The organism is Peribacillus sp. SIMBA_075 (assembly GCF_046534585.1).
This window is the reverse complement of sequence record NZ_JAWRYN010000003.1, coordinates 1-57,671: the sequence shown is the minus strand read 5'-3', so window position 1 is coordinate 57,671 and position 57,671 is coordinate 1. Positions and strand designations below refer to the sequence as shown.

General features: G+C 42.8%; 53 protein-coding genes, 1 tRNA gene and 1 other RNA gene (1 of these 55 running past the window's edge). 47 read left to right on the top strand and 8 right to left on the bottom strand.

Annotation, left to right across the window (positions count from 1 at the left end; translation table 11 throughout):
* From uvrB to SB775_RS03605, 8 genes are all read left to right on the top strand, one after another.
* Positions 1–1,390, top strand: the 3' portion of a protein-coding gene (uvrB, locus tag SB775_RS03640) for an excinuclease ABC subunit UvrB (RefSeq protein WP_061466296.1). 596 nt of this gene lie to the left of the window's left edge; only the last 1,390 of its 1,986 coding nucleotides appear in the window; its start codon lies off the left edge, out of view; the stop codon is at positions 1,388–1,390.
* A gap of 6 nt (positions 1,391–1,396) precedes the next feature.
* Complete coding sequence (gene uvrA / locus SB775_RS03635; RefSeq protein ID WP_410860558.1) at positions 1,397–4,276, top strand: excinuclease ABC subunit UvrA; 2,880 nt, start codon at positions 1,397–1,399, stop codon at positions 4,274–4,276.
* A 225-nt stretch (positions 4,277–4,501) separates the two neighbouring features.
* Complete coding sequence (locus SB775_RS03630) at positions 4,502–5,608, top strand: DUF4097 family beta strand repeat-containing protein (RefSeq protein WP_410860557.1); 1,107 nt, start codon at positions 4,502–4,504, stop codon at positions 5,606–5,608.
* Between the two features lie 559 nt (positions 5,609–6,167).
* Positions 6,168–7,103 (top strand): HPr(Ser) kinase/phosphatase, encoded by a 936-nt coding sequence (gene hprK, locus SB775_RS03625; protein WP_061465574.1) that lies wholly within the window; start codon positions 6,168–6,170, stop codon positions 7,101–7,103.
* A gap of 26 nt (positions 7,104–7,129) precedes the next feature.
* Positions 7,130–7,942, top strand: coding sequence for a prolipoprotein diacylglyceryl transferase (gene lgt / locus SB775_RS03620; RefSeq protein ID WP_410860556.1), 813 nt, complete (start codon positions 7,130–7,132; stop codon positions 7,940–7,942).
* Between the two features lie 27 nt (positions 7,943–7,969).
* Positions 7,970–8,914: a nucleoside recognition domain-containing protein gene (locus SB775_RS03615; protein WP_410860554.1), complete on the top strand. Its 945-nt coding sequence runs from the start codon at positions 7,970–7,972 to the stop codon at positions 8,912–8,914.
* Entirely contained in the window at positions 8,904–9,572 is a 669-nt protein-coding gene (gene ppaX / locus SB775_RS03610) for a pyrophosphatase PpaX (protein WP_410860552.1), read from the top strand. Before SB775_RS03615 ends, ppaX begins: the two co-directional genes overlap by 11 nt.
* Positions 9,569–10,087 (top strand): acyltransferase, encoded by a 519-nt coding sequence (locus SB775_RS03605; RefSeq protein ID WP_410860551.1) that lies wholly within the window; start codon positions 9,569–9,571, stop codon positions 10,085–10,087. The genes ppaX and SB775_RS03605 overlap by 4 nt, the downstream gene beginning before the upstream one ends.
* Positions 10,088–10,120: 33 nt before the next feature.
* Here SB775_RS03605 and SB775_RS03600 read toward each other — a convergent pair whose 3' ends face one another.
* From SB775_RS03600 to SB775_RS03590, 3 genes are all read right to left on the bottom strand, one after another.
* Positions 10,121–10,264, bottom strand: coding sequence for a YwzD family small protein (locus SB775_RS03600; RefSeq protein WP_410860550.1), 144 nt, complete (start codon positions 10,262–10,264; stop codon positions 10,121–10,123).
* Positions 10,265–10,335: 71 nt separating this feature from the next.
* Positions 10,336–11,007, bottom strand: coding sequence for a class D sortase (locus SB775_RS03595; protein WP_410860548.1), 672 nt, complete (start codon positions 11,005–11,007; stop codon positions 10,336–10,338).
* Positions 10,997–12,067 (bottom strand): processed acidic surface protein, encoded by a 1,071-nt coding sequence (locus SB775_RS03590; RefSeq protein ID WP_410860547.1) that lies wholly within the window; start codon positions 12,065–12,067, stop codon positions 10,997–10,999. Before SB775_RS03590 ends, SB775_RS03595 begins: the two co-directional genes overlap by 11 nt.
* A gap of 487 nt (positions 12,068–12,554) precedes the next feature.
* Between SB775_RS03590 and SB775_RS03585 the strand changes: the two genes are divergently transcribed.
* The 15 genes from SB775_RS03585 to SB775_RS03515 all read left to right on the top strand — a co-directional run bounded on the left by SB775_RS03585 (position 12,555) and on the right by SB775_RS03515 (position 26,429).
* Positions 12,555–13,742: an ATP phosphoribosyltransferase regulatory subunit gene (locus SB775_RS03585; RefSeq protein ID WP_410860546.1), complete on the top strand. Its 1,188-nt coding sequence runs from the start codon at positions 12,555–12,557 to the stop codon at positions 13,740–13,742.
* Positions 13,732–14,361, top strand: a complete 630-nt coding sequence (gene hisG, locus SB775_RS03580) for an ATP phosphoribosyltransferase (protein ID WP_061466290.1) — start codon at positions 13,732–13,734, stop codon at positions 14,359–14,361. The genes SB775_RS03585 and hisG overlap by 11 nt, the downstream gene beginning before the upstream one ends.
* A gap of 16 nt (positions 14,362–14,377) precedes the next feature.
* Positions 14,378–15,658, top strand: a complete 1,281-nt coding sequence (gene hisD, locus SB775_RS03575) for a histidinol dehydrogenase (RefSeq protein ID WP_410860545.1) — start codon at positions 14,378–14,380, stop codon at positions 15,656–15,658.
* Positions 15,659–15,761: 103 nt separating this feature from the next.
* Positions 15,762–16,349 (top strand): imidazoleglycerol-phosphate dehydratase HisB, encoded by a 588-nt coding sequence (hisB, locus tag SB775_RS03570; protein WP_089361946.1) that lies wholly within the window; start codon positions 15,762–15,764, stop codon positions 16,347–16,349.
* Positions 16,350–16,982 carry an imidazole glycerol phosphate synthase subunit HisH gene (gene hisH, locus SB775_RS03565; protein ID WP_089361945.1) on the top strand — a complete coding sequence of 211 codons (633 nt, stop codon included), beginning with the start codon at positions 16,350–16,352 and terminating at the stop codon, positions 16,980–16,982.
* A complete protein-coding gene (hisA, locus tag SB775_RS03560) occupies positions 16,979–17,713 on the top strand; it encodes a 1-(5-phosphoribosyl)-5-[(5-phosphoribosylamino)methylideneamino]imidazole-4-carboxamide isomerase (RefSeq protein ID WP_410860544.1) in 735 nt (244 codons plus the stop codon). Before hisH ends, hisA begins: the two co-directional genes overlap by 4 nt.
* Positions 17,714–18,472, top strand: coding sequence for an imidazole glycerol phosphate synthase subunit HisF (gene hisF / locus SB775_RS03555; protein ID WP_410860543.1), 759 nt, complete (start codon positions 17,714–17,716; stop codon positions 18,470–18,472).
* Positions 18,469–19,125, top strand: a complete 657-nt coding sequence (gene hisIE, locus SB775_RS03550) for a bifunctional phosphoribosyl-AMP cyclohydrolase/phosphoribosyl-ATP diphosphatase HisIE (RefSeq protein WP_284469275.1) — start codon at positions 18,469–18,471, stop codon at positions 19,123–19,125. The genes hisF and hisIE overlap by 4 nt, the downstream gene beginning before the upstream one ends.
* A 520-nt stretch (positions 19,126–19,645) precedes the next feature.
* A complete protein-coding gene (locus tag SB775_RS03545; protein WP_061465561.1) occupies positions 19,646–21,148 on the top strand; it encodes a tetratricopeptide repeat protein in 1,503 nt (500 codons plus the stop codon).
* A gap of 102 nt (positions 21,149–21,250) precedes the next feature.
* On the top strand, positions 21,251–22,198 hold the full coding sequence (gene trxB / locus SB775_RS03540) for a thioredoxin-disulfide reductase (RefSeq protein WP_089361942.1): 948 nt from the start codon (positions 21,251–21,253) through the stop codon (positions 22,196–22,198).
* 555 nt (positions 22,199–22,753) lie between these two features.
* Complete coding sequence (locus tag SB775_RS03535; protein ID WP_061465559.1) at positions 22,754–23,212, top strand: NUDIX hydrolase; 459 nt, start codon at positions 22,754–22,756, stop codon at positions 23,210–23,212.
* 43 nt (positions 23,213–23,255) lie between these two features.
* A complete protein-coding gene (rapZ, locus tag SB775_RS03530) occupies positions 23,256–24,155 on the top strand; it encodes an RNase adapter RapZ (RefSeq protein ID WP_061465558.1) in 900 nt (299 codons plus the stop codon).
* On the top strand, positions 24,145–25,131 hold the full coding sequence (locus SB775_RS03525) for a gluconeogenesis factor YvcK family protein (RefSeq protein WP_061465557.1): 987 nt from the start codon (positions 24,145–24,147) through the stop codon (positions 25,129–25,131). Before rapZ ends, SB775_RS03525 begins: the two co-directional genes overlap by 11 nt.
* A 66-nt stretch (positions 25,132–25,197) precedes the next feature.
* Positions 25,198–26,151, top strand: coding sequence for a DNA-binding protein WhiA (gene whiA, locus SB775_RS03520; RefSeq protein WP_061465556.1), 954 nt, complete (start codon positions 25,198–25,200; stop codon positions 26,149–26,151).
* A 20-nt stretch (positions 26,152–26,171) separates the two neighbouring features.
* Complete coding sequence (locus SB775_RS03515; RefSeq protein WP_061465555.1) at positions 26,172–26,429, top strand: HPr family phosphocarrier protein; 258 nt, start codon at positions 26,172–26,174, stop codon at positions 26,427–26,429.
* A 111-nt stretch (positions 26,430–26,540) separates the two neighbouring features.
* Here SB775_RS03515 and clpP read toward each other — a convergent pair whose 3' ends face one another.
* The gene (gene clpP / locus SB775_RS03510; RefSeq protein ID WP_089361941.1) at positions 26,541–27,149 is read right to left on the bottom strand and encodes an ATP-dependent Clp endopeptidase proteolytic subunit ClpP; all 609 of its coding nucleotides are present in this window, start codon (positions 27,147–27,149) and stop codon (positions 26,541–26,543) included.
* A 288-nt stretch (positions 27,150–27,437) separates the two neighbouring features.
* On the opposite strand from clpP, the gene SB775_RS03505 reads away from it, so the two are divergent.
* The 9 genes from SB775_RS03505 (at position 27,438) to eno (ending at position 36,744) form a co-directional block, all read left to right on the top strand.
* Positions 27,438–27,509, top strand: a tRNA-Arg gene (locus SB775_RS03505).
* A 330-nt stretch (positions 27,510–27,839) separates the two neighbouring features.
* On the top strand, positions 27,840–29,177 hold the full coding sequence (gene rpoN / locus SB775_RS03500) for an RNA polymerase factor sigma-54 (protein WP_250211725.1): 1,338 nt from the start codon (positions 27,840–27,842) through the stop codon (positions 29,175–29,177).
* 5 nt (positions 29,178–29,182) lie between these two features.
* A complete protein-coding gene (locus SB775_RS03495; RefSeq protein WP_410860542.1) occupies positions 29,183–29,434 on the top strand; it encodes a glutaredoxin family protein in 252 nt (83 codons plus the stop codon).
* A gap of 140 nt (positions 29,435–29,574) precedes the next feature.
* Positions 29,575–30,609 (top strand): sugar-binding transcriptional regulator, encoded by a 1,035-nt coding sequence (locus SB775_RS03490; RefSeq protein WP_410860541.1) that lies wholly within the window; start codon positions 29,575–29,577, stop codon positions 30,607–30,609.
* Positions 30,610–30,641: 32 nt separating this feature from the next.
* Entirely contained in the window at positions 30,642–31,649 is a 1,008-nt protein-coding gene (gap, locus tag SB775_RS03485) for a type I glyceraldehyde-3-phosphate dehydrogenase (protein WP_061465552.1), read from the top strand.
* A 248-nt stretch (positions 31,650–31,897) separates the two neighbouring features.
* On the top strand, positions 31,898–33,082 hold the full coding sequence (locus SB775_RS03480) for a phosphoglycerate kinase (protein ID WP_410860539.1): 1,185 nt from the start codon (positions 31,898–31,900) through the stop codon (positions 33,080–33,082).
* A 45-nt stretch (positions 33,083–33,127) separates the two neighbouring features.
* Entirely contained in the window at positions 33,128–33,889 is a 762-nt protein-coding gene (gene tpiA, locus SB775_RS03475; RefSeq protein WP_061465550.1) for a triose-phosphate isomerase, read from the top strand.
* A complete protein-coding gene (gpmI, locus tag SB775_RS03470; RefSeq protein ID WP_410860538.1) occupies positions 33,882–35,417 on the top strand; it encodes a 2,3-bisphosphoglycerate-independent phosphoglycerate mutase in 1,536 nt (511 codons plus the stop codon). The genes tpiA and gpmI overlap by 8 nt, the downstream gene beginning before the upstream one ends.
* Before the next feature lie 31 nt (positions 35,418–35,448).
* Positions 35,449–36,744 (top strand): phosphopyruvate hydratase, encoded by a 1,296-nt coding sequence (gene eno, locus SB775_RS03465; RefSeq protein ID WP_089361936.1) that lies wholly within the window; start codon positions 35,449–35,451, stop codon positions 36,742–36,744.
* Positions 36,745–37,112: 368 nt separating this feature from the next.
* Here the strand turns inward: eno and SB775_RS03460 are convergent, their stop codons facing one another.
* Together SB775_RS03460 and SB775_RS03455 are read right to left on the bottom strand one after the other, a co-directional pair.
* Entirely contained in the window at positions 37,113–37,937 is an 825-nt protein-coding gene (locus tag SB775_RS03460; protein WP_061465547.1) for a M15 family metallopeptidase, read from the bottom strand.
* Between the two features lie 55 nt (positions 37,938–37,992).
* Positions 37,993–38,535, bottom strand: coding sequence for a hypothetical protein (locus tag SB775_RS03455; RefSeq protein WP_410860536.1), 543 nt, complete (start codon positions 38,533–38,535; stop codon positions 37,993–37,995).
* 173 nt (positions 38,536–38,708) lie between these two features.
* Between SB775_RS03455 and secG the strand changes: the two genes are divergently transcribed.
* The 6 genes from secG (at position 38,709) to SB775_RS03425 (ending at position 44,439) form a co-directional block, all read left to right on the top strand.
* Positions 38,709–38,942 carry a preprotein translocase subunit SecG gene (gene secG / locus SB775_RS03450; protein WP_061465545.1) on the top strand — a complete coding sequence of 78 codons (234 nt, stop codon included), beginning with the start codon at positions 38,709–38,711 and terminating at the stop codon, positions 38,940–38,942.
* A 132-nt stretch (positions 38,943–39,074) separates the two neighbouring features.
* On the top strand, positions 39,075–39,821 hold the full coding sequence (locus SB775_RS03445; protein WP_089361933.1) for an alpha/beta hydrolase: 747 nt from the start codon (positions 39,075–39,077) through the stop codon (positions 39,819–39,821).
* A 33-nt stretch (positions 39,822–39,854) separates the two neighbouring features.
* Positions 39,855–42,224, top strand: coding sequence for a ribonuclease R (gene rnr, locus SB775_RS03440; protein WP_061465543.1), 2,370 nt, complete (start codon positions 39,855–39,857; stop codon positions 42,222–42,224).
* A gap of 67 nt (positions 42,225–42,291) precedes the next feature.
* Entirely contained in the window at positions 42,292–42,759 is a 468-nt protein-coding gene (smpB, locus tag SB775_RS03435; protein WP_057912049.1) for an SsrA-binding protein SmpB, read from the top strand.
* 123 nt (positions 42,760–42,882) lie between these two features.
* Positions 42,883–43,244, top strand: a transfer-messenger RNA (tmRNA) gene (gene ssrA / locus SB775_RS03430).
* A 220-nt stretch (positions 43,245–43,464) separates the two neighbouring features.
* Positions 43,465–44,439, top strand: a complete 975-nt coding sequence (locus tag SB775_RS03425) for a nuclease-related domain-containing protein (RefSeq protein ID WP_410860684.1) — start codon at positions 43,465–43,467, stop codon at positions 44,437–44,439.
* Positions 44,440–44,570: 131 nt separating this feature from the next.
* Here SB775_RS03425 and SB775_RS03420 read toward each other — a convergent pair whose 3' ends face one another.
* Both SB775_RS03420 and fdhF read right to left on the bottom strand, forming a co-directional pair.
* The gene (locus SB775_RS03420) at positions 44,571–45,047 is read right to left on the bottom strand and encodes a helical membrane plugin domain-containing protein (RefSeq protein ID WP_410860535.1); all 477 of its coding nucleotides are present in this window, start codon (positions 45,045–45,047) and stop codon (positions 44,571–44,573) included.
* Positions 45,048–45,065: 18 nt separating this feature from the next.
* The gene (fdhF, locus tag SB775_RS03415) at positions 45,066–48,005 is read right to left on the bottom strand and encodes a formate dehydrogenase subunit alpha (RefSeq protein WP_410860534.1); all 2,940 of its coding nucleotides are present in this window, start codon (positions 48,003–48,005) and stop codon (positions 45,066–45,068) included.
* 335 nt (positions 48,006–48,340) lie between these two features.
* On the opposite strand from fdhF, the gene SB775_RS03410 reads away from it, so the two are divergent.
* The 9 genes from SB775_RS03410 (at position 48,341) to SB775_RS03370 (ending at position 57,487) form a co-directional block, all read left to right on the top strand.
* Entirely contained in the window at positions 48,341–48,703 is a 363-nt protein-coding gene (locus SB775_RS03410) for a Na-translocating system protein MpsC family protein (RefSeq protein ID WP_089361930.1), read from the top strand.
* 55 nt (positions 48,704–48,758) lie between these two features.
* On the top strand, positions 48,759–49,556 hold the full coding sequence (fdhD, locus tag SB775_RS03405; RefSeq protein WP_089361929.1) for a formate dehydrogenase accessory sulfurtransferase FdhD: 798 nt from the start codon (positions 48,759–48,761) through the stop codon (positions 49,554–49,556).
* Between the two features lie 366 nt (positions 49,557–49,922).
* Positions 49,923–50,795: a LysR family transcriptional regulator gene (locus tag SB775_RS03400; RefSeq protein ID WP_410860533.1), complete on the top strand. Its 873-nt coding sequence runs from the start codon at positions 49,923–49,925 to the stop codon at positions 50,793–50,795.
* Between the two features lie 154 nt (positions 50,796–50,949).
* Positions 50,950–51,876 (top strand): AEC family transporter, encoded by a 927-nt coding sequence (locus tag SB775_RS03395; protein WP_089361927.1) that lies wholly within the window; start codon positions 50,950–50,952, stop codon positions 51,874–51,876.
* Between the two features lie 159 nt (positions 51,877–52,035).
* A complete protein-coding gene (locus SB775_RS03390; protein WP_410860531.1) occupies positions 52,036–53,058 on the top strand; it encodes a tripartite tricarboxylate transporter substrate binding protein in 1,023 nt (340 codons plus the stop codon).
* A 57-nt stretch (positions 53,059–53,115) separates the two neighbouring features.
* Positions 53,116–53,571, top strand: coding sequence for a tripartite tricarboxylate transporter TctB family protein (locus tag SB775_RS03385; RefSeq protein WP_410860530.1), 456 nt, complete (start codon positions 53,116–53,118; stop codon positions 53,569–53,571).
* Positions 53,572–53,589: 18 nt separating this feature from the next.
* Entirely contained in the window at positions 53,590–55,116 is a 1,527-nt protein-coding gene (locus tag SB775_RS03380; RefSeq protein ID WP_061465531.1) for a tripartite tricarboxylate transporter permease, read from the top strand.
* A 77-nt stretch (positions 55,117–55,193) separates the two neighbouring features.
* Positions 55,194–56,786, top strand: coding sequence for an ATP-binding protein (locus SB775_RS03375; RefSeq protein WP_410860528.1), 1,593 nt, complete (start codon positions 55,194–55,196; stop codon positions 56,784–56,786).
* On the top strand, positions 56,783–57,487 hold the full coding sequence (locus SB775_RS03370) for a response regulator (protein WP_089361924.1): 705 nt from the start codon (positions 56,783–56,785) through the stop codon (positions 57,485–57,487). The genes SB775_RS03375 and SB775_RS03370 overlap by 4 nt, the downstream gene beginning before the upstream one ends.
* The last annotated feature ends 184 nt before the right edge of the window (positions 57,488–57,671 follow it).

Sequence of the window (57,671 nt, the reverse complement as noted above, 5' to 3'; positions counted from 1 at the left end):
GGTTGAAATTTTCCCGGCATCACGCGATGAACATTGTGTACGGGTCGAGTTTTTCGGAGATGAGATAGACCGTATCCGTGAAGTCGATGCCCTGACTGGTGAAATCACAGGTGAACGCGAACATATCGCTATTTTCCCAGCTTCCCATTTCGTAACCCGAGAAGAGAAAATGAGGATAGCCATTCAGAATATCGACATGGAACTGGAAGAGAGATTAAAGGAATTAAGGGAAGATGAAAAACTTCTTGAAGCACAGCGCTTGGAGCAACGGACCCGTTATGATTTGGAAATGATGCGGGAAATGGGTTTTTGTTCAGGGATAGAGAACTATTCCCGCCATCTAACGCTTCGCCCATCAGGTGCGACACCATACACTTTAATGGATTACTTTCCAGAGGACTTCCTATTGGTCGTGGATGAATCACACGTTACCCTTTCGCAAATCCGGGGCATGTTCAATGGAGATCAGGCACGAAAGCAAGTGCTTGTCGATCATGGCTTCCGTCTGCCGTCTGCAAAAGATAACCGCCCTCTAAGATTTGAAGAATTCGAAAAAAAGGTCCACCAATCCATATTCGTTTCGGCAACTCCGGGACCATATGAACTCGAACATACGCCAGAAATGGTTCAGCAGATCATCCGTCCAACCGGATTGCTGGATCCAACGATTGAAGTGCGGCCAATTGAAGGACAGATAGATGACTTGATCGGTGAAATACAGGAGCGGGTCAAAAAGAACGAACGTGTCCTCATTACGACCTTAACGAAAAAGATGTCTGAAGATTTAACTGATTATTTAAAGGAAATTGGCATCAAGGTCCAATACCTCCATTCGGAAGTGAAGACCTTAGACAGGATAGAAATCATCCGGGAACTGCGAATGGGCAAATATGATGTACTTGTCGGAATCAATCTATTAAGGGAAGGCCTGGATATTCCGGAAGTGTCATTAGTGACCATTCTGGATGCCGATAAAGAAGGGTTCCTTCGCTCGGAACGTTCGCTTATTCAAACGATGGGCCGTGCAGCCCGTAATGCAAACGGCCACGTTATCATGTATGCAGACCGCATCACGAATTCGATGGAACTTGCCATCAATGAAACGAGGCGGCGCCGTGAAATACAGGAAAATTATAATAAAGAGCATGGAATAATGCCTCAAACCATTCAAAAGGATATCCGAGACTCCATCAGGGCCACACATGTAGCCGAAGAAGGAGAAGCGTATAAAGAAGATCTTGCACCAAGCCTCGCGAAGCTCCCTAAAAAAGAGCGTGTTAAAGTGATGGCAAGCATGGAAAAAGAAATGAAGGAAGCTGCTAAGGCACTGGACTTCGAGCGAGCTGCCGAGCTACGTGATTTATTACTAGAGCTAAAAGCGGAAGGGTGACGAAACATGGCAATGGATAAAATTGTGATAAAAGGCGCCAGGGCCAACAATTTAAAGAATATTGATATCACGATACCGAGAGACAAACTTGTTGTGCTAACCGGATTATCCGGATCTGGAAAGTCTTCCTTGGCCTTTGACACGATTTATGCAGAAGGGCAAAGGCGTTATGTGGAATCACTGTCCGCTTATGCGCGTCAATTTTTGGGCCAAGTGGATAAACCGGATGTCGATGCGATTGAAGGTTTGTCACCAGCCATTTCCATAGACCAGAAAACGACCAGTCGAAATCCTCGTTCAACCGTGGGGACTGTTACGGAAATCTATGATTATTTAAGGCTGTTATATGCACGGGTGGGCAGGCCGACCTGTCCGATCCATAATATTGAAATCACCTCACAAACGATTGAGCAAATGGTGGACCGCATCCTTGATTACCCTGAGCGAACCAAGCTCCAGGTATTGGCACCGCTTGTCTCAGGCAGAAAAGGGACACATGCAAAGGTTTTGGAGGAAGTTAAGAAACAAGGATATGTCCGAGTTCGTGTGAACGGGGAAATGCATGATCTTAGTGATGAGATCACTCTCGAAAAAAATAAAAAACATTCGATTGAAGTCATAATAGACCGGATCGTCATTAAAGAGGGTGTCATGGCGCGGCTGGCAGATTCACTGGAAAGTGCTTTGAAGCTTGGCGAAGGCAAGGTCATCATTGACGTTATGGGTGAAGAAGAGCTGCTGTTCAGTGAACATCATGCTTGTCCATACTGCGGATTTTCGATTGAAGAGTTAGAGCCGAGGATGTTCTCCTTCAATAGCCCTTTTGGAGCCTGCCCGGATTGTGATGGTTTGGGGGCGAGGCTTGAGGTGGACCGTGATCTGGTCATCCCGAATAAGGAATTAAGCCTCCGTCAGCATGCTATTGCGCCATGGGAGCCGACGAGTTCTCAATATTATCCCCAGCTTCTTGAAGCGGTAGCCAACCATTATGCGATAGATATGGATATGCCCGTTAAAGATTTACCGGAAGATAAATTGGAGAAGGTCTTGCTTGGTTCAGGTAAAGATAAGATTTATTTCCGTTATAAAAATGATTTTGGAAGAGTGCAAGAAGGATATATTCCTTTTGAAGGAGTTTTAAGAAACATTGAAAGGCGCTTCAAGGAGACGAGTTCAGACTTTATTCGTGAGCAAATGCAGAAATATATGTCAGAACACCACTGTCCAACCTGTAAGGGTCACCGATTGAAAAAAGAGAGTCTTTCTGTGCTCATACAAGGGGCCCATATAAGTGAAACAACAGCTTTATCAGTGGAAGATGCGTTAGTATTTTTCGATAAGCTTGATCTGACTGAAAAGGAAGCTGCAATTGCGAGATTGATTTTACGTGAAATTCATGAGCGGCTCGGTTTTCTAGCCAATGTAGGTTTGGAATATCTGACGTTGAGCAGGGCGGCAGGAACATTATCAGGCGGCGAAGCGCAACGTATACGATTGGCGACGCAGATCGGTTCCCGATTGACAGGAGTCCTGTACATCTTAGATGAACCTTCAATAGGGCTGCATCAGAGGGATAATGATCGATTAATTGAAACGTTAAAGAATATGCGCGAAATCGGGAACACCCTGATTGTTGTTGAGCACGATGAAGATACGATGCTTGCAGCGGATTATTTGATCGATGTTGGTCCTGGAGCTGGAGCCCATGGGGGAGAAATAGTGGCCGCTGGGACTCCGGAAGAGGTCATGAATAATCCTAAATCGTTAACGGGCCAATATTTAGCAGGGAAGAAATTCATTCCTTTGCCATTGGAACGCCGGAAGAATGATGGCCGTGTCATTGAAATAAAGGGTGCCAAGGAAAATAATTTGAAAAACGTTAATGTAAAATTCCCTCTTGGAGTCTTTACAGCCGTTACAGGAGTCTCGGGATCAGGGAAAAGTACATTGGTGAATGAGATCCTCCATAAGTCTTTGGCTCAAAAGCTGAATCGGGCCAAAGCTAGACCAGGAGATTTCCGTGAGATCAAGGGCATTGAGCATTTAGACAAAGTCATTGATATTGACCAATCACCGATCGGTAGAACGCCAAGATCAAATCCAGCTACCTATACAGGTGTATTTGATGATGTTCGTGACGTTTTTGCCTCGACTAATGAAGCGAAGATCCGCGGTTATAAAAAAGGACGATTCAGTTTCAATGTGAAGGGCGGCCGCTGTGAAGCTTGCCGTGGTGATGGCATTATCAAGATTGAAATGCATTTTCTCCCTGATGTCTATGTCCCATGTGAAATCTGTCATGGGAAACGTTATAACAGGGAAACGCTTGAAGTGAAATATAAAGGGAAAAACATCTCTGACATTCTCGATATGACTGTTGAGGAAGGCGTTAGTTTCTTTGAAAATATCCCGAAAATCAAACGTAAGCTACAAACGATTTTTGACGTTGGCTTGGGTTATATCAAGCTTGGACAGCCTGCGACCACTTTATCAGGGGGGGAAGCGCAAAGGGTGAAACTTGCTTCTGAATTGCATCGCCGTTCCACTGGGCGCTCCTTTTATATCTTGGATGAACCAACTACAGGACTTCATGTCCACGATATAGCGAGGTTGCTTGAGGTCTTGCAGCGGCTGGTTGACAATGGGGATACAGTTTTGGTGATTGAGCATAATCTGGATGTCATCAAGACGGCGGACCATATTATTGACCTAGGTCCGGAAGGCGGAGACAAGGGCGGAACGATCGTCACTTATGGTACACCTGAAAAAATATGTGAAGTGTCCGAATCATATACGGGGAAACACTTAAAACCAGTACTGACTCGTGATCAAATTCGCATGGAAAATTGGATTGAAGAAAAAGAGCAAGAGCATGAACATGCTTAAAAGAACAAGCCGGCCGGCTTGTTTTTTTTGTAGAAAAATGACAATGTGCATTTAATCAATCATTTGATTAAACAATAGGTAAACATGATATTTCCGGGGAAATCGTACATTTCCCTTTTCGGAAATTGTCATTTTCCTTTGTCGAATGATGGGAAAAATGGTATTTATGAAACTTTTTAGATATCTGGGCGTATGTATAAATAAAATGATAGGAGAAAGCGAGGAATGTTCATGCAGGAGGAAAGAAAGAAAATTTTAGAAATGATTCAAGATGGCAAGCTATCAGCGGAAGAAGCTATGGGCCTTTTAGAAGAGTTAGAAAAAGCTAGTCAGGAAAGTGAAGCAAAAGAGCAGAAATTACAAAATGAATTATCGACGGTTGTCGTGGATAAGCAAAGCGAAGGAAGCACTCAGGATACGTTTAAGAAGAATATCCAGTCATCGAAGGAAAAGATTATTGATTTCGTTGAAACTGCTTTTAAGAAAATCAAAGAAACAGACCTTGATTTCAATTTCGGGAAATCTGTGGAGGTCAGTCATATTTTTCAACATGATTATGATTTTCTAAATGAAGTTGATGTAGATATAGCAAATGGGAAAATAAGAATCGCTACATGGAATCAGAATGATGTCCGGGTTGAATGCCAAGCTAAGGTATACCGGGTGGAGGACATGGAAGAAGCTAGGGAAAACTTTTTGGAGGAAGTCGATTTTTCGATCGAGGATGGAAAGATGAAGTTCAAGGTTCGTGAAAAATCCATAAAGGTCGATACGATCATGTACATTCCAAGGAAGGAATATGATGACATTCATGTAAGGATGTTCAATGGTGCAATCACGACAGAGTCATTGAAATCAGAGAACCTTAAAGCAAAAACAGCGAATGGTGCCATTCATATCATGCAGGGTACAGGTGATTCGTGTGAGCTTGAAACGGGTAATGGAATGATCACCATTTCAGATACCAACTTTAATTACTTGGAAGCTGAGACCCTGAATGGAGCGATTAATGCCGATGGGTACTTCAAGAAAGTGGATGTTCAAACTTTCAATGGGGAAATCGTCTGTACAAATTCAGGGATGGATTGCGATTCAATACATGCTAAGTCAGTTACAGGAAAAGTCCAGCTGATCCTGCCACAAGGTAAGGCGATTGAAGGAGAGTTAAAATCCAACTTAGGAAGCTTTAATGTAAGCTTGGAAGGAATGACCATCATCGAAGAGAAAAGTGATGTCGTTCAAAAGGTCCTTAAGTTTAAAACGGTTAAAGAAGAGGTCCCTGTTCTTCATGTTTTTGCAGAAACCAAGACTGCTGCGATAACGGTTTCCTGAAGAAAAATAAAGTACGCTGATATAACTGGCGGGCTCAGAATGTAGGCAAATCCGATGAAAATCGAGTTTGCCTACATTTTTTTTATGTCTTGTACAATTTGGATGTTGATTTCCGCTCCAGACAATCGCTTTTCCTAGCTTGCGCCTGCGGGGTTCTCCCCTGGACGCACTTTTCCTGCAGGAGTCCCGCACGCTCCTCTCCAATCAACTTTTTTATTGAATTTAGATAGAAACCATACCTAAGTAGTTGAAGGCTTTGGAGTTGGTTCGGGAACATCATTTGTTGAAAGATACGTTTTCCGACTACTTTTGTCTACAAAGTGAGCCCGCCGATATAAACTGGCGGGCTTTCTTATATTGGCATGAAACGAGTGTAAGGATTCATGTATGTTCAGCTCATCTTTTTCCTATTCACAGGGACCTTCCCGCTGCCATCAGCCGAAGGAAGTGAATAAAAAATCAATAAATCGATAATGCTTTGTTTGGTTATTAACAGAAAAATGCTAAAATAGTAAAAGTATCTCTAGAAATAGCATCGCTCCAAAAGGAGGAAAGATATATGGCAAAAGTCCGTACAAAGGATATAGTTGAAGCGTTTGGCCTAGAACTTATCAGTGGGGAAGAAGGAATTAACCGACCAATTGTGACGAGTGATCTATCTCGTCCAGGACTTGAAATAGCCGGTTTTTTTGATTACTATCCCGCGGATAGAGTACAGCTTTTAGGTATGACGGAGATGTCCTTTTTTAATCGGTTGAATGAACCGGAGCGAATACAAAGGATGGAAGAGTTATGCAGGGACTTTACTCCAGGCATCATCATTACGCGTGGTCAGGAAGTGCCGATAGAGTTGATTGAAGCTTCTGAGCGGGAATCCGTTCCTGTGATGAGGTCTAGTATGAAGACAACACGATTATACAGCCGTTTGACCAATTTCCTTGAAAGTAGATTGGCACCAACTACTGCTGTTCATGGTGTATTGGTGGATATCTATGGGCTAGGTGTGCTGATCACCGGTAAAAGCGGCGTCGGTAAAAGTGAGACAGCCTTGGAATTAGTGAAACGGGGTCATCGTCTCGTAGCGGATGATTGTGTCGAAATCCGACAGGAAGACCAGGATACGCTAGTCGGGAATGCGCCGGATTTAATCGAACATCTTCTTGAAATAAGAGGGTTGGGAATCATTAATGTAATGACACTTTTTGGAGCTGGTGCAGTCCGGAGCAATAAAAAGATCTCAATCGTCATCAATCTGGAACTATGGGAAAAAAACAAGCAGTATGACCGGGTTGGTCTAGATGAAGAAAAAATGAAAATCATCGATACAGAAGTGACGAAAATAACCGTACCTGTACGTCCAGGCCGAAATTTATCTGTTATCATTGAAGTGGCAGCCATGAATTACCGCCTGAAACGAATGGGAGTAAATGCTGCAGAACAGTTTTCAGATCGCTTGAACCATGCAATTGCAGATCCGGAACATGATGAATTTTAAAAGGTTATAGGAAAAGAGGAGACAAAATGGAACAAGGAATACAGCCGCTGAATCCGATAGCGATTGATCTAGGTCCCATTCAGGTACATTGGTATGGGCTAATCATCGGTTTCGGTGTGTTATTGGGTCTTATTATCGCATTAAGGGAGTCGGAGCGAAGAGGTCTTGATAAAGAAATATTTACTGATTTAATTTTGTTTGCCGTCCCAATCGCGATCATTTGTGCCCGTATATATTATGTCATCTTCCAATGGGAGTACTATTCACAAAACCCAGGGGATATCATAAAAATATGGAATGGCGGAATCGCCATACACGGTGCATTGATTGGAGCGGTGTTAACTGCCATAATTTTTGCCAAGGTCAAGAAGGTCTCATTTTGGAAGCTGGTGGATATTGCTGCACCGAGCTTATTGTTGGGGCAGGCGATTGGCCGTTGGGGTAATTTCATGAATCAGGAAGCACATGGGGGAGAAGTAACAAGGTCATTCCTTGAAAATATGCATTTGCCTGAATTTATCATAAATCAAATGTACATAAACGGTACGTACTATCACCCAACCTTTTTGTACGAATCGATTTGGAATATCGTCGGTGTAATCATTCTCTTAAGTTTACGGAAAGTGAACCTGCGCAGGGGTGAACTATTTTTAACCTATGTGATATGGTATTCCATCGGCCGTTGTTACATTGAAGGATTCCGGACGGATAGTTTGATGCTGACGGAATCACTGCGGATCGCACAAGTTATCTCGATTGTGTTAGTAGTTGTTGCCATTGTTTTAGTGGTCTATAGAAGGGTCAGTGGGCAAGCAGTCAAAAGATATTTAGATGAATAGGGAATATGTGTAAAGGGAGAGGGCATAGTGATAGTGGATTCGGTTAAAAAGGGACTTCTATCTGGCTTGAATACAACTTGGTCTTTAGGAAAAGTCATATTTCCAGTTACTCTGATCGTCACTGTGCTTCAATATACGCCTGTATTACCATTTATCATCAACTTGATAGCTCCTTTAATGAATCTCATCGGTCTTCCAGGGGAAGCGGCCATTCCGCTCGTGTTAGGGAACTTCCTGAATTTGTATGCAGCGATAGCGGGCATATTAACGCTTGATTTGACTGTTAAAGAAGTTTTCATTATCGCTATGATGCTATCTTTTTCACATAATTTATTGATCGAGTCAGGTGTGGCGATGAAAACCGGTGTCAAGCTGTGGATTATATTAACAGTAAGGATCGGGCTCGCGCTGTTGTCAGCAATCGTCATCAATTTTGTTTGGCAGGGCGGATCTGAAATGGCCCATGGAGTGGCTATCGGGGAGACTGTTGAGATTACCGGAGCGGGTGCAATCCTTTTACATGGGGTCATCAAGGCCCTTTCCGGAATCGCCCAGCTGGCGGTCATCGTTATTCCGCTAATGGTAGTGGTTCAAATCATGAAAGATTTAAAATGGCTGGAAGCCTTCTCAAAAGCCCTTGCTCCATTTATGAAGGTTTTGGGGATGAAGCCGAATGCTTCGATGCCTTTCGTGACAGGTTTGACTCTTGGTTTGGCATATGGGGCAGGCGTAATGATTCAAGCAGCGAAAGAAGATAATGTCTCGAAGAAGGATATGACGATTGCATTCATCTTTTTAGTTGCCTGTCATGCAGTTGTAGAAGACACACTGATTTTCATTCCACTGGGGATTCCGGTCTTGCCGTTGTTATTTATTCGCTTACTCACGGCTATTGTTCTAACGATGGCCGTTGCGTATATTTGGAATCGGACTGACAGAGTACAGAGAAAGGGAGCTGTATATGAACGGTAAAATAACTACATTATTATTCGATCTTGATGGGACGTTGATCAATACAAATGAATTGATCATCGCCTCTTTTACAGAAACTTTAAATCATTTTTGTCCTGGAAAGTTCAATCGGGAAGATATCATTACATTCATCGGCCCGACTTTGGTTGATACTTTTTCGTCCATTGATCCAAAACGGGTGGATGAAATGATCGCTTTCTATCGGGAGCATAATTGGAAGAACCATGATTTGCTTGTCACACAATTTGACGGGGTATTCGAAACCGTTCAAACATTGAAGCAGAGCGGCTATAAATTGGCGGTCGTTACGACAAAGAAACGTGATGTCGTCGAAAAGGGCCTGAGATTAAGCAAACTGGATCAGTTCTTTGAAGTGGTGGTCACGCTGGATGAGGTTGAAAAAGCAAAGCCGGACCCAGAGCCTTTGGTAAAAGCTTTAAATCAACTCGGTTCGGTTCCTGAGGAAGCGATCATGATTGGTGACAGTTATCATGATATTTTGGGCGGGAAAAACACAGGGACAAAAACGGCAGGGGTCTCATGGTCCATTAAAGGTCGTGAATTTTTGGAAAGTTACCATCCTGACTATATGCTTGAGCAGATGGCAGATTTATTGAATATCGTTGAGGTTGAAAAGCTCATGGAGGATAGAAAATGAGACGCACGTTCCGCTATCCAGTTGAAGGGGCAAATTCACTATGGCATGTGTATAAGACCGTTCCATTCTGGAAAGTCGTAAAGAATTTTGTGGTGATACAGCTAGCGCGTTATACGCCTTTTCTGGGTATGAAGAATTGGCTTTACAGGACTTTTTTACATATGAAAGTCGGAAAGCATACTTCGTTTGCTTTGATGGTCATGCCGGATGTGATGTTTCCTGAAAAAATATCCGTGGGAATTAATACAGTCATTGGCTATAATACGACGATTCTCGCTCATGAATATTTGATTCATGAATATCGTTTAGGAGATGTAGTCATTGGGGATGAGGTATTGATTGGAGCCAATTCGACCATTCTTCCAGGGCTTTCAATTGGTAATGGAGCGATTGTTTCTGCAGGGACGCTTGTCCATAAGGATGTTCCAGAGGGAGCTTTCGTCGGGGGAAATCCAATGAAAATCATATATACGAAAGAGGAAATGCTTGAGAGGGATCAGCAAATTTCTTTATGAAAAAAGACTTGCCCAAATATGCGGCAGGTCTTTTTAATGGCATTTTGGGTATAGCGGAGTCAGTTCATTCTTTAGATGATCTATGACTTCGTTAATCGATATATTTTCCTTGTTCACTGTCGTTTCATAAGTGTCTTTCAAGATTCGAAAAAACTTTTCCTGCACTTGTTTATCCATACTCAGCTTGTCCACCTACAATCTTTTTAAGATTTATGAAGAGAGGGCTGAACAACTTCAGCCCCCATATCTCATTTATCTATTTCCGTTTTCAATAAATCGGCAACCAATACGTATCGTTCCGGTGCACTACCAATATATGAAAAAGGATAGCAGGTTGTTACTGTAAGTGTTGCTTTAGGCTTGGGAACGATCACGGTACGGTCATCTGCATCGACGATACGAACCTTCCTCACTTTATATGTAAACGTACCAGCTTTTGTCTTGGCTATCAGCAAGTCACCTTTACCGACTTCACCCAGATCTCTAAAAATGGTATCTCGATGCCCGGATAAAACGGAATTATCCTTTTCACCGGGGAGGACAGACCCTGCATAATGGCCGACACCCTTTTCGAGTTCATCTTCATCCGTTCCATGGTAAATTGGGAGTGTTGCCTCGATTTTTGGAATATAAAGCTCACCCATCAAATCCCCTGTCTTTGGCCGTTCATCATATAGTTCAGGCCCATCGGGAATATCTGCTTTCGTCTTCGGTCCTGGGAGCTTAGCCGTCGCCTCGACCAGCTCCGTCGTCTCAGGTGTTTCAGATTTATTCCATTTATATATGGCATAGCCTTTTAATAGTGTATAGGCGTTTGTCGTTGTAAAATAAAAACCAAGGCTTAAAAAGCAAACAGCCGTGATGAGTAACCATTTTCTCTTATGCCTGGATTGCCTATTTTTGCTCACCTTAATTTGCAAGTCTCGCTTTTCTAATTAATCCGAAAGCAATGCCCATCATCACTAAACCGATTAAAGCACCGAATAGGTAATTACCAGCCGTTTTAGGAAGCACTCCGCCTTTTTCCGTTTTATGTACGGGTTTTGCGTGTTTCTCGGGTTTCTTCTTCTTTTCTTTTTTTACTTCAACCACTTTCGAAATGACCTCAGTGGACTGTTTGATGTCATTCCCGGTTTCTTTCACTAAATCGGAACCAATCATTTCACCTGTCAATTTAAAATCGAGCAATAGATTGCCGTTTAAATCATAAATGGAAACTAGTAAACTAGCATTCGTCAATTCCTTAAGCTGGAATAAAGCCTCAAGGGATAGGTTTGTAGTGACGCCATCCTGAATTAAGGCGAATTTGAATTGAATTTGCAGCAAGTTTTGCAGATCATTATATATAGAAAGCAATTCCGCCACTTGCTCTGCAGACAATTCATCAATTGTTTCAAAATAATCGAGTTGGTTCATCCTATCGGAAATTGCCATTAAACGATCTTCAAAAGAAGGATCCTCGACGATAGGTAAAAGGTGGTTCATGAATCTATCCAGCTCTTCGTCTGTAAGATCGATCTCAGAAAAGAGCCCATCCATTAAATCGAGGATCTCTTCATCATCATATTCCGTATCTTCATCATCATAACCCATTTCCAAATCGATGATATCTTCTATGTCGTAAATGAAGTGGAAGGTATCGATGATGGAATCTCCTTCTTCCAATTCACCGTAATCTATTAATAATTCCGTAAGTTCAGCTTCGGTCATTTCATATTCTTTAAGTAGATCCTGTAAAGTCTTAGGAGTAACGGCCGGTCCTAATGTATCACGCAACTCTTCTACAGATTCCAATTCATTCAATGATAAGTCGTAAAAGCCTAAATACTCTTCCAATTCTTCTTGAGTCATTCTGACTTCAGAAAGGTATGCATTAAGCTCATCCTGGTCGATCTTAGTGGCGGCGAAACTCTTTGTTCCGCTAAAACCAAGCGAAAAAAGTACGATAAGCGCCACAAAAAAAGAAAAATATTTCTTCAATTCCATTTCCCCCTAAAAATTTATAATAATACCAAACTCCTAATATTATAAAACAGCTAAACCAAAAGGTATACATTTATAACAATGAATGGCTAAAGATAGGAATATTTATCCGGGGAAAAGGGTATGGCTCCTTCCAATTGACTTTAAAAACGGTCATGAGAAATATCAAAGACCGTCATGGGATTGGAGTAATGGGATTACTCACCTTTTTCTTGACGTTAGGTTGGGGCAGGGGTAAACTATTAGTAACTTCACCTTGCTACCATATTAGCGAACTAAAGTGATTTGATAGATTATTGTGAGTATTTATATGATTATGTCATTTTATTTGATAATATTTTTATATGTTATCTGAAATTTGGATTTAAGCCTGTAATTTTGGAAAGATAAACAAAAAGGAATTATGGCAATGACATTGGTTTTTGCCTTTAGGCGGACTGATTGGATATATATAGCAATCAATATTTCATAAGGAAGTGCAGTCGTGACGAAGCCATTTATGTTTGAGAAACCATTAGGCATGAGAGATACATTGCCGGTGCTGTATGAAACGAAAGTATCGGCCAGAAATAAAATGAGTGATGAAATCAAGAAGTGGGGTTATCAATTTATTGAAACGCCTGCTTTGGAATATTATGAAACAATTGGTGAGGCTTCGGCAATTTTAGATCAACAATTGTTTAAACTTCTTGATTCCCAGGGACATACGCTCGTACTTCGTCCCGAGATGACAGCCCCCATTGCACGAGTCGCAGCATCCAAATTATTAAAACAGCAAATTCCGCTTCGTCTGGCCTATTCTGCGAATGTATATCGGGCACAGCAGCGTGAAGGAGGCCGGCCGGCAGAATTCGAACAGATTGGTATTGAGTGTATCGGAAATAAGTCCATTAGTGCAGATGCTGAAATGATTGCCCTGCTTGCGGATGTTCTAAAGGCTGCCGGTCTTCAGGAATTTAAGATTTCCATTGGACATATCGGATTTTTACAAGAATTTTTCTTAAGCATTCTAGGTACGGAGGAAAGAGCCTCTATATTAAGGAAGTTTTTTTATGAAAAGAATTATGTTGGTTTTCGGGAGCATGTAAAATCGCTGCCGCTTTCATCCATTGATAAACAGCGGCTTATCGAATTTACCTCCTTAAGAGGCAGTGAAGGCACCCTTAAAATGGCGCAAGGGTTGGTTGAAAATAATAAAGGGCAAGATTCTTTGGCTGAACTGAAGGAATTGTCTGAGCAGTTGAAAGAATTTGGCGTCGATCAATATGTTAGCTTCGACTTAACATTGGTCAGTCATATGAGTTATTACACGGGAACTTTATTTGAAGTGTATGCGGGACATGTGGGTTCGCCAATCGGCAATGGCGGCCGGTATGATAATCTGCTTGGAAAGTTCGGCTGGAATGCTCCTGCCACAGGTTTTGCAATCCGGGTGGATCGCCTTGCCGAAGCTCTTGGGGAGCCGATGCAGCCTGTCGCACCGGAATGTATTTTATTCAGTCCCGAACGGAGATTGGAAGCAATTGAATTTGCAAGAACAAAACGATCCGAAGGGAAATTGGTAACGATTCAAGATATTACAGTTGTTCAAAATGTCGATGCTTTTACAAGAACATTTTCTGAAGTGCATTTATTTGTAGGGAATGGAGGGAATGGAAAAGATGAAAAGTAGCTTTTTAACGATTGCGATGCCAAAAGGGAGAATATTTGAAGAAGCGGCAGAGCTATTAAGAAGGGCCGGTTTTCGTCTCCCTCCTGAGTTTGATGATTCCCGGAAATTGATCCTTGAAGTGGAAGAGGAGAATCTGCGTTTCATTTTAGCTAAACCGATGGATGTCGTAACCTATGTGGAACACGGCGTTGCTGACATTGGAATTGCAGGGAAGGATGTCATGTTGGAGGAAGAACGTGATGTATATGAGTTACTTGATTTGAAAATCAGTGCCTGCTACTTAGCCGTGGCTGGTCTGCCTGGTACGAAAATAAGTGACATCGCCCCCAAAATAGCCAGTAAATATCCGAATGTTGCCTCCAGCTACTTTCGCGAGCAGGGAGAGCAAGTTGAGATCATTAAGTTGAATGGGTCTATTGAGTTAGCACCGTTAATTGGTTTAGCTGAACGAATCGTGGATATCGTTTCAACGGGACGGACATTGAAGGAAAACGGTCTCGTAGAATATGCAAAAATTGCCGATGTGACTTCTAGGCTGGTGGCAAACCCTGTCAGCTATCGAATTAAAGAAGCAAGGATTACTGAAATTGTCGATCGGCTAGCAGGAATTATTGAATAGTAAATGAGGTGAACGTATGAAAATAGAACGGTTTGCGGAAGGGATTTCACTGAAACGTTCAGTTGATGCAGGTACTGCCGATCAAAGAAAAGCGGTTCAGGATATTATTTATGAAGTCAGGAGAAGCGGAAACGCCGCTTTAAATAGCTATACCGAAAGTTTCGATGGTGTCAGTCTAGGGGAATTACTTGTATCGGAACAGGAAATGGAGGAAGCGGCAGCGGCCATGACTCCGGAGCAGCTTGATATTATTCAAGAAGCGGCAAATAATATTCAATTGTTTCACGAGAAACAAATTCGAAATTCATGGTTTATGACTGATGATACGGGAACGATGCTAGGACAAAAATTAACACCTCTTGATGCTGTGGGTGTTTATGTACCTGGAGGCACAGCGGCGTATCCTTCGTCTGTACTGATGAATACGATGCCAGCTAAAGCAGCGGGGGTGGAACGGATCGTTATGGTATCTCCTCCAGGGAAAGATGGAAAATTATCGCCGGCGGTGTTGGCAGCAGCCAAAATTGCCGGAGTTACGGAAATCTATAAAGTTGGCGGGGCTCAGGCAATAGCGGCTCTCGCATATGGGACGGAAACAATAAAAAAAGTGGATAAAATAGTGGGTCCGGGAAATATTTATGTGGCGCTAGCGAAGCGGGAAGTATTCGGAGATGTCGCCATTGATATGATTGCAGGACCAAGTGAAATAGCGGTATTGGCGGACGAATCCGCCATCGCCGCAGAAGTTGCGGCTGACTTGCTATCACAGGCAGAGCACGATCCCCGTGCTTGCAGTGTTTTGGTGACGACGTCCACGTCTCTTGCAGAAGAAGTGGCCGCAGAAGTGACCAAGCAGGTAGCGTTACTACCGCGCCATGATATTGCTGCAGCAGCCATAAGGGACTATGGGAGAATTGTTGTATGCGGGAATATGGCAGACGCTATTGATGCCATAAATGAACTTGCACCTGAACATTTGGAAATTGTGACCGATGATGCACTTGAAGTTATGGCTAAAATCCGGCATGCCGGGGCAATCTTCATTGGCCGCTTTAGCTCGGAGCCTGTAGGGGATTACTTTGCAGGTCCCAATCATGTGTTGCCTACTAATGGAACCGCCCGTTTTTCCAGCCCGCTGAATGTGGATGATTTCCAAAAGAAATCGAGCATCATCATGTATAGTGAAACGGCCTTCCGCAAAAATGCAGAAAAAATTGCTGCATTTGCCCGCATGGAAGGACTTGAGGCCCACGCCCGTGCCATCGAATCACGGGGTGTGAAAAAATCCGGGAAATAGTGCCTGAATCCTTACGAAATAAATAAAAAAACTGAAATAACGACTTTTGATATGCTTTTGACATCTTGGGAAAAGGGGTCTTACCCCGATAGGAGGACTTGTAATGGAACGTTTTGCTAGTGTGGAGCGAAAGACGAATGAAACGGAAATCAGTTTGAAGTTTGGTGTGGATGGTGAAGGTAATTCCTCCATTAAAACGGGCGTTCCGTTTATGACGCATATGCTGGATTTGTTCACGAAACATGGGAAGTTTGATTTGACTGTAGATGCAAACGGAGATACAGACGTGGATGATCACCATACAACTGAAGATATTGGCATTTGCTTGGGTCAAACGTTAGTGGAGGCCCTTGGAGACAAGCGCGGGATAAAACGTTACGGAAATGCTTTCGTACCTATGGATGAAGCACTTGCCCAGGTTGTCATCGATTTAAGTAATCGTCCGCATCTAGAGTTCCGGGCTGAGTTTCCTTCACAAAAGGTTGGTACTTTCGATACTGAACTGGTGCACGAGTTTCTTTGGAAACTCGCTCTTGAAGCCAGGATGAACCTGCATGTAATCGTTCATTACGGTCACAACACACATCATATGATCGAAGCAATATTCAAAGCGCTAGGACGGGCATTGGATGAAGCTACTACCATCGATCCACGGGTCAAAGGCATCCCTTCAACGAAAGGAATGTTGTAAATGATCGGGATCGTCGATTACGGCATGGGGAATTTATTTTCTGTAAGTAAAGGGCTGGAGCGTCTTGGTGCCGATTCATTCATTTCCGATGACCCTGAAGAACTTTCAAAGTCGAAAGGGATCATTCTCCCTGGCGTTGGCTCTTTCAGGGATGCCATGGGTCTTTTGGAAAAACAAAAGCTAGATGAATTCCTGAAGGAATATGTAGCAGGTGGAGGTTACCTATTAGGCATCTGCCTTGGTATGCAGCTTCTCTTTGATGAAAGTGAGGAAAATGGACCGGCAAAAGGATTATCGCTCATCCCGGGTAAAGTGGTTCGTTTTAAGGGAGTGGATGCGAATGACCAGGTTTATAAAGTGCCGCACATGGGCTGGAATCGTCTTGAATTTAAACACGCATCACCAGTGAATGAGGGGCTGGAAGAGGAACATGTTTATTTCGTCCATTCTTATTACGCCGATACGGATGAATCATTCGTTACCGCTTCGGCGACGTATGATGTGGAAGTGCCGGCGATCGTCGGTAAAGGGAATGTATTCGGAATGCAGTTTCATCCGGAAAAAAGCGGGAAGATGGGCATGTCACTCTTGAGAAATTATCTGTCATTAGTAGAAGGGAAGGAAGAAGCATGAGCAGCTTTACTATTTACCCGGCGATTGATATGCGCGGAGGCAAATGCGTCCGCTTAATCCAGGGAGATTACAATCAGGAAACCGTTTATGGCGATTCCCCCTTCGATATGGCTAAAAGCTTTGCGGACCAAGGAGCCGATTGGATACATATGGTCGACCTTGACGGAGCTAAAGAGGGAGTGCGCATCAATGATTCGTACGTAATTAAAGCTGCAAGTGAGTTAGGGGCCCGCATTCAAATCGGCGGCGGCATCCGTACTGAACGGGATATAGCCCATTACCTGGATAATGGAGTGGAACGTGTCATTCTAGGCAGCACGGCCGTTTCAGACCCTGATTTCACTAAAGATATGATTAGGAAATATGGAAGCCATATCGCAATAGGGATCGATGCGAAGGATGGCAGGGTTGCCACTCATGGTTGGCTTCAAACGTCTGGAACCCTTGCAATAGATCTTGGCAAATTACTGGCCGATGCTGGTGCAGAGATCTTTATCGTGACTGATATCGCGACAGATGGTATGCTTTCGGGTCCGAATGTGAAAGGTATATTGGCGATGGCGGAGGAAACTGGGAAAAAGGTGATTGCTTCGGGGGGCATTAGTTCCCTGGAAGACCTTATCACCCTCAAAGAATATGAAGCTCAAGGAATTGCAGGGGCAATCATTGGCAAGGCGCTTTATACGAATCGCTTTACTGTGGAAGAAGCACTAGAAAAGGTGCGTGGTTAAATGCTCACAAAACGAATAATTCCTTGTCTCGATGTAAAAGATGGACGCGTAGTTAAAGGCATACAATTTGTATCCCTTAGGGATGCTGGAGATCCGGTCGAGCTTGCAGCCTTTTATGATCAGGAAGGTGCCGATGAGCTTGTCTTCCTTGATATTTCCGCTTCACATGAAGGCAGGGAAACGATTGTCGACGTCGTTCAAGCGGTAGCTGGCAGCTTGGCAATTCCGTTTACAGTGGGAGGCGGTATTAATTCTCTAGCGGATATGAAGAAAATCTTACGCGCTGGCGCAGATAAGGTTTCCTTAAATACAGCAGCCATTCTGCGGCCTGATTTAATTAATGAGGGTTCTGATTATTTTGGGGAACAATGTATCGTTGTCGCTATAGACGCCAGATATGACGAAGAGCTTGGATCATGGCGCGTATACACCCACGGCGGTCGAAAACCGACTGAATGGGAAGTGATCGCGTGGGCGAAGGAAGCCGTCAGCCGCGGTGCAGGTGAAATTTTATTGACTAGCATGGATTGTGATGGGGAGAAACAAGGGTTTAATATCGCTTTAACAAAAGCGGTATCTGAAGCTGTTTCGGTGCCGGTCATCGCCTCAGGCGGGGCAGGTAACGCGGGGCATTTCCAGGAAGCTTTTGAAGAAGGTAAAGCGGATGCAGCATTAGCCGCATCGATTTTTCATTATAAAGAAACATCCGTCAAAGAAGTCAAAGCGTTTCTCAAACAACAAGGAGTGGTTGTACGATGAATCTTGAAACTATTAAATACGACGATAAAGGTCTAATACCGGCAATCATTCAAGATGCCGGAACCGGTGAAGTGCTGACACTTGCTTACATGAATGAAGAATCTCTAAAATTGTCCATCGAAAAAGGCGAAACGATTTTCTTCAGCCGCTCGCGCAATGAATTGTGGCATAAAGGAGCAACCAGCGGTAATATACAGAAAATCATCGAAATGAAGTATGATTGCGATCAAGATGCATTGGTGGTTCGAGTCGTTCCTGCAGGTCCAGCGTGCCATACAGGGGCAACAAGCTGTTTTAGCGAATCGATTTACCAAAACAATGAAGCTGGACAAGCCATGCAGGCGAATGTGACTTTCTTGGCGGAATTGGAAACATTGATTAAAAAAAGAAAATCGGAAATGCCTGAAGGTTCATATACAACTTACTTATTCGAAAAAGGCGTTGATAAAATCCTGAAAAAAGTCGGTGAAGAAGCCGCGGAAGTCATCATTGCTGCCAAAAACCGCGATGCAGAGGAACTTTCCATGGAAAGTGCCGATCTCCTTTATCACTTATTCGTTCTTCTTCAGGAACAAGAACTGCCTTTCCAAGCGGTGCTTGATGTATTGAAGGCTAGACATTCCGATAAGGACGAACCAAAAGAAACCGAATGAATGGTGATGGCCCTCCGTCATTAGGAGGGCTCAGACTGAAGACAAACTCGATGAAAATCAACTTTGTCTTCAGTTTTTTTTGCTTGTTATTTGGACGTTGATTTCCGCTCAAGAAACTCGCCGCGGGCGGTCCGCCCTCGGCGCCATTGCGCCTGCAGGGTCTCCCCTAGACGGTGCTTTCCCCGCAGGAGTGTCGCACCTTCCTCTCCAATTAACTTTTTCTACATAACTTTGGTAGGAACCATATCTGAGATTTGAAGGTGTTGCTTTGTTCGGGAACATAATTGATGAAAGAGATATTTTCCAACCCCTTTTGTCTACTAACTGTGCCCTCCGTCAATAGGAGGGCTTTATTTGTATTAACGACTAATCTTGACTCCCCATTTGACTAGGAAGATACTTAAATTTTTTCTTAAAGAAAGCATGGGAATTTCTGTTTTCCATTTTCTTGAATTGTTCGGCAAATTTAGTCCAATATGTTATAATACTATGGTTAATCAACTTGTAGATGGAGGATTACATGAGTAAAGACTCTAAATTTGGACAACAGGCAAAAATTCTAACTTTTCACCCAACAGGTGAGTATTATTTCACCAAGGGTTTAAAAGCTTATCATAGACGTGAACTACCTAAATCAAAAAAATACCTGGAACGTGCGCTGGAACTTGAACCTGCAGAACCGATGATAGCCTGTCAATTGGCAATTACATGCTCGGAAATCGGTGAATATAATTATTCAAATAACCTCTTGGAAAACATCTTGGATGTGATGGATCCCTATATGTCGGAATGTCATTACTTCCTGGCAAATAATTATGCCCACTTAGGCATGTTCAAGGAGGCATACCGTCACGCCAGTGCTTATCTTGATAAAGAAGAAGACGGGGAGTTCAGCGATGACGCAGAAGATCTGCTTGAACTGATAACTTTTGAGTCGGATGAGTCAGAAGAAAATCCCTTTAAGCATGATGGGCTCATTACCAAACAGGAAAAAGCCCGCGAGTATCTGGAGTCAGGGAATTTCCCGAAGGCTATCGAAGTACTGAAAGAAACGATTGCCGAATACGAGGATTACTGGTCCGCTTATAATAACCTGGCACTTGCCTATTTCTATCTCGGCCAAGTAAATGAAGCCTTTGAAACACTGGATGGGGTACTGGAAAAAAGTCCGGGAAACCTGCATGCGCTTTGTAACCTTGTTGTTTTTCATCATTATCAACAGGATGAAGAGAAGGTTGAAGAGCTCATACAGATGCTGGAGAAAATTCGGCCGATGCTATCCGAACATCGTTTCAAGCTTGGAGCGACCTTCGCATTGATCGGAAATTACGCATCTGCATATAAATGGCTGAAAGTATTGCAAAAGCAGGGATTCGAGGGAGATGGGACCTTCTATTATTGGCTTACTATTTCCGCTTTCCACTTGGGTCATGAACAGGCTGCCAGAAAGGCATGGAAAAAGGTCGTGGAAATGAACCCTGAAAAGGAAGGCATGGAGCCATGGGGAGATATGAATGCGACTTCAGATGGTTTTGAACATCATTTTCCTTCTATTTTAAAAAGGCTGGAAAGCGAATTCATTGAGGAAAGGCTGTTTGCCATTTTCCTTCTGAAGCATTCCGTCCATAAACAGAAGCTACTGAAAAACCAGGTCCTAAACCTAAATCAGAATTTCACTGATTTGGAACGTGATTATGCAGATCTTGTGCAAGCTCCTGCTAAAGATCGCCAATTAACACCGATTGATTTTGCCGATCGCACAGCTGAGTTATTATATCAGCATTTCCAACCGATACAATTAGATGAAGCCGGACTCTATTTAATGTGGTTTTCCGTCTTTATCGAGGCGGTGAAATCCGAGCAGAAGCTAAACAATCCAGCAGGCTGGGCATCTGCGGTGGAGTACGTGTGGAATCAGCTTAAAAATGAGAAGGCAAGCAAACAGGCAATCGCGGACAAACATTTCATATCTGTGTCCACCTTATCGAAGTACGTAAAATTGGTTCAAACCCTTCTGGGGTGAGCATATATTTGGACGAAAAATTATTTGTTATATAGGATAATGGGTAGGGAACACTAACCGTAGTGAAGGTTCCATTGTAATGGAATATGGAGGAGTGAGAACATGTCTGAAAAAATTTATGACGTTGTTATTATTGGTGCTGGTCCTGCAGGGATGACGGCGGCTGTCTATACATCACGTGCGAACCTTTCAACATTGATGTTAGAACGCGGAGTACCTGGCGGGCAAATGGCCAATACAGAGGAAGTTGAAAATTATCCTGGTTTTGACACAATTCTCGGACCTGAACTTTCAACGAAAATGTTTGACCATGCAAAGAAATTCGGTGCGGAATATGCTTATGGGGACGTTAAGGAAATCATTGACGGTGAAGAGTATAAAACGATCAAAGCCGGTTCCAAGGAATTTAAAGCACGTTCAATCATTATTTCATCGGGTGCCGAATACAAGAAAATCGGTGTTCCTGGCGAAAAGGAATTGGGCGGCCGCGGTGTATCGTATTGTGCTGTTTGTGATGGTGCATTTTTCAAGCAAAAGGAACTGTTCGTTATCGGCGGCGGAGACTCTGCTGTTGAAGAGGGAGTGTACTTGACCCGTTTTGCCTCAAAAGTGACGATCGTCCACAGACGTGAAGAACTTCGTGCTCAAAAGATACTTCAAGATCGTGCATTTGCCAATGAGAAAATTAACTTCATCTGGAATCATACTTTGAAGGAAATCAATGAAAAAGGCGGTAAAGTCGGCGGTGTCACTTTAGTTTCCACTGTAAATGGAGAAGAGACAGTGATGGATGCAGACGGTGTATTCATTTATATCGGAATGCTTCCTCTAACTAAACCATTTGAGAACTTGGGCATCTTGAATGCTGCAGGCTATGTTGAAACGAATGATCGGATGGAGACACACGTCCCGGGTATTTTTGCAGCTGGTGACGTTCGTGAAAAAACATTGCGCCAAATCGTTACAGCTACAGGTGATGGAAGCATTGCTGCTCAATCCGCTCAGCATTATATTGAGGAACTTCAAGAAAAATTGCAACCAAAGGCTTGATTGCACAAAAGTTTCACACTTCGTAATTCGGTTTTAACGATGTTGTAACACGTGTGAAATAATGATTGTGTATAGTATGGGTAGAAAGTTGACCCCCTTTAATTATAAACGTTTGAGGACACAGATTAAGTATCTGTGTCCTTTTTTTGTGTGTCCTGCTTTAAGACTATATCTTTAGTGCCGATTTTTAGGTAAATTTTAATTGCTTGGAATGTGAAGTTAGGCATCTCTTTGAATTTAGGCAGGGAAAGTGGAGAAGAATAGGGGTTAAGCAGGAGATAAAGACTTACTCAGTGATTCCTTGAGAATGAATATTCCCCCAATGCAGGAAGTTTCCTTTATTGTTAGCTCATTTCAAAAATAGTATAATGATAAGATATACTAAACATATCTGTCAAAAGGTAATAAGATGTAAAATACAACTTGTTTGAACTATTAGCATTTGAGAATCGCCAAATGGATATCTAACGGCGGTTTAATGATATAAACTGAATCTCTTCAAGCAGAAGGGGGAAGGTTTCTATAGTCGAGCAGAGGCCAATTGAGGTGAAGAACGTGCAACGTGTCACAAACTGTGTATTGATTAAGGATGATCAAATCCTCTTATTGAAAAAACCTAGACGCGGATGGTGGGTAGCTCCAGGCGGCAAGATGGAGCCTGGGGAGTCTGTACGTGATGCTTGTATTAGAGAATATCGAGAAGAAACAGGAGTTTATTTGAAAAACCCTTCCATAAAAGGTATTTTTACCTTCATTATGAAGGACGGGGATAAAGTTTTGTCAGAGTGGATGATGTTCACTTTCTTTGCGACGGATTCAGATGGTGTCAATGTGGATGTTTGTGAAGAAGGGGAACTTAGCTGGCATCCGGTTGATGATGTTAAAAAGCTGAAAATGGCTGAGGGTGATTTTCATATTCTGGACTATATGGTCCATGGAAGTGGAATCATTTATGGAACGTTTACCTATACGCCTGAGTTTAAGTTACTCTCTTATCGATTGGATCCAGGTTAATATTCAATATAAAAAAGATTGCTATATATGGGGGCGGAGAACTATGAGTACAGGGGAGATTAATGAAACGCAATTGGTCATCATAACCGGAATGTCAGGAGCAGGTAAGACAGTGGCGGTTCAAAGTTTTGAAGACCTCGGCTTTTTTTGCGTCGATAATTTGCCGCCCACGCTATTGCCAAAGTTTTTGGAGTTAATGAAGGACTCCGGGAATAAGATGAATAAAGTGGCTCTTGTCATGGACTTGAGGGGGAGGGAGTTTTTTGATTCCTTATTTCTTGCACTGGATAAATTAACGGAATCAGCGGCAGTATCACCAAGAATCCTTTTTCTTGAAGCTGATGATGATTCCTTGGTACGCAGGTATAAGGAAACGAGAAGGACCCATCCCCTTGCTCCATTAGGCAGGCCATTGGAAGGCATTAAAATGGAACGGGAACTATTGGACGAACTAAAGGGAAGAGCTCAGCTGATCTTTAATACTTCACAACTGAAACCGCGCGAATTGAGGGAGAAAATCGCTTCGGAATTTTCTGCGGATAAATGTGTAGGTTTCACAGTCAATGTCATGTCCTTCGGGTTCAAGCATGGTCTGCCAATAGATGCCGACCTTGTGTTTGATGTACGTTTCCTGCCAAATCCATATTATATTGACCATATGAGGCCAAAGACTGGTTTGGAACAGGAAGTGTCGAGTTACGTTTTAAAATGGAGTGAGACTCAAAAGTTCTTGGAAAAGGTGACCGATCTGCTTGCCTTCATGCTTCCACATTATAAACGTGAAGGGAAAGCACAGCTTGTAGTTGCGATTGGGTGTACAGGCGGTCAGCATCGTTCTGTAGCATTGACGGAGTATATTTCAAACCACTTCAAAAAGGATTACAGCGTTCAAATATCTCATCGCGATATCGAAAAAAGTAAGGGGAAAGCAGATGTTAGATAATAAGAAACAACCTAAGGTTGTGATCATCGGAGGGGGAACCGGCCTTCCCGTTTTGTTAAGAGGTTTAAAGAAGCACCCAGTGGATATAACGGCGATCGTCACTGTAGCAGATGATGGCGGAAGTTCGGGTCGCCTTCGCGAGGACATGGATATCCCCGCGCCAGGTGATATTCGTAACGTTCTAGCAGCGTTATCGGATGTAGAGCCTCTTGTTGAACAAATGTTTCAACATCGCTTTCAGAGTAAAAATGAGCTATCCGGGCATTCGCTGGGGAATTTGATCCTGGCGGCAATGACCTCGTTGACCGGAGATTTTGTCCATGCTATCCAGGAAATGAGTAAATTCCTTAATGTCCGTGGTAAAGTGCTTCCGGCTGCCAACCAAAGTGTGGTTCTCCATGCGGAGATGGATGACGGAACGATTGTTACAGGAGAATCCAAGATCCCCTTTTCAGGAAAGAAAATAAAAAAAGTATTCCTGTCTCCTCAGCATATAAGGCCGCTCAGTGAAACTCTTCAGGAAATTAAGCATGCAGATCTTATTGTCATTGGTCCAGGAAGCTTATATACTAGCATTCTGCCTAACTTACTTGTCCCGGGCCTAGGGGAAGAAGTTGGCCGCTCCAAGGCTAAGAAGGTGTACATTTGCAATTTAATGACACAAGCCGGCGAGACGTTGGATTATAGCGCGAGCGATCATATAAAAGCTATATATGACCATATGGGAAATGCATATATTGACAGGATACTGGTTAATAATGAGGAAATACCGACTGAGATTCAGCAACGTTATCAAGCTGAATATGCCAAACCGGTCATGTATGATGTGGAAAGTTTAAAACGGATGGGTCTTGAAATCATACAAGAACGCATTTTCAGCTATGAAGGGAATGTAATACGCCATGACACGAAAAAAGTGGCGGATTTGCTTTATAATATGCTTGTAAATGAAACAAAAAGCCACATTGTTCCGTAGATATAAGCGGGGACGGTTTTTTGATTGATAAAATAGATTACCTGCGTTCGATTGGGGGTGAAATGGATGTCTTTTGCTTCAGAAACGAAAAAAGAGCTTACTACATTAGAGGGAAAGGATTGCTGCGGAAAAGCGGAATTGTGTGCGCTTATCCGGATGAACGGATCCCTTTCATTTTCTAATCGGAAGCTTGTCGTGGATATTCAAACTGAGAATGCTGCGATTGCCAGAAGGATTTATACGCTGCTGAAAAAAAGTTATGAGGTCCAGGTCGAGCTTTTGGTCCGTAAAAAGATGAAGCTTAAAAAAAATAATGTTTATATTGTCAGGATGTCATCTGGAGGGCAGCGGGTTTTAACCGATTTGGAAATTTTAGGCGACGGCTTTGAAATTCTCCATGCTATATCCGACACTATTGTTGGGAAGAAATGCTGTAAGCGTTCATACCTAAGAGGTGCATTCCTTGCGGGGGGATCGGTGAATAATCCGGAAACGTCTTCCTATCACCTTGAGATTTTCTCACTTTATAAAGAGCACAATGATGCCCTTTGTGAGCTAATGAATAAGTTTGGCTTGAAGGCCAAGACGCTTGAACGCAAAAAAGGGTACATCATTTATTTGAAAGAAGCCGAAAAGATAGCTGAGTTTTTAAGCATAGTCGGTGCCCATTCAGCGTTATTAAGATTCGAGGATGTACGGATTGTCCGTGATATGCGTAATTCAGTAAATCGACTTGTGAATTGTGAAACAGCCAATTTGAACAAAACGATTGGTGCCTCATTGCGCCAGGTTGAAAATATCCATTACATTGAGGATACGGTAGGACTAAGCATTTTACCGGATAAGCTTCGGGAAATTGCGGAGCTTAGGATAGCATTTCAGGATATAACCTTAAAGGAACTTGGAGAAATGGTATCAGGAGGAAACATCAGTAAGTCAGGGATTAATCACCGATTACGCAAGATTGATGAAATAGCTGACAGGCTCCGTGGGGGAGAGGCTATTGCTGCGAAAAAATAAAGCTAACAGGGGAGATCAAGATGGTGGAAAAACAAGTTGAAGTAAAACTGAAAACAGGTTTGCAAGCCCGGCCGGCCGCTCTTTTTGTACAAGAAGCTAACCGCTTTCATTCGGATGTTTTCCTTGAAAAAGAAGGAAAAAAAGTGAATGCAAAAAGTATCATGGGATTAATGAGCCTTGCCATCAGTTCTGGCGTGTCCGTTAAGTTAATCGTCGAAGGACGCGATGAAAAGGAAGCAATAGAGGCATTGGAAGAGTTCATTCAGCAAGAGGGGTAAAATAAGAGGATGCCAAAAGTGCATCCTTTTTTTTTATGATTTTTCACATTATGTGAAAAAAGGCTCCGAAAGTCGCTTAAGACGACTTTCGGAGCCTTTTGTATCATTTTTTTATTTAGAGTCTTTTTTGGCATCAAGAATGCTGCGCGTGATGACTTTGTCAATCAAGCCATATTCAAGAGCTCTTTCGGAAGTCATGAAGTTATCACGTTCCGTATCTCTTTGAAGGACTTCAATAGGTTGACCAGTACGTTCTGCCAAGATTTGGTTCAGCTTATCTTTCAAGTGAAGGATACGGCGGGCAGCAATTTCAATTTCCGTTGCTTGACCTTGGGCTCCTCCAAGTGGTTGGTGAATCATGACTTCACTGTTTGGCAACGCATAACGTTTGCCCTTTTCACCAGCGGCCAATAGGAATGCACCCATGGAAGCGGCCATACCGATGCATACAGTGGATACATCAGGTTTGATATACTGCATAGTATCGTAAATGGCCATACCGGAAGTGATGCTTCCACCAGGGCTGTTGATGTATAGAGTGATATCTTTTTCAGGATTTTCCGCTTCTAAAAATAGTAATTGAGCAACAATTGAGTTGGAAACATTATCGTCAATTCCACTTCCTAGCATAATGATCCGGTCTTTTAATAAACGGGAGTAAATATCGTAGGCACGCTCCCCACGACTTGTTTGTTCGATAACTGTAGGAATTAAATTCATGTTCATTTCCTCCTTCGATTAAGAGAATCATTTAAATTCTTTATGTATGTATGATACACTTTTTGGTCAATTTAGGTCAAACAAAACAAACCCTATAATGGATAATTTGTTCGACAATTTTCTGGCAAGTCCCCTTCCCGAATAGATTTATTTATAATTATGCCGCACAGGGATGAATTTCCACATTACCCATAATACCCAAAAGGTGAAGTTTTAAACCTGATAACCCTTGCAAAGGATGGGATTCTATCATATAATGAAGTCTGTCGAAAAAAGATTTTCTATTTCGCCCTCGTAGTGCAACGGATAGAACGCAAGCCTCCGAAGCTTGAAATGCAGGTTCGATTCCTGCCGAGGGCATTACCAATCTCCTGCTTAATAAAGTGGGGGATTTTTTATTGGTCAATTCAATTAGAAGGCATCAAATGGTTCCTTGCGATTTTTGATGGATTTACTCGATTTCCGTAAAATTCCGTCGAATCATGGTATTTCACTCCCTTGCCTCAGAATATTCGCCCCTACCATTGAAAAATGGTGATTTTCCAGTAAAAGTAGTTGTGAAAATCGCATTTCTGACATATAGTATTTAAAACAAATACACTATTCAGAAAAAAACGTAAGCGTTTTCATGGGTTTTTGTGTAGAATTTTCTCCTGATAATGTAAAATGGAGTGGGGGAGGGATGAATCGATGAGTATGAATATGAAAGCAGGACTTTTTCAACAGCAAACATTAAAGATGGCAATGACCCAGGAGCTTATGCAAGCAATTACATTGCTGCAATACTCCTCACAGGAGCTATCGGCATTCTTAGAAGATAAAATGGTGGAAAATCCATTACTGTCCCTAGATCAGCCAACATCTTCTTTATTTCAGCCAACCTTTGACCGAAAAAAGGGAAAACGGACTCTTAAAAATACGTATGATGCCAACTATTGGATTGAACAGATCAGTGAAGATACATTATCGCTTGAACAGCATGTCATGTCCCAGGTGAATCACCAGCAACTTTCCGGTGAGCAGCAGAAGGCGATGCTACTATTAATTCATAATCTTGATGAAAACGGTTACTTAAGGACTCAGCTGGAGGATATATGTGTTCCAGGCATATCTTCAGTCGTTTTGGAAGAGAGCCTTTCGATTTTACAGCAGCTTGAGCCGCATGGAATTGCAGCTAGGAATCTTCAAGAGTGCCTTTTACTTCAGGTAAAAGCAGAAGGGGTGAATTTGCTGGCAGAATCGATCATAGAAAATCATTTCCTTGATTTTGCTGAAAAGCGTTGGAAGGACTTAAGTAAGAAAATCGGTGTTACAATGAAGGAGATTCAAGAAGTCTTTGATTATGTCCAGACGTTGAACCCGCGTCCAGCTTCACTCTTTTTTCAGGAAAAACCTTCTTATATAGTGCCGGATGTCGTCGTGGAAGTTCGTGATGGGGTACTGCTTGTGGGGAATTATGATGGCAACTCACCAAATCTTAATGTGGATAAAGGGTATTTGAACCGAATGAAGAGCCATAAGGACCAGGGAGTGCAAAAGTTCATCCAGGATAAGTGGCAGGAATATCAATGGATCTCTAGAGGGATACAACAGAGAAAAGAAACGATATTGAAGGTTATTCAGTGCATCGTCGAAAAACAGCCGGCGTGCTTTCGTCATGGCCTTAACCATTTGAAGCCGATGACGATGAAAGAAGTCGCCGACGAGATTGGTATACATGAATCCACAGTTAGCCGGGCCGTTAAAGGAAAATACGTGCAGACACCATTTGGCACAATTGAGATGCGGATATTTTTCACTACTTCTTTACAGTCAGTCGGCCTTGATGAGGATATGTCGGGCATGCAAGCAAAAAAGGGCCTGCAGGCAGCCATCAATGGTGAAAATAAACAAAAGCCGCTTTCGGATCAAGATTTGGCAGAACGATTGAAAGTGGAACATGGAATTATACTGGCGCGCCGAACGGTCGCCAAATACCGGGAACAATTAGGGATCCCTTCTTCATCTAAACGAAAAAGATATGATTGAAAAGGATGAGTGGTTTGGAATCAAATGCGTTTGTTTTATATAGTAGGGAAAAATGCCCGTTATGTGATAAAGCCAAGCAGATACTTGAAGAAGTGAAATTCGAGTCAGGCATAGGGTATAAGGAAATTGATATCCATACCGATGATGCTTTGGTTGAGAAATTCGGATTGATGATCCCTGTTGTAGAATGGAAAGATGATATCGTTCAATTTGGAAATGTTGATAAATTAGCTCTAAATAGGCTTTTCGAAAAATAATTTTTCAAATCATTTGAAGAAACATTCCGTTCCTGCTAGAATAAAATATGTAGCAGGAATATTTTTTTTGGTGTAAGTGGGACAGAAAACGACTACGCGGGACATTATGTGTCCAACTTAACTATTTAGGAGTTTTAAATATGCGTACATTACTCGAGGTACAAAGAAAATTATTACCTGATTTCCTTATGGCTATGCAAAAAAGATATGATATCCTGCGTTATATCAAAATGATGCAGCCAGTTGGAAGGCGAAGTCTGGCCGTGAGCCTTAATTTGACTGAGCGGACGCTTAGAAGCGAGGTTGATTTTCTGAAAAGTCAGAACCTGATTAACATATTCAGTTCTGGTATGACGCTGACTGATGAAGGGGTTGAAATCCTGGATAAGTTAGAAGGAATAATGCGTGAAGTAATGGGTATAGACATAATGGAGCGGCAATTGCAGGATTTGTTACAAGTGGATGAGGTCATTATTGTCTCAGGAAATTGTGACGAAACCCCATGGGTGAAAAAAGAATTGGGTAAAGCTTGTGCAAACCGTATGAAACGAGAATGGAACTCAAAAAATATCATTGCGGTTACTGGTGGATCGACAATGGCCGAAGTGGCTAATTCGTTGTCACCTGATGAGGCTTCCAATAAATTGACATTTGTCCCAGCCCGCGGGGGAATTGGTGAAGCAGTGCAGAACCAGGCTAATACGATTGTCGAAAAAATGGCACAGAAGGTGCATGCCTCTTACAGAGTGTTATACGTACCCGATCAATTAAGCGGTGAGGTTTATGCTTCCTTCATGAAGGAACCTGCAATTAAAGAAGTGATTTCCCAAATCAAATCTGCCGATATGATCATTCATGGAATTGGTGATGCCATGGCGATGGCAGAGAGAAGAAATTCTTCGCCAGAAATGTTAAAGAAGCTGTTAGATGGAAATGCTGTAGGAGAAGCATTCGGTTATTACTACGATGAAAACGGAAAAGTTGTTCATAAGGTTTTGACAGTCGGAATCCAGTTAGATGATCTTAGCCCTGAAAAGCGAGTGATAACTGTGGCAGGTGGAAAAACTAAAGCTAAGGCTATCCGTTCTTACATGAAAGGCGCGCCTTCATCGACCGTTTTGATAACGGATGAAGCGGCAGCCCTAGAGTTAATTCAGGGGAATTACACCCCTTAATATATTTGCGAACTTAAAAGGAGGAATTTTTCATGGCAGTAAAAGTTGGAATTAATGGTTTTGGACGTATTGGACGTAATGTATTTCGTGCAGCATTGAGTAATCCTGAGGTAGAGATTGTGGCTATTAACGACTTAACGGATGCTAATATGTTAGCGCACCTTCTTCAATATGATTCAATTCATGGATCTCTTAATGAAAAAGTAACGGTTGATGGGGATTACCTTGTTGTTGATGGGCATAAAGTCAAAGTATTGGCTGAACGTGATCCTGCACAATTAGCATGGGGTGAACTGGGAGTAGAAGTAGTAGTTGAATCTACAGGACGTTTCACAAAACGTGCGGATGCTGCTAAACATTTAGAAGCTGGCGCGAAAAAAGTAATCATTTCGGCTCCTGCATCAGATGAAGACATCACAATCGTCATGGGTGTAAATGAAGAAAAATATGATGCAGCAAACCACCATGTAATCTCTAATGCTTCTTGTACAACGAACTGCTTAGCGCCATTTGCTAAAGTGCTTCAAGAACAATTCGGAATTAAACGCGGTATGATGACGACTGTTCACTCATATACAAATGATCAGCAAATCCTTGATTTGCCTCATAAAGATTATCGCCGTGCCCGGGCAGCGGCTGAGAATATCATTCCTACAACTACTGGGGCAGCAAAAGCTGTTGCACTTGTCCTTCCTGAACTTAAAGGGAAATTGAATGGTATGGCAATGCGTGTACCTACTCCAAACGTATCTGTTGTCGACCTTGTTGCAGAGCTTGAAAAAGACGTAACGGCTGAAGAAGTGAATGCAGCATTTAAAAAGGCTTCAGAAGGCGAACTAAAAGGAATTCTTGAGTACAGCGAACTTCCGCTAGTATCAGGTGACTATAACGGTAACCCAGCATCATCTACAATTGATGCCCTTTCCACAATGGTAATGGAAGGAAACATGGTTAAAGTATTATCTTGGTATGATAATGAAACAGGATATTCTAGCCGTGTTGTTGATTTAATCAACTATTTGGCTAAAAAAGGATTGTAATTAGAATAATAAAAAAAACCTCACCAAAGTGAGGTTTTTTTTATCACACCTCTAAAAAAACTTGGCAGAAGATGATATTATAAGTTAGTCATTAATCAGTCAAGCGTTTACATTTCTTGTTTTTGGATAATTTCCTTTAAACCGACTATAATGAAAAAGAGAAAAGGGGAGTTGGGATATTTACCCTCTCCCTTTTTGATTAAAAGAATCAAAAATATGAAAACAATATCTAAGGAGGTTCTTGGATTATGAATAAAAAGTCGATTAGAGATATTGAGTTAAAGGGGAAACGCGTATTTTGCCGTGTTGATTTCAACGTGCCGATGCAGGACGGAAAGATTTCGGATGATACGAGAATCAAAGCTGCACTGCCGACGATTTCCTATCTGACGGAACAAGGCGCTAAAGTCATTTTAGCCAGCCACCTTGGCCGTCCTAAAGGACAAGTCGTTGAAGAATTACGTTTAGCTCCTGTTGCGGAAAGACTAAGTGAACTTAGTGGCAAAGATGTGCAAAATGCTCAAGAAGCTTATGGTGAGTCCGTTCAATCAATCATTGATAACATGGAAAATGGTGAGATCTTGTTGTTGGAGAACGTTCGTTTCTACCCGGGGGAAGAGAAGAACGATCAAGAATTGGCGAAGTCATTTGCTGCACTGGCGGATGTTTATGTAAATGATGCATTCGGAGCTGCACACCGTGCACATGCGTCAACTGAAGGGATAGCACACCATCTTCCAGCTGTTGCCGGATTACTGATGGAAAAGGAACTTTCTGTGCTGGGAAAAGCCCTATCCAACCCAGAACGCCCTTTTACAGCTATAATTGGCGGAGCAAAAGTAAAGGATAAGATAGGCGTCATCGAAAACCTTTTGGAAAATGTCGATCACTTGATTATTGGTGGTGGACTAGGTTATACATTTATTAAAGCACAAGGTCATGAAATCGGTAATTCTTTATTGGAAGAAGACAAAATAGAATTGGCCAAATCTTTCATCGAAAGTGCAAAGGAAAAAGGCGTAAAATTGCATTTGCCTATTGATGCAGTTGTAGCAGCTGAATTCTCACCTGATGCAGAATCAGAGAATGTTGATATCGATGCTATTCCAAATGATAAAATGGCTTTGGATATCGGTCCAAAAACTAGTGAATTATTTGCGGATGTAATTAAAAGTTCCAAGCTTGTCATATGGAATGGACCGATGGGTGTATTCGAGTTCGATAAGTTTGCAAATGGAACGAGAACGGTTGCTGAAGCATTGGCGGAAGCAAAAGGTACGTACAGTATTGTAGGCGGAGGCGATTCAGCCGCAGCTGCTGAAAAGTTTGGTTTAGCAGAAAAGATGTCCCATATTTCAACTGGCGGCGGTGCATCTCTTGAGTTCATGGAAGGCAAAGAATTGCCTGGCGTTATGGCCTTGAACGATAAATAAGCGTTAACCGTTACATAATTCAACTTTAGAAGGGATGAGAAACAAATGCGTAAACCGATTATTGCAGGAAACTGGAAAATGAATAAAACACTATCTGAAGCGACTGCCTTTTTAGAAGAAGTGAGTAATCTGATTCCGAAGCAAGATTTAATCGATACGGTTGTATGTGCTCCAGCTTTGTTTCTGGATCAACTGGTTAAAGCAGCAAAAGGAACCGATGTGAAAATCGGGGCGCAGAACATGCACTTTGAAGAAAGTGGTGCTTTCACAGGAGAAATCAGTCCAATCGCTTTAGCTGATCTGGGTGTATCCTATGTAATTCTTGGCCATTCCGAACGCCGGGAAATGTTCAACGAAACGGATGAAGGCGTTAATAAAAAAGCGCATGCCGCTTTTGCACATCAGTTAACCCCTATCGTTTGTTGCGGTGAAACACTTGAGCAAAGGGAAGCGGGCGAAACGAATGATTTCGTTGGAAGCCAGATTGAAAATGGCTTGGCGGGATTATCTGAAGATCAATTAAAACAAACCGTCATTGCCTATGAGCCTATTTGGGCGATTGGAACAGGGAAATCGTCTTCTGCTCAAGATGCAAATGAAGTTTGTGCACATATTCGCTCAGTTGTGGCTGACAAGTTTTCAAATGAAGCGGCTGCAGCCATCCGGATTCAGTACGGTGGCAGTGTAAAACCTGAGAATATTAAAGAGTACATGGCACAGCCTGATATTGACGGTGCGTTGGTAGGCGGGGCAAGCTTGAAAACCGATTCCTTTTTACAATTGCTGGAGGCTGGTCACTATGAGTAAGTCGCCTGTGGCACTTATCATCTTAGACGGTTTTGGCTGCCGTAGCGAAGAAAAAGGAAATGCTGTTTTTCATGCGAAAAAACCGAACTTTGACCGTTATTGGGAACAGTATCCGCATTCCCATTTAACTGCAAGCGGGGAAGCTGTCGGTTTGCCTGCCGGTCAAATGGGGAACTCCGAAGTGGGGCATTTGAATATTGGGGCAGGACGGGTCGTTTATCAAAGTCTTACACGTGTGAACCTGGCAATCCGTGAAGGTGAGTTTGCAGAAAATCCAACTTTGATCGATGCCATGAGCCATACCAAGAAAAAGGGCACGGACCTTCACCTTTTCGGCCTTCTTTCAGATGGCGGCGTACACAGTCATATTGAACATATGTATGCCCTGCTGAAATTGGCCGCAAAAGAAGGAGTTAAAAATGTATATGTACATGCATTTTTAGATGGACGTGATGTCGGACCGAAAACGGCGCAAGGTTATATTAAGGAAGCGGAAGCGAAAATGAAGGAAATCGGTGTCGGTCAGTTTGCGACCATTTCCGGAAGATATTATTCGATGGACCGTGATAAACGGTGGGAACGTGTGGAGAAATCCTACCGTTCGATGGTGTATGGTGATGGACCTGCTTACTCTTCAGCTATGGAATGTGTCGAGGACTCCTACGAACATGGCATTTTTGACGAGTTCGTGATACCTTCAGTCATAACGGCGGAAGACGGTAAACCGGTGGCAACGATTAAAGATGATGATGCCGTTATCTTTTATAACTTCCGTCCAGACCGGGCGATCCAGATTTCCAATACGTTCACGAATGAGGACTTTCGCTCATTTGACCGCGGTCCTGGACATCCGTTGCACCTCCATTTTGTATGCTTGACACATTTTTCAGAAACAGTTGACGGATATGTTGCTTTTAAGCCGACAAATCTTGATAATACATTAGGGGAAGTACTTTCCCAAAACCAGCTTACCCAGCTTCGTATCGCTGAAACTGAAAAATACCCGCATGTGACGTTTTTCATGAGCGGCGGACGTGAAGAGAAGTTTCCTGGTGAAGAGAGGATTTTAATTAATTCTCCGAAAGTCGCTACATATGATTTACAACCGGAAATGAGTGCTTATGAAGTGACGGATGCATTAGTGGAACAAATTGAGGCTGACCGTTTCGATGCGATCCTTCTGAATTTCGCCAACCCGGACATGGTTGGTCATTCAGGGATGCTTGAGCCTACCATTAAAGCGATTGAAACGGTGGATGAATGCCTAGGCAGGATTGTCGATTTAATCGTCTCAAAAGGCGGTACAGCAATCATTACAGCTGATCATGGCAATGCCGATGAAGTCGTAACGCTTGAAGGCGACCCCATGACAGCCCATACAACGAATCCCGTGCCTGTCATTATCACTAAAAATCAGGTAACATTAAGAACAGGTGGTATCCTAGGTGATTTAGCTCCAACGATGCTTGATTTGCTTGGAGTCGAAAAACCTGTTGAAATGACAGGGAAATCCCTATTATCTAAATAAAAATTGTGAATTGGAAAAGGAGAGATTTATAATGCCGTACATCGAACATGTATATGCACGCGAAGTGCTTGATTCCCGTGGTAATCCAACAGTAGAAGTAGAAATCCAAACAGAGTCCGGATATTTCGGACGTGCAATCGTACCATCAGGTGCTTCCACAGGAGAACACGAAGCGGTTGAGCTTCGTGACGGAGATAAATCTCGTTACCTGGGTAAAGGGGTACAAAAAGCAGTTGATAATGTAAATGAAATCATTGCTGACGCTGTCATTGGTTTGGATGTAACGAACCAAGCAGGCCTTGACCTTACTATGATTGAATTGGATGGTACTGAAAACAAAGGAAACTTGGGAGCTAATGCAATTCTTGGTGTATCAATGGCTGCTGCCCATGCCGCTGCTGAATTTTCAGGTTTACCATTGTATCGTTATCTTGGAGGATTCAATGCGAAACAACTTCCGACTCCAATGATGAACATCATTAACGGCGGATCACATGCCGATAACAATGTTGACTTCCAGGAATTCATGATCCTTCCTGTAGGTGCCCCTAGCTTCAAAGAAGCCGTTCGTATGGGTGCTGAAGTATTCCATGCATTGAAGTCAGTCCTTTCTGCTAAAGGCTTGAATACGGCTGTTGGCGATGAAGGCGGCTTTGCTCCAAACCTTGGATCAAACCGTGAAGCGCTACAAGTCATCATCGAGGCAATTGAAAAAGCAGGCTATAAAGCAGGCGAAGATATCTACCTTGGTATGGACGTAGCTTCATCTGAATTCTATAACAAAGAAACAGGCAAATATGATCTTGCAGGCGAAGGCCGCAATGGCGTTACATCCGAAGAAATGGTCGCTTTCTATGAAGAGCTAGTGAATGAGTTCCCGATTCTTTCCATCGAAGACGGCTTGGATGAAAATGACTGGGATGGCCACAAACTTCTAACTGAACGCATTGGTTCTAAAGTTCAATTAGTGGGTGACGATTTATTCGTAACGAACACGAAAAAATTGGCTGAAGGCATCGAAAAAGGCATCGGCAACTCGATCCTGATCAAAGTGAACCAAATTGGTACACTTACTGAAACGTTTGATGCAATCGAAATGGCGAAGCGCGCAGGCTACACTGCAGTCGTTTCCCACCGTTCAGGTGAAACGGAAGATGCAACAATCGCTGACATCGCCGTTGCAACAAACGCAGGCCAAATCAAAACGGGTTCCATGTCCCGTACAGACCGTATCGCTAAATACAACCAACTTCTTCGCATCGAAGACCAGCTTGGTGACTTGGCTGTATATGGCGGCTTGAAATCTTTCTATAACTTGAAGAAGTAATTATCTTGAATTCCGCTTCTGACTAGAAGCGGATGGGTTCATTATAATAATTTCTTTTAACCTCCTATTCAATGTGGCAATCCACAGTTGAATAGGAGGTTTTCTATGTTTATGAGGGGGGAAGTGTGCATTCAATATGGGGCAGTCCTATTTGTTACCAAAACCTTATGAAGTCAGCGAAAGTGACTATGAAAGTACAGTCGCTTCCGATTCATTTCGAACGGTTATCAAACCTTAAAGTCAATGCTTCATTAAGATGGGCTTGTTACAGCTTAGACATGATTCCAGGTGGATTCAAGCCCATTTAATCAAACGTTTGATTAATAAAATCCAAGACAAAAAAAGGTGCCGCATATGGGCACCTTTTCTTATTTATTCGATACAGCTTTCACTGGCACGGCATTATAGTATTCTTCCAATGTACTCTTCGTTTCGGAAATTTCAGTTGCGGCTTCGACACCAACATAGCGGATGTGCCATGGTTCGTATTTATAGCCTGTGATGTTTTCCTTGCCTTCTGGATAGCGGATGATAAATCCGTATTCATGGGCATGCTCGGCAAGCCAGGTCGCTTCATTCGTGTCACCGAAGCAGTCTTGGGCAGCACATGCGCCGTCGTGGGTCGTTACATCAATCGCGAGACCCGTTTCATGCTCGCTTGTCCCAGGCATTGCACTGTAGGTTCTCGCTTTTTCTTCCCCGTCCTTAGCCACATAGTTATTAAAGACCGCGATTTGTGTTTGATGTGAACGGTATGCGGAAACACCGGCAAAGTGCATGTTTTCTTTTTCGGCAGCCTGGAACAATTTTTCAAGAGCCTTTCCCGCTTCTTTGCGCATCATTCTTTTTTCAATTTTATCTTGAAAGATGAAATCCACTTTTGGGTAGATAAGGTCCTCAGGTTTGTAATCTTCCGGCAGGCTGTATTGTTTATTGACAAGTACAGGTATGCTTTCCGGGTTGGCTAATGTCTGAAGGCCAGCCTGTGCGGGTTTAACCGTTTCATCAACTTCCACCTGGCGTTGGGCCGATTCATTTGAATCATTATTCTTATCAGTTTCTGTCTCCTTATCCTGGGAGCTCGGTTGTTCTTCTTTTGGCTCTTTTTTATCATCGCTGGTCAGGTCGAATGAACAGCCAGCCATCAGAATGAAAGATGATAGAGCGGTTGCTGCAAATATAGGTTTTAACATATGAAAGGCCCCTTGCTTTTAATATAAGATTTCCAATAGAAATAGTTTTGAAAGATTATCGTGATAAGTAATCCCTTGTTAATTCACTTTGATATTTATCAAGAAATAAGCCAATCCAGACCACCATCAACAAAAAAGGATAATCATTACGGATTGCGGTTTCCAAGACAGGATCAGACCAAAAGTGCGAAAGGAAACCAGATGACATCCTGATTGTCTCAAATGTGACAAGGGCGTGCAGCGATAACCAAAGAATCGTAAGGGTATTGGTCCCAAACCCGATCACCGCTGCTATGATGCTCAGCAAGACGGCTGCTGCCCCAATCAGGAGGACATGGAAGCTTGATTGGAAAAAGTCGATACCGCTATTGGAAAGTCCATTATAAATAATAGCAGTAAAATAAACGGTTGTCGTGATATATGCAGCAAATAATAAGTATCGATTTCCATGATACTTTGCCAGCAGCAATAGAGGCGGTGATAGGATGATTAATAGGACACTTATAAGATTGCTTCCGCCTGTCCATAAAGAATAACCGGCAAACGCCGAGAATAGGATGGTCAGGAGATCAAGAATCCGAAGTATGGACTTAAACATGGTGACACCTCTTTCTCTTTATGCAAATTATCTCAAACTTTGTTTCAAAAAGAAAATAAACGACTATGGATTTAGGAATTCTTACCATTATAGTATAACAAAGATTGTGGATATTTAGTGGGTGTGGTAAAGTTAAAGTAATTGTTTATTGGTTCTTCAGGAGGTGTAATTGCATGCATGCATTTCTCATAACGCTTTTAGTGATTGTCAGTATCGCCCTCATTGTGACTGTATTGCTTCAATCAGGTAAAAGTGCAGGTTTATCAGGTGCGATTGCCGGCGGTGCCGAGCAGCTATTCGGAAAGCAAAAGGCACGCGGTTTGGACCTAGTTTTACATCGGGCAACGGTAGTATTGGCCATTTTATTCTTTGCTTTAACTTTACTTGTTGCATTCTTTGATGTGTAATGGATCAAAAATGAGTCTAGCTAAATAGCTAGGCTTTTTTCTTTGCACAATAGTCGCATGAATAGATATAGTGATTTTAGTACTTAATTATAGGATAGGGAATTCTATTTACCGATAAAGGAGTTTAAAATCATGAAAATCAAGCTGCAGCAGCCCTTTACTTTTAAAGGCGGAAAAAGAGCTGTTTTACTTTTACATGGATTTACGGGGAATTCCGCAGATGTGCGGATGCTTGGCCGTTACTTGGAGAAACAGGGATACACCTGCCATGCCCCGCATTATAAAGGACATGGCGTTCCGCCAGAGGAGTTAGTGAAAACGGGTCCAACAGATTGGTGGAAAGATGTCATGATGGCCTACGATTTTCTTAAAAGCGAAGGCCATGAAGAAATTGCTGTTGCCGGACTCTCATTAGGAGGCGTATTTTCTCTGAAATTAGGTTACACTGTACCTATAAAGGGTATCGTAACAATGTGTGCGCCTATGTATATCAAAAGTGAAGAAATGATGTATAAAGGAGTATTGGAGTACGCTAGAGAATTTAAGAAGTACGAAGGGAAAACTCAAGAGCAAATAGAGCTTGAAATGGACCTTCTTGCCGAAAAGCCCATGAATACATTGAAAGCCCTTCAGGAATTGATAACGGATGTACGAGAGCACGTCGACCTTATTTACGCGCCGACATTTGTCGTGCAGGGCCGGCATGATGATGTTATCAATCCCAAAAGTGCCGATATTATTATTGATGCCATTGAATCACCTGTCAAACAAATCAAGTGGTATGAAGAATCCGGTCATGTCATAACTCTTGATAAAGAACGAAACCAATTGCATGAAGATGTATTTGAATTTTTAGAAAGCCTGGATTGGTCCGAATAACAAAATTATCATACCCTGAATAGGAGGGTTTTTATGGAAGATAACATTCAAGAACATATTAATAAGCTGCTGACGTACATGACGGATGAAGCATATAAGCCGTTAACCGTACAAGAACTGGAAGAGGCTTTGAAAATCGAAGACTCGGCAGATTTCAAGAATTTCGTTAAGGCTTTAGTTAAGATGGAAGAAAAGGGATTGGTGGTCAGAACGAGAAGCAATCGTTACGGCCTGCCGCAAAAAATGAATTTGTTCCGCGGTAAATTAACGGGACATGCAAAGGGATTCGCTTTTGTTACACCTGAAGATAACCCAGGTATGGATGATATTTTCATTCCGCCAAATGAAACGGGTACAGCGATGCATGGAGATGTCGTCATGGTACGAGTATCTTCGGAAACATCCGGCTCAAGACAAGAAGGCACGGTCATCAGAATACTTGAACGCGGAATTACACAAGTGGTCGGTACATACTCGGAAAGTAAAAGTTTTGGTTTCGTCATCCCTGATGATAAAAAGATTGCAAACGATATCTTCATTCCACAGCATGCTTCCCATGGAGCGGTAGAGGGACATAAGGTTGTCGTCAAGCTGACTTCTTATCCTGAAGGACGTGTAAGTGCAGAAGGCGAAGTCATTGAGATTCTTGGGCATAAGAATGACCCTGGTGTGGATATTCTTTCCGTGATCCATAAATATGGCTTGCCGATGGAGTTCCCGGATGACGTCATGGAGCAAGCCAATGCCGTTTCGGATACCATTCAAGAAAGTGAAATTGGCAGTCGCAGGGATTTGCGGAATGATGTTTTGGTCACGATTGATGGAGCGGATGCAAAGGACCTGGATGATGCCGTCACTGTTTCCAAACTTGAAAATGGCAATTATAAGCTTGGTGTCCATATTGCTGATGTCAGCCATTATGTGACGGAAGGTTCGCCAATCGATAAGGAAGCCTTAGAAAGAGGGACGAGCGTTTATTTGGTTGACAGGGTCATCCCGATGATCCCGCATCGTTTATCGAATGGCATTTGTTCCTTGAACCCACAAGTCGACCGTTTTACACTTTCTTGTGAAATGGAAATCACGCCAAATGGTGAAGTTGTCAACCATGAGATTTTCGAAAGTGTCATTAAGACGACTGAACGTATGACATATGGCAATGTGAACAAAATCCTTGTGGATAAGGATGAAGAACAACTCGAACGCTATGAGGCTTTGGTTCCGATGTTCCAGGACATGGAGAAGTTGGCGGCCATCCTTCGTAAAAATCGGATGAACCGCGGTGCAATCGACTTTGATTTCAATGAAGCGAGAGTTATCGTTGATGAAGAGGGACATCCGACTGATGTGGTTTTACGTGAAAGGTCGGTTGCGGAAAAGCTGATTGAAGAGTTCATGCTTGCGGCCAACGAAACCGTTGCTGAGCATTTCAACCGTCTTGACGTTCCGTTCATTTACCGTATTCATGAAGATCCCAAGCCGGAAAAACTGCAGCGTTTCTTTGAATTCATTACGAACTTCGGATATATTGTACGGGGGTCAGCCAATGACGTTCATCCTAAAGCGTTACAGGAAATCATTGAGGCGGTTGCAGGTAAACCGGAAGAAACGGTCATATCCACCGTCATGCTTCGTTCCATGCAACAAGCCAAATATGACCCGGAGAGCTTAGGTCACTTTGGTTTATCAGCTGAGTTTTATACACATTTCACATCACCGATTCGCCGTTACCCGGATTTGATCGTGCACAGGTTGATCAGGACCTACTTGGTGGAAGGTAAACTCGATGAAGCTACGAAGGAGAAATGGAATGCCATTTTACCTGAAATTGCCGATCATACATCGAAACGTGAACGTCGCTCAGTCGATGCTGAACGGGAAACGGATGATTTGAAGAAAGCAGAATATATGCTTGATAAAATCGGCGAAGAATATACCGGTATCATTGGTTCGGTTACGAATTTCGGGATGTTCGTCGAGTTGCCGAACACCATTGAAGGACTTGTCCATGTCAGCTTTATGACGGATGATTATTACCGCTTCGATGAGCGTCAGCTTGCAATGATCGGGGAACGTACCGGTAATGTGTTCCGGATTGGCGATGAGATCGACGTACGTGTTTCCAACGTCAATAAAGAGGAACGCGCCATCGATTTTGAAATTATCGGCATGAAGGTAAGCCGCCCGCGTCCATCTGGCGAGAAGAAAATATTCAAAGCCAATTCAGGTGAACGCAAACGGGGCCGCGGTGGCAATGGGGGACGTAACGAAGGTAAAGGCGGCGGCCGCGGAGGCAGCCGTAATGGAGATTCGCCTTCTTCCGAGAGAAAACCGAAAAAGAAGAAAAAATTCTTTGAAAATGCGCCAGCTGCCAAGCGCAAGAGAAAACCAAAAAAGAGATAAAGATTGAGGGGGGGGATGATCATTTCATCCTCTCGCCGCGATTGGATGTAAAAAAGGGGAGAGTTAGATGCCAAAAGGCTCAGGTAAACAACTAGCACAAAATAAAAAAGCTTATCATGATTTCTTTATTGAACAAACGTTTGAAGCAGGTATCGTTTTGAAAGGGACGGAAATCAAGGCAATCCGTGCGGCCCGAGTGAATTTGAAGGATGCCTTTGCTAAAATAGAAAATGGTGAAATCTATCTTCATAATATGCATGTCAGTCCATATGAGCAGGGAAACCAGTTTAACCATGACCCGTTGCGGACACGAAAGCTTCTTTTGCATAAGAAAGAAATCAGTAAACTGATCGGTGAAACAAAGGAAACAGGTTACACCATCGTCCCGTTGAAAATGTATTTAAAGAATGGCTTTGCCAAAGTTTTAATCGGACTTGGAAAAGGGAAGAAACAATATGACAAGCGTGATGACCTGAAGAAGAAGGAAGCGAAACGCGATATTGAACGTGCTTTCCGTGATCGGCAGAAGATGTAGAACTGCCAAGACCTTACAATTGCTTTTTTGAACCAATCTGTTATAATTAATCCTGTACCGATGACAATTGAATATCAGCCAACTTGCTGACTATTCTTCTCTCGTACGCTCCATTTCTATCATGGGGACGTTACGGATTCGACAGGGATAGTTCGAGCTTAAGTTGCGAGTCGAGGGGATCGGCCTCGTTAAAACGTCAACGCCTATAACTGGCAAACAAAACAACAACCTAGCTTTCGCTGCTTAATAACAGTCGATAGCTGTTCCTCCCTCCATGGCCCACGTGGTAGGGTAAGGGACTCACTCTAAGTGGGATACGCCGGAATCCACCGTCTGAGGATGAAGGAAGAGACCAATCAGACTAGCTGCTCTGCCGCCTGTCGATAGGCTAATGAGTTCGCGAAATGCGAATATATCGACTACACTCGTAGAAGCTTAAGTGCCGTTATGTCTGGACGTGGGTTCGACTCCCACCGTCTCCACCAATACATATATTGGTGGTTTTTTATTTGTCTTCTTTTTAGTTGTTTTTGTCGAAAAATCGATAAATCGTATAATTCGCAGATAAATCAGGAGTTTTCGCAGATATATCTCCATTTTCGCAGATATATTCCCGATTTCGCAGATAAATTGTACAATCGATATCATTTAAAGGAATATTTCCTACTGTTATAGAATCCTTTGGGAGAAACCAAGATTGGAGTGATGAAATTGATTGTAAAAAAGCGAAAAGTTCCTCTTGCCATCCGCAAATTACGTGCATTAGTGTACAGGCTTCCTCCGAATCACCCTAAACTCCCTATAATAATGAACGATCTCAAAAAAAGGGAAGCCGGCCATAAAGGAGAATGTTCCATTGATTTTCCATTAGGCTTTCTTGAACCGAAAAGCTATTATATCTTCCACGATTTAAGACTGCAGGATCAATCCCGATTTTTTCAACTTGATACCTTATTAATCTCCAAGAAATATGCGCTTATTATTGAAGTGAAGAACATTTCAGGGGCAATCTATTTTGATCCGCATTTCAACCAGCTCATTCGAACGATAGAAGGCAAAGAGACGGCATTTCCAGATCCCATCATACAAGTCAGCCGTCAAGAATCACAGTTAACCAATTGGTTCTTGAAAAATGGTTTTCCCTCACTTCCCATCCTTTCTTTAATTGTCATCAGTAATCCCAAAACAATCATCCGTACAGCTCCTGGAAACCATAAACTCCACTATAAAGTTATCCATCGCGATGCGCTTCCCGCTAAAATAAATCGAATGGACCATTCCATAACAGACTCCCGTTTTAGTGAAAAAGATTTGAAAAAAGCAGTTCGCGTAATGAATAAACACCATATCGATGTGGACTTTTCCATTCTGGAACGATACAACCTTACCGAAAAGGACCTAATAAAAGGAGTGATATGTGAGAGTTGCAAGGGCAATCAGGTATTAAGAAGGCATGGCATGTGGATTTGCCCTCAATGCCAATTATCCAGTAAAAAAGCACATATTCCGGCTTTACGAGATTATTTTTATCTAGTAGGCTCGACGATAACGAATCGGCAGTTGAGGGACTTTTTAAATATTTCCTCTTCATCCAGTGCAACACGGATTTTGCAATCATTGAATCTGACAAGCCGCGGTGCGAATAAGGGGAGGGTATACAGCCTTTTTTTTGATGAGTGATATCTAGGTGATCAGTCCCTCAGGAGGCTGATTGTCTAAACTATACTTGATTTTGCGTTATTCATATCGTCCTACATGATAAAAAAAGACTTAAAAGAAGCATGAACTTCTCTTAAGTCTTTGTTCCGATCTTATTCCTTCAATTCCTTGCCCATTCCCTTTAGGAAGTGGACGCCAAAACCAATTGCCCGGTTTATGTCTGGATCATTCAACGTTTTCATTAAATCCAGAACGCCGATTTTCTTTTCGGTCTGAAGGAATTTGTTTCCTTCATCAATTCCTGAAAGTGCACTATTCAGCAGTTTCGTGGATTGTGCGGCATCGGCGTTCATCAATGCTCCTGTTGCCCCCATAAGGGTATTGATCAGGTTAGTGACAGGTTGCCTTGTGACTTGTTGAAGAGCGATTTTAGCAATTTGTTCTTTTCCTTGAAGCATGGAAGTCGCAGCTTCGAATACGCCCGAGTCATTCAGTTCATTGACAATTTTAAACATATTGATTAACGCATCTTCATTATCGGTGATCAGCGTTTTCAGTTCCTCCATTTTTTGTAGCTTTTTTTCTTCCTCAGTAATGGGATTATGGATTTCCGTAATTGGAACTGCCATGATCATCGCCCTCCTTGTTTATTTATCCGTTAAGTGAACATAGCCTGGACGGGCCCACTTACGTTCAACCTCGACACCATTTTGAGGGTGACGTTTTTTATTTCGCGGATTGGTGCCCGGTAATGGGATGTCTCCGCTTGCATTTAATACTTCCATGCGGACCATCGTCTGTTTGTATGCGGGTGTGCTTGTGCGTTGATCATAGATAGGACCAGTCAGGAAGTTAATGGCTGAATCTTTATCGACTGAGTTCATCGGTAAAAATAGCTCATTATTTTTTACTCGGTCTGTGATCAGGACTTTTAATTTAACGGCCCCGAATGGTGACACAAAGCGAACGAGTCCGCCATCACTGACTTTACGTTCTTTTGCAAGTTCTGGTGAAACCTCAACGAAAATATCAGGTACCTTTGATTGGATTCCATTGGATTTGTTCGTCATATTTCCTTCATGGAAATGCTCCAGGATGCGTCCATTATTGATATGAAGGTCATATTCTGCTGGGAATTTATGAGGTTCTACCCAGTCAGCCAGTGCAAAGCGTGCTTTCTTATCAGGGAAGTTGAAGCCATCCACATAAAGAAGCGGCGTGTTTGATCCATCATGGCTTCCCCATAGGAAGCTGTTCCAGCCTTCCAGCACATCGTAATTCGCTTGGCTGAATATCGGTGACAGGCTGGCCATTTCATCATAAATTTCACTAGGATGGGTGTAGTTCCAATTCGCACCTAAGCGGTTGGCGATCTCTTGAGTGATCTCCCAGTCCGCTTTAGAATCTCCCATAGTGGGAAGGGCTTTATATAAACGCTGTACACGGCGCTCTGTATTGGTGAACGTTCCGTCTTTTTCCAGAGATGGAGCTCCGGGTAATACCACGTCAGCATATTGGGCTGTCCTTGAAAGGAAAATATCCTGGACAACAAAGAAATCCAACCCGGATAACACTTTATCAACATGGTTTGCATCCGCATCGACAAGTGCCATATCTTCACCTACAAGATACATGGCCTTCATATCGCCTTTTTCAATCGCTTTAAGCATTTCAATATTGTTCATGCCTGGTTTGCCATCAATTTTCACTCCATAGGCTTTTTCGAATTTAGCACGTGCCACGTCATCGGTAACATGCTGATATCCTGGAAGCCAAGTTGGAAGTGTACCCATATCGCAAGCGCCCTGTACATTGTTATGGCCGCGAAGCGGATAAGCTCCCGCTCCTGGGCGACGGTAGTTGCCTGTAGCTAATAGTAGGTTGGAAATTGCAGCCGAAGTGTCGGAAGCACCAGTGTTTTGTGTAACGCCCATTCCCCAGAGAATGCATGTTCCGTCTGCATCGCGAATTGTCTCGGCTATTTGGATCAATGTTTCTTTTGAAATACCTGTGTGTGTTTCTGCGTATTCCAGGGTATATTTTTCAAGTACTTCTTTATAATCGTCGAAGAAGTTAACATTTTCATTGATGAATTCTTGATCATGCCAGCCTTGATCGATCATATATTTTGTAACCGCCATCAACCAAACCTGGTCTGTTCCTTGTTTTGGACTGATATGGATGTCGGAACGCTCGGCCATTTCATTTTTGCGGATGTCAGCTACGATCAGTTTTTGTCCGTGAAGCTTGTGTGCCCGTTTAACGCGTGTCGCCAGTACGGGATGGCCTTCTGCCGGGTTAGCCCCAACGATGATGACAAGACCTGCTGCGGCGATATCTTTAATCGTACCAGCATCACCTCCCATGCCGACTGTACGGAACAGTCCGTCAGTTGCTGGGGATTGACAGTAACGAGAGCAATTGTCGACATTGTTCGTTTCGAACATTTGCCGTGCCAGTTTTTGAATCACATAGTTTTCTTCATTCGTGATCTTGGATGAGGAAATGAAGCCTACAGAATTTTCGCCGTATTGCTGTTTGATCGAACCCAGTCTGGATGCAACCAAATCAAGTGCTTCATCCCAGCTTGATTCAACGAATCTTCCATTTTTCCGAATCAGGGGCTTTGTCAAACGTTTTTCCGAGTTTACGAAGTCCCAGCCGAATTTCCCTTTGACACATGTGGATATCGCATTGACGGGTGCTTCATGAGTAGGTTGGACTTTAAGGATTTTACGGCCTTTTGTCCAGACTTCGAAAGTGCATCCTACCCCACAGAACGTACAGACTGTTTTTGTCTTCTTCGTCCGTGTATCACGCATTGCCGCTTCAATCTCCGAAATGGCAAAAATCCCGCTGTATCCAGGTTCCACTTCTTTGACAAGGTCAATCATTGGTTCAAGCATATCGCTTTTTAAACCAGACATGAAACCCGCCTCACCCAGCATCGATTTTTCCATTAATGCATTACATGGACAAATGGTTACACACTGTCCGCAACCTACACAAGATGAGTTATTGATTTCCGTTCCTTCATCCCAAATTACCCGAGGGCGTTCTGCTTCCCAGTCGATGGAGAGCGTCTCATTGACCTGAAGGTTTTGGCAAACTTCGACACATTGCCCGCATGCGATGCATTGATTGGCATCATAGCGGTAAAATGGATGGGACATATCGACGGCACCCAATTCCACTTTCGGTGTGTAAGGATATTTTTGGTGTTCAATTTCCATTAATTCTGCTGTGTTATGTAGTTTGCAATTTCCGTTATTATTATCACATACAGTACAGTATAAAGAATGGTTTTCCAGGATCCGGTCCATGGCCTCGGTTTGGGCTTCTTTTGCCTTGCTTGAGTCCAAGGCTATATCCATGCCTCTCATTGCTTTTGTCGAACATGATCTGACGAGTTTCCCATTGACCTCGACGATGCATGTGTCGCATGTTTGGATCGGATCCACTTCGGGAACATAACAAATCTGTGGATGAGCTATCTCATTTTGATTGATGACCTCCAGTATTGTCGTTCCTTCATTTGCTGTATAATCCTTCCCATTGATTTTGATAGAAATGTTTGAATCGCTCATTATATTTCCCCCTTTTATAGCCAAAAAGACGCAAAAAACCACCATGATTACACCTTCGGCTCTAAAACGGTGGTGTAGGTCATGGTGGAATAGTTTAATAGCAAAGCTTGCCAATATACCAATCCATACCATAATGGATAATTTTAAAAAAGATAGGGACACAACAGTACACTATTATGCTCCCAACTTTCATCATTGATATTATACCTTTAATTATAAAAAGAAACAATCCTGTAAAGAGGGTATCATTCCCAAATTCCTTTCGTTTTTTGTCGCGTTGATTTATGATAAGAAAATTGAGAACTTAATTTTCTTAAAATTGGAGTGACGTAACGGTGTCAAAAGTTATCCATGAATTCAATGATATGATTCGTAAGCTGCGCAAGGAACTATTCGGTAAAGGACCAGAACGGATACACACGGTTTTCGTGGAAAATATGGCCGTTTCTACGTTATATGGGAATTTGACTCCTACGGAAATGTTCATATCAAGATCGGAGGAAGGAAGGGAAATGGTCCATTCAGCACGAACCAAAATGGTTCAGGATGTGTATTCGGAGAGTCCTCCAGATGGAATGGAAGATCTGGTTGGAGCTAAACTGGTCCATTTGTTTTCAGACATCAAAATTAAAGAGAACATAGCGATTTCCGTATTCGTATTTGATAAGGATATAGCGGCCAAACTCAACGGGCATTGACCATGTTCCTTACATATTGGTCAATTGGCTCCTGGATAGTAAAAGGAGTGGGAACATGAAGGCGATTGAAATGAAGAGGAAGATCATCCGGATAACCAAAGGCAACATCGAGCGGACGGAAGATACGATCGTAACGGAGTATCCCGTTACTGTCAAAATAAATGGCCAGGAATTCGTCACGATGGTTTGTACTCCTGAATACATCGAGGATATGGTGATTGGTTATTTGGCTTCGGAAGGCATCATCAAAAAATATGATGAGATAAAAGAAATTTGGGTCCAGGAAAAAGAAGGCTTTGTTCATGTGAAGATAGATAAAGTGAATCCCTACTTCCAGGACTTTCAAAATAAGCGGTATATTACATCATGCTGCGGAATGAGCAGACAAGGGTTCGTCTTTGTGAATGATGCATTGACTGCCAAGAAAATGGATAATGTTTCGGTGAGACTGACTCCCGGTGACTGCTTCCGCTTGATGAAGGATTTACAAAATTCCGCTGTCACCTTCCAGAACACAGGCGGAGTCCACAATGCGGCTTTATGTGATGTCGATGGCCTCGTATTAAGCAGGATGGACATCGGCCGGCATAATGCCTTGGACAAAATATACGGCCATTGCTTGAAAAATGGTATTTCGATAGAAGGGAAAGCCATCGTGTTCAGCGGCCGGATTTCATCGGAAATTCTCTTGAAAGTGGCGAAAATCGGCTGTGAACTGATCCTCTCGAAATCCGCTCCAACCGAATTGGCTTTGGAGCTTGCTGAAGGATTGGGAATCACCACGGTCGGGTTCATTCGTAATGATTCACTGAATATCTATACATGCCCTGAAAGAATTCAATTGAATGACTGAGCATCTTCCGCTTGAAAGATGCTTACGGGAAAGTCCTTGCCGGCATGGCTTGGGCTTTTTTTTGTCTTTGTCAAAGGCTCTTTTCGTAAAGATTGTTGTTTTTAAAACGAAACTATTTAAGGTTGATTGGAGCGGAAGTGCGAGACTCCTGCGGGAGCAGCGGGACAGGTGAGGCGTTTACGCCGAGGAGGCTCACCGCCCGCCCCAAGGAAAGCGAGCATCTGGAGGGAAATCAACCACAACTCACTACCTAGTAAATAGCAACAAAGTTTGTGAAAACAGCCTTGTTAAATGATATCTCCAAAAGGCCATTTATGGTACATTTTTAATAAAACATTCAAGGAAAAGCGTATCGGAGGAAGGGTTATGAACGAAAGGGATTGGCATATTTTAAAGGTGTTGCATGAACATAAGAATATTACTAAAGCGGCGCAAAGTTTATATATTTCACAACCTTCTTTAACGAAACGGATTCAACAAATAGAGAAGGAATTCAATCTAAAGATTGTGGAGCGGGGAACAAGAGGAGTGCAGTTCACCCCTCAAGGGGAATATTTGGCCATCTGTGCGGATGAGATGCTGATCAGGCTCCGGCAGATAAAAGAGACAGCATTCAATATGGGTCAGGAGATCAGTGGAACATTACGGCTGGGTGTTTCCAACTATATTACGCTGCATAAATTGCCTGGCCTGTTGAGATTATTTCGTGAACGATATCCTAAAGTGGATTTCCATGTGACTACTGGATGGAGTAAAGAAGTACTGAATCTCATTTACAAGGAAGAAGTGCATGTCGGGATTGTACGGGGGGACTATCAATGGTCAGGATCAAGGCATCATCTTTTTGAGGAAACGATTTGTATTGCTTCTAAGGAAAAAATCGAAGTTCGGGACCTGCCCTCATTGCCGAGGATCGATTATAGGACCGACGCCCTTTTAAAAACAATGATCGAAAATTGGTGGAGGGACAATTTTTCAGGACCTCCTTTGGTGGGTATGGAAGTGGATAAAGGCGATACATGCAAAGAAATGGTCAGGAATGGACTGGGATATGGGATCCTTCCTAGTGTTTTATTGGAGAAAGACCAAAGCCTCCGGCAAATGGACCTTAAGGATAAGCAAGGAAATCCTCTTATCAGGAATACATGGATGTTATATCATGAAAAGTCGCTGGAATTAAAACTGGTCAAAGCGTTTGTCGAATTTGTCAAAGATGTCGATTTCATGAGTGATATTTAAATAGAAGCGCAGAAACCTCTGTGCTTTTTTATCATTCCGTTTTTGAATGGTTAACGATAATTTATTGGTATTTTAATTATGGCTTTCACGGCATTATGATAGATGGGAGATGTAAATCAACAGGAATTAGCCTAAGGAATGGAGAGGAAGTCAAGTGAGTGTCCTGTTTCTAATCGTATTGAATGTCATTGTGCCGGTCTTTTTCCTTATAGGGGCGGGGGCCATTATGCATCGTAAATTCAAGCTGGATCTGAATACGCTGTCTAAATTGAATAACTTCCTGCTCATGCCGGCCATTAGTTTTGTCAATATATATCAAAGCAATATGGGCGGGGGGATGATTGTCCAGATATTCAGCTTCCTTGCTCTTCAAGCAGTAAGCCTCATCATCGTGAGCTCAGTGATTGCTAAACTTGCCAGGTTCGATCAAAGTCTCTCTGCCACGTTTAAAAATAGTGTGGTCTTGAATAACTCAGCCAATTTTGGGTTACCCGTCAGTCAGATGGTTTTTCATGCCAATCCTCTTGGCCTGTCGATCCAAGTCATCGTGATCATTTTTCAAAACCTGTTGACCTATACCTATGGATTGATGAATTCCGTTTCCGTCCATACAAAAAGTGCCAAGGGTGCCATTCGCGAGTTCCTGAAGAACCCCGTCATTTATGCTCTTTTACTCGGTCTACTATTGCAGGCCACTTCTTTTGAAATTCCTCTGTTCCTATGGACCCCGATTAATAATATCGCGAGTGCTTTCATAGCCATAGCCTTGATTACATTGGGTGCACAGAGTGCCTACTTGAAAATGACGCATTTCCCTCTTCCGCTTATCCTTAGCTTGATTGGACGTTTAATACTCTCGCCATCCATCGCATTCCTGATCATTCTCATGCTGGGCTTGGAAGGGACTGTCGCTCAGGGGTTATTTATCGCAAGTTCATTTCCAACATCTAGAAACAGCGCATTATTCGCTTTGGAATATGACAACCATCCGGAGTATGCGGCACAGGCGGTCTTGATGTCGACTTTATTCAGCAGTATAACGGTAACAATGGTCGTATATCTATCAAAAATACTATTCTAGCAGGGCTGCTCGCAATGGGCAGTCTTTTTCCACATGTCCACCCATAAAACTTTATGAACAATATGGAGATTATGAAATTTATGTATTTTAGGTGAATAATTAAAGAAAAGGTAGATAATTTTGTAGAATTAAGAAAACGCTTTCAAAAGGGGGATTCATATGTTTTCTCGTAAAAAGATTTATGCGGTCATATTGGCAAGTTCTCTAGCTTTAAGTTTAGGTGCATGCAGCAGTTCGGATACATCAGGAGAGAAGAAAGAAAGTACAGGTTATCCGAAAAAGGCCATTACGATCGTTGCTCCTTCGGGTGCAGGTGGGGGATGGGATTTGACGGCCCGTTCATTTACAAAGGTCTTGGGGGAGACAAAACTGGTGAACCAGCCATTAACCGTCGAAAACAAACCCGGTGGCGGGGGTGCTGTCTTCATGGCGGATTATGCGACACAGCAAGCAGATAATAATGACATGCTTTTCGTGAATTCACCGCCTGTCATCATCAATAACCTTAAAAAAGAGGGAAACAGTCCTTATGGATATAAAAATACGACTCCATTGGCGCAGTTGACAAAAGATTATGGAGCGATAGTGGTAAAGGCGGATTCTGAATTCAAGGATTTGAAATCAATGCTGGAAGTGGTGAAGAAAGATCCTCGTAAGTTAACCTTTGCGGGAGGATCGGCTCCGGGATCCATGGATCATTTGATTTCCATTCTTCCAGCCTATGAATATGGCTTGAATCCAACTGAACTTAAATACGTCTCGTACGACGGTGGCGGGGAAGCGATTACGGCGTTGCTTGGTGGAAATGCGGATGTGATCGGAACGGATGCATCCAGTGTCAGGGAATTTTTAAAAGCAGGAAAGATTAGAGTGTTGGCCGTAACCTCGACTGAACGCTTGGGTGGAGATCTTAAAGACATACCGACGGCAAAGGAACAGGGTGTCGATGCGGAATTCACGATTTGGAGAGGCGTTTTTGGACCTCAGAATATGTCTGAGGAAGCGAAAACCTTTTGGGACGGATCCATTGCAAAGTTAGTTGAAACCTCTGAATGGAAAAAGGAAGTGGAAGTTCAAGGATGGGAACAAGAATATAAAAATAGTGAAGAATTCAGTAAGTTTTTAGAAGAGCAGGAGAAACAGGTGCAGAAATTATTAGAAGCTTTAGGCATGGAAAAATAATGGAGAAGAAGGAGGTGCTTTCACCTTCTTCTTATTTTCTGAAATGGAGGGATAAGGATGGACGTGAAATTCGATCGCTTTGCATCCGTAGCTTTTCTGGCTGTCGGAGTGCTGTTTATGATAGCTAGCAGGAAGCTATCCAGTTCTTCTTATGGAAGTTCGGTAGGACCGGACATTTTTCCTTTTGTATTGGGATTGGTCCTTGCCGCTTTAAGCATTCGCCTGTTCTATGAGGCGTATCGTAGCAGGAGACAAGAGTCGAGTAAGGAAAAGCTGGAGTATAAGCCCTTTATCATCATTTTTATTTCAACCTTGATTTATATTTTGACACTGGAAACGATAGGATATGTCATTACGACCTTTCTCTTTTTATTTGTTTGCTTTCAAACGATGGAACGGAATAAGTGGGTGACATCGCTCATCATTTCCGCAGGATTTTCCGGAATCGTCTATTTTTTATTCGTGAACGTTTTAAAGGGAACATTGCCGGGTTGGCCAATCTGGTTTTCATAAAAGAAAGGAGGATGGGAAGTGGACACTTTTGTTTATTTATTGCAGGGATTTGAAACGGCACTTATTTGGTATAACATACTTTTTGCATTTGTCGGGGTATTGATCGGAACCGCTGTCGGCGTTTTGCCTGGGATCGGACCGATGAGCGGTGTGGCTCTTTTAATTCCGGTAACCGCCTCGATTACAGGTGGACTTCCACCAGAGCAGGCGGCGACAAGTGCCATCATTTTACTTGCAGGTGTTTATTATGGAGCGATGTATGGAGGGTCGACGACCTCCATCCTATTGAATACACCGGGCGAATCTTCCTCTGTCGTCACGACATTGGATGGCTACCAAATGGCGAAGAAGGGCAGAGCCGGGAGTGCGTTATCCATTTCGGCCATCGGTTCCTTCGTTGGAGGGATAGTCACACTTATTGCCATGATTGCCTTAGCTCAGCCATTATCGACGATTGCCATTAAATTCGGTCCGGCTGAGTATTTTTCGCTCATGATTCTAGGTTTGGCGGCTGTCAGTGGTCTCGCGGGAAAGTCCGTAACAAAGGCGTTAATTATGACTGTTTGCGGCTTGCTGATTGGGACGATAGGCATTGATAATGTATCAGGAATAGCCCGTTTTACTTTCGATGTTCCCTGGTTATATCAGGGGATTGAATTCCTGACAATTGCAGTAGGATTATTCGCCCTTGGAGAAGTGTTCAAGACGATCTTAGAAAAAGAAGAGGATGACGGTGAAATCGCGAAGATTAGTAATTTGATTCCTTCCAGAGAAGAGTTCAAGGAATCTGCGGGTCCCATTGCCCGGGGATCGCTCTTGGGTTTCTTTGTAGGAATCCTGCCGGGTGCAGGGGCCACTCTTGCTTCTTTCTTCTCATACCTTATGGAAAAACGGATTTCAAAAAAACCCGAGAAATTTGGCACGGGGGCGATTGCTGGAGTGGCTGGACCTGAAACGGCCAATAACGCCGCGTCTGGGGGAGCGATGATTCCATTATTGACGCTGGGAATTCCAGGTTCTGGTACAACGGCCATTTTAATGGGTGCACTCATGATGTACAATGTCCAGCCTGGTCCATTATTATTTGAAGATCATCCTCAGGTGGCTTGGGGACTTATCGCAAGTATGTTCATTGGGAATCTGATGCTCCTCATCCTTAATCTACCGCTCGTTAAGGTTTTTGCGAAAATCATTGAAACGCCAAAGAAATATTTGATTCCGATCATTATCGCAATTTCCATTTTTGGCGTTTATGCGGTACAAGTATCGACTTATGATTTATTGCTATTATTAGGATGCGGGGTCTTGGGATATTTCTTAAGTAAAAATGATTATCCTATCGCCCCATTGGTATTAGGGCTGGTCTTAGGACCGATGATAGAAAATAATATGCGCAGGGCCTTGACGATATCCGATGGGGATTACAGTTTGTTTTTCACTCGGCCGCTTTCCCTAACCTTCCTGATTGTAACGGCATTATGGCTGCTCATTCCGGTTTTACTTAAGAAGAGGGGGAAGGATGTTGTCATTAATATTGAAGGTTAACTGATATTTTCTGAATGTTATGAAAACCCCTTTTTTAAAGGGGTTTTTTTTTATATGATGTATGAAGAGGTGATTGAATGCGTTTACACACCAAGTTGATGCTGGGCATCTGTACGTTAATCATCTTAATGGGGGGAATCTTTGAAGTTATTTTTATAAATATCTTAGAAAATAACCTGAAACAGGAAACAGGGGAAAAAGCATTGTCGGTTGCCCAGACCATTTCTTTGCTGCCTGAGATTAAACAAGCTTTTCGGACGGAAAATCCTTCTGTAATCATTCAGCCCATCGCGGAAAAGATTCGCAGGCAGATCGATGCGGAATTCATAGTAATAGGAGATGAGAATGAAACACGGCTGTCCCATCCGGATCCAAACTTGATCGGGAAGAAAATGGTAGGGGGGGATAACGGCGAGGTTTGGAATGGGAAATCCATCATCACGGAGTCGACTGGGACATTGGGTCCTTCCATAAGGGGGAAATCCCCGATAATGGCAAATGGAAAAGTCATTGGTGTAGTCTCTGTTGGCTACCTACAGGATGATATTGAAAAAGAAGTGTCCAGAATACAACGAAAGATAGTATGGACCATCTCTATTATCTTAATCGGCGGTTTATTAATAGCCTTTTTCATTTCATTAAATATAAAAAAGGCGATATTGGGTCTTGAGCCGAAAGAGATTGCCTGGATGTTTCAAGAAAAGCATGCCATTTTGGAAACGATTCATGAAGGCATCATCGCCATTGATGTTCATGGGAAAATCACCGTCGTCAATGAAACGGCACATAAAATCCTGGATATCCCTAAAGACGTCATGCTTCGCGGGGAAAAAATTGAAGAAGTCATCAGGCATACACATTTGCTGGATGTGGTCAGCACGGCACAGGCCGAGTATGACCAGGAATTCATGATTGACGGTGAAATTTTTTTAGCAAGCCGGATTCCCATTTTGAATGGACAGGGTGAAGTCATCGGTGCTGTTGCAAGTTTGCGGAATAAGTCGGAACTATCCAATCTCCTTCAAGAGCTATCACATGTAAAGGCGTATGCAGAAGGGCTCAGGGCCCAGACACATGAATATTCCAATCGGCTCTATACCCTATTAGGCCTGATCCAACTGGGATCCTATAAAGAAGCGATTGATTTCATATCGAAGGAAGTGGATGTCACTCAAGGCTTCATTCACTTTCTGATGAAGGAAGTGCCTGATCCGATTATTGCCGGGTTCATTTTAGGGAAAGTAAGTTTAGCCAGCGAGCTGAAAATTGATTTTACTATTGATAGAGAAAGCAGTTTTAAAGATATTCCGCCCGAAATAGATCGGGATTTATTAGTGACGATCATCGGCAACCTTATCAATAATGCCTTCGAAGCTGTACGCGAAAATCAAAGGGAGGAAAAAAGGGTATCGTTGTTCGTGACGGATCTGGGTAAAGAGTTGATCATTGAAGTTGAAGATAATGGGAAAGGAATGAATTCAGAGGTTACCGAACGTATTTTCCAGGACGGTTTTACGACGAAAAGCCATCAAACCAATTCAGGTATAGGTTTGGGCCTTGTTCAGGAAGCGATTGATGGATTAGGGGGATATATCACTTTTTCGACGAGAGAAGGGGAATATACGATCTTTACTATAGCCATACCAAAAAACAGAGGGGTGATTAGATGAAGGCCATTCGCGATATAGAAGTTTTAATCGTAGAAGATGACTTACGGATTGCCGAGATACAGAGGCTATTCATCGAAAAGATTGAGGGGTTTAAAGCAATCGGGATCGCGTCAAGTTATGTCGAGGCTAAAAGCTTCATTGAAATCATGCAGCCGGATTTATTATTGCTCGATATGTATTTTCCGGATATGAATGGGCTCGATATCTTGAAAGATATTAAGCAGCAAAGCAAACAAATGGATGTCATTATGATAACGGCGGCAAAAGAGATCGAAAAGGTCCAGGAGGCCATCAAGATCGGCATCTTTGATTATATTATCAAGCCTGTCGCATTTGAGCGTTTCAAGCAGTCCTTACGCAGATATAAAGAGTATTACATTAAATTGTCTGAATTGGAAAAGGGCAATTTTCCCGTGACGCAGCAACAGGTGGATAAGCTATTGCGAAAGGAAATGAATGACAAGGATAGGGCCCAGACTTCACTGCCAAAAGGAATCGATAGGATGACTTTGGAGAAGGTGATGGTTGTTTTGGGGAAAGCCTCCCCGGGGTTAACTGCCGAAATAGTGGCAAAGGAAATCGGGGTGAGCAGGACAACGGCAAGGCGCTATCTTGAACACTTGATGTCCGAGGAAAAAATCGAAGCCGATCTAACATATGGCACGGTAGGCCGGCCTGAACGGGTTTATGCAATAAAGTAATAAATGGATTCGCCAGATGGCGGATCTCAGACTGTAGACAAACTCGATGAAAATCGAGTTTGTCTATTTTTTATGAGTTGTACAATTTAGCCGTTGATTGGAACGTAAGGCACTCGCTTTCCGCGGGCGGTCGGGGAGCCTCCTCGGCTTTCGCCTGCGGGGTCTCCCCTAGACGCGCTTTTCC

Coding starts and splice junctions, on each gene's coding strand:
- SB775_RS03370 (WP_089361924.1), top strand. CDS start 56,783: ATGAAGGCCATTCGCGATATAGAAGTTTTAATCGTAGAAGATGACTTA.
- SB775_RS03390 (WP_410860531.1), top strand. CDS start 52,036: ATGTTTTCTCGTAAAAAGATTTATGCGGTCATATTGGCAAGTTCTCTA.
- SB775_RS03480 (WP_410860539.1), top strand. CDS start 31,898: ATGAATAAAAAGTCGATTAGAGATATTGAGTTAAAGGGGAAACGCGTA.
- SB775_RS03460 (WP_061465547.1), bottom strand. CDS start 37,937: ATGTTAAAACCTATATTTGCAGCAACCGCTCTATCATCTTTCATTCTG.
- SB775_RS03375 (WP_410860528.1), top strand. CDS start 55,194: ATGCGTTTACACACCAAGTTGATGCTGGGCATCTGTACGTTAATCATC.
- smpB (WP_057912049.1), top strand. CDS start 42,292: ATGCCAAAAGGCTCAGGTAAACAACTAGCACAAAATAAAAAAGCTTAT.
- SB775_RS03605 (WP_410860551.1), top strand. CDS start 9,569: ATGAGACGCACGTTCCGCTATCCAGTTGAAGGGGCAAATTCACTATGG.
- SB775_RS03515 (WP_061465555.1), top strand. CDS start 26,172: ATGGTGGAAAAACAAGTTGAAGTAAAACTGAAAACAGGTTTGCAAGCC.
- hisIE (WP_284469275.1), top strand. CDS start 18,469: ATGAATCTTGAAACTATTAAATACGACGATAAAGGTCTAATACCGGCA.
- SB775_RS03445 (WP_089361933.1), top strand. CDS start 39,075: ATGAAAATCAAGCTGCAGCAGCCCTTTACTTTTAAAGGCGGAAAAAGA.
- SB775_RS03490 (WP_410860541.1), top strand. CDS start 29,575: ATGCGTACATTACTCGAGGTACAAAGAAAATTATTACCTGATTTCCTT.
- SB775_RS03420 (WP_410860535.1), bottom strand. CDS start 45,047: ATGGCAGTTCCAATTACGGAAATCCATAATCCCATTACTGAGGAAGAA.
- SB775_RS03385 (WP_410860530.1), top strand. CDS start 53,116: ATGGACGTGAAATTCGATCGCTTTGCATCCGTAGCTTTTCTGGCTGTC.
- rnr (WP_061465543.1), top strand. CDS start 39,855: ATGGAAGATAACATTCAAGAACATATTAATAAGCTGCTGACGTACATG.
- hisB (WP_089361946.1), top strand. CDS start 15,762: ATGGAACGTTTTGCTAGTGTGGAGCGAAAGACGAATGAAACGGAAATC.
- fdhF (WP_410860534.1), bottom strand. CDS start 48,005: ATGAGCGATTCAAACATTTCTATCAAAATCAATGGGAAGGATTATACA.
- hisA (WP_410860544.1), top strand. CDS start 16,979: ATGAGCAGCTTTACTATTTACCCGGCGATTGATATGCGCGGAGGCAAA.
- uvrA (WP_410860558.1), top strand. CDS start 1,397: ATGGCAATGGATAAAATTGTGATAAAAGGCGCCAGGGCCAACAATTTA.
- SB775_RS03600 (WP_410860550.1), bottom strand. CDS start 10,264: ATGGATAAACAAGTGCAGGAAAAGTTTTTTCGAATCTTGAAAGACACT.
- lgt (WP_410860556.1), top strand. CDS start 7,130: ATGGAACAAGGAATACAGCCGCTGAATCCGATAGCGATTGATCTAGGT.
- rapZ (WP_061465558.1), top strand. CDS start 23,256: ATGAGTACAGGGGAGATTAATGAAACGCAATTGGTCATCATAACCGGA.
- gap (WP_061465552.1), top strand. CDS start 30,642: ATGGCAGTAAAAGTTGGAATTAATGGTTTTGGACGTATTGGACGTAAT.
- whiA (WP_061465556.1), top strand. CDS start 25,198: ATGTCTTTTGCTTCAGAAACGAAAAAAGAGCTTACTACATTAGAGGGA.
- SB775_RS03525 (WP_061465557.1), top strand. CDS start 24,145: ATGTTAGATAATAAGAAACAACCTAAGGTTGTGATCATCGGAGGGGGA.
- eno (WP_089361936.1), top strand. CDS start 35,449: ATGCCGTACATCGAACATGTATATGCACGCGAAGTGCTTGATTCCCGT.
- ppaX (WP_410860552.1), top strand. CDS start 8,904: ATGAACGGTAAAATAACTACATTATTATTCGATCTTGATGGGACGTTG.
- tpiA (WP_061465550.1), top strand. CDS start 33,128: ATGCGTAAACCGATTATTGCAGGAAACTGGAAAATGAATAAAACACTA.
- hisF (WP_410860543.1), top strand. CDS start 17,714: ATGCTCACAAAACGAATAATTCCTTGTCTCGATGTAAAAGATGGACGC.
- hprK (WP_061465574.1), top strand. CDS start 6,168: ATGGCAAAAGTCCGTACAAAGGATATAGTTGAAGCGTTTGGCCTAGAA.
- clpP (WP_089361941.1), bottom strand. CDS start 27,149: ATGAATTTAATTCCTACAGTTATCGAACAAACAAGTCGTGGGGAGCGT.
- gpmI (WP_410860538.1), top strand. CDS start 33,882: ATGAGTAAGTCGCCTGTGGCACTTATCATCTTAGACGGTTTTGGCTGC.
- SB775_RS03630 (WP_410860557.1), top strand. CDS start 4,502: ATGTTCATGCAGGAGGAAAGAAAGAAAATTTTAGAAATGATTCAAGAT.
- trxB (WP_089361942.1), top strand. CDS start 21,251: ATGTCTGAAAAAATTTATGACGTTGTTATTATTGGTGCTGGTCCTGCA.
- SB775_RS03425 (WP_410860684.1), top strand. CDS start 43,465: ATGAAATTGATTGTAAAAAAGCGAAAAGTTCCTCTTGCCATCCGCAAA.
- rpoN (WP_250211725.1), top strand. CDS start 27,840: ATGAGTATGAATATGAAAGCAGGACTTTTTCAACAGCAAACATTAAAG.
- hisD (WP_410860545.1), top strand. CDS start 14,378: ATGAAAATAGAACGGTTTGCGGAAGGGATTTCACTGAAACGTTCAGTT.
- SB775_RS03455 (WP_410860536.1), bottom strand. CDS start 38,535: ATGTTTAAGTCCATACTTCGGATTCTTGATCTCCTGACCATCCTATTC.
- fdhD (WP_089361929.1), top strand. CDS start 48,759: ATGAAGGCGATTGAAATGAAGAGGAAGATCATCCGGATAACCAAAGGC.
- secG (WP_061465545.1), top strand. CDS start 38,709: ATGCATGCATTTCTCATAACGCTTTTAGTGATTGTCAGTATCGCCCTC.
- SB775_RS03495 (WP_410860542.1), top strand. CDS start 29,183: ATGAGTGGTTTGGAATCAAATGCGTTTGTTTTATATAGTAGGGAAAAA.
- hisG (WP_061466290.1), top strand. CDS start 13,732: ATGAAAAGTAGCTTTTTAACGATTGCGATGCCAAAAGGGAGAATATTT.
- SB775_RS03545 (WP_061465561.1), top strand. CDS start 19,646: ATGAGTAAAGACTCTAAATTTGGACAACAGGCAAAAATTCTAACTTTT.
- hisH (WP_089361945.1), top strand. CDS start 16,350: ATGATCGGGATCGTCGATTACGGCATGGGGAATTTATTTTCTGTAAGT.
- SB775_RS03400 (WP_410860533.1), top strand. CDS start 49,923: ATGAACGAAAGGGATTGGCATATTTTAAAGGTGTTGCATGAACATAAG.